This window comes from Mycobacterium liflandii (assembly GCF_022354805.1).
Classification (GTDB): domain Bacteria; phylum Actinomycetota; class Actinomycetes; order Mycobacteriales; family Mycobacteriaceae; genus Mycobacterium; species Mycobacterium marinum.
Genome location: NZ_CP023138.1, coordinates 5,706,409 through 5,764,079, shown reverse-complemented (window position 1 = coordinate 5,764,079; position 57,671 = coordinate 5,706,409). Strand labels below are relative to the sequence as shown.

Here is a 57,671-nt window from a genome sequence, read left to right as displayed (position 1 = left end):
CGGCCGGCCTTCCAGGCCAGCTGTACCGTCCAGCGGCCGTCTTCGTTGCGCCAGGCGTCCCAGTCGAGCCGTTCGGGGTTGAGGCCACGGGTCACCAGCGCTGCGGTGATGGTTTCAAGCAGCGTCAGAACCGCGGGGCCGTCGGCGAGCATGGGGTGCGCGGCCGTCGCCAGTTCGGCGGCGCGCGAGCGTTCCAGCAACACCGGGTGGGCGAAGCGTTGGATGCGCGCGATGTCTGAGCCTGACGCGGTGGCGACCTGTTCGACAGATGCCCCGGCGCGGATGCGAGCCTGAATTTCCTTGGGACTGAGCATGTTGGTGACTTCTATGTCGAGTTGTGGTTGCTCGGGCGGTATCGGTTGGCGCTTCAACGCGGCCCGCAGCCGGTCATCGGCGGGCAGCTTGTATTTCTCGGTTGAGTCGACACCCTCGCAGAGAATGTATTTGCCGTCGGCGTCGAGCCCAACCACTCTCAGTTCCCGCATGGCTTCTCCTCGCAGGCTCCGTGCAGGTCGGCACCGGACCTGTTACGTTGCGAACTTTACGGCAGCGAAAGGCTGCCGCCGCGCTGACACGCTGGACGGTTGCCGGTTGATAACGGCGAGGTTAAAGACGCTCGACAACCCAGTCGATGCACTGGGTGAGTGCGCTGATGTCGTCGGGTTCCACCGCGGGGAACATCGCGACCCGCAGCTGGTTGCGGCCCAGCTTGCGGTACGGCTCGGTGTCGACGATGCCGTTTGCCCGCAGGGTCTTGGCCACGGCGGCGGCATCCACGTCGTCAACGAAGTCGATCGTGCCCACCACCTGTGAGCGCAGGGCGGGATCGCTGACGAACGGGGTGGTGTAGGGACGTTCCTGCGCCCACGAGTACAACCGCTGCGACGAGTCGGCGGTGCGCTTGACGGCCCAGTCCAGCCCGCCATTGCCGAGCAGCCAGTCGAGCTGTTCGGCCAGCAGCACCAGGGTGGCGATCGCCGGAGTGTTGTAGGTCTGGTTCTTCAGGCTGTTCTCGATCGCTATCGGCAGCGACAAGAAGTCGGGGACCCACCGGCCGGACGCGGCGATGGCCTCGACGCGCGCCAGCGCGGCCGGGCTCATGATGGCCAGCCAGAGGCCGCCGTCGCTGGCGAAGTTCTTCTGTGGCGCGAGGTAGTAGGCGTCGACCTCGGTGATGTCCACCGGCAGGCCGCCGGCGCCCGAGGTGGCGTCGATGACAACCAACGCTTCGCCTGAGCCGGCCGGACGATGCACCGGCACCGCCACACCGGTCGATGTCTCGTTGTGGGCCCAGGCAACGACATCCACGGAGGGGTCGGCCTGCGGTTCGGGTGCGCTGCCCGGGTCGGCCTTGATGATGATCGGGTCGCCGATGAACGGGTTCTTGGCGACGGCCGAGGCGAACTTCGAGCTGAACTCACCGTAGGTCAGGTGCAACGACCGTTTGTCGATCAAGCCGAAGGCCGCGGCGTCCCAGAACGCCGTCGCGCCGCCGTTGCCCAGAATGACCTCGTAGCCGTCGGGCAACGAAAAGAGGTCGGTCAGCCCCGACCGCACCTGGCCGACCAGATTCTTGATCGGTGCCTGACGGTGGGAGGTGCCGAACAGCTCGGCTGCGGTGCTGGTCAGGGCCTGCAATTGGGCGGGCCGGACCTTGGACGGGCCGCATCCGAAGCGCCCGTCGCTGGGCTTGAGGTTGGCGGGAATGTCGAGGGAAGTCGCGAGCTGGTCAGCCATGGTAATCAGGGTAATGAGAGGTGGCGCGGTGGTGACCAAGCGGGCCGAAAAATACCTGGCAGCGCGATCCGATGTGAGCGAGCCCACAGTTGACCGCCCGCTGGGGCTTGGGCCACTCTCCCTTTCGAGGGTCTGGATAATTCCCGGTACCAGCGGTACCATGTTCATCATACGTCCGAATGTAAACCTCATCGAGGAGGGCTGTAATGGCCAGGACGCGAATGGTTCGGCGGTGGCGCCGCAATATGGAAGTGCGCGACGACGCCGAGTACGTGGAAATGCTCGCCACACTGTCCGAGGGGTCTGTGCGGCGGAATTTCAACCCGTACACCGATATCGATTGGGAGTCACCGGAGTTCGCTGTCACTGACAACGATCCCCGGTGGATCCTCCCGGCAACGGACCCGTTGGGGCGCCATCCCTGGTACCAGGCTCAATCCGAAGAACGCAAGATCAAGATCGGGATGTGGCGGCAGGCCAACGTGGCCAAGGTTGGGCTGCATTTTGAGTCCATCCTGGTCAGGGGCCTGATGAACTACACCTTCTGGATGCCCAACGGATCACCGGAGTATCGGTACTGCCTGCACGAATCGGTCGAAGAGTGCAACCACACCATGATGTTCCAGGAGATGGTCAACCGTGTCGGCGCCGACGTGCCCGGGATGCCCCGGCGGTTGCGTTGGATTTCGCCGTTGGTTCCATTGGTGGCCGGCCCGCTGCCGGTGGCGTTCTTCATTGGTGTGCTCGCCGGCGAGGAGCCCATCGACCACACCCAAAAGAACGTGTTGCGCGAAGGTAAGTTGCTCCATCCGGTCATGGAACGGGTGATGGCCATCCATGTCGCCGAGGAAGCCCGGCACATCTCGTTTGCGCACGAATTCCTCCGCAAACGCTTGCCGAAGCTCACCAAGCGGCAGCGGTTCTGGATCTCGCTGTACTTGCCGCTGACGATGCGGTCGCTGGCCAATGCGATCCTGGTGCCGCCGAAGGAGTTCTGGGCGAAGTTCGACATCCCGCGTGAGGTCAAAAAGGAGCTGTTCTTCAGATCGCCAGAGTCGCGAAAGTGGTTGCGCGACATGTTCGCCGACGTGCGGATGCTGGCCCACGACACCGGTCTGATGCAGACTCGCTCGGCGCGGTTGATGTGGCGTATCTACAAGATCGATGGGGAGCCGTCTCGGTATCGCAGCGAGCCGCAGCGCCAGCACTTGGCCGCTTCGCCCGCCGCATAGGCCGTTACGAGCTGTTCTATGCCGCACGTTATTACCCAGTCGTGCTGCAACGACGGGTCCTGTGTGTTCGCCTGCCCGGTCAATTGCATCCACCCGACACCTGACGAGCCCGGCTTCGCGACGTCGGAAATGCTCTATATCGATCCGGTGGCCTGCGTGGACTGTGGTGCATGTGTGAGCGCCTGCCCGGTGGGTGCGATTGCGCCCGACTCGCGGCTGGACTCCAAGCAACTGCCGTTCGTGGAAATCAATGCGTCGTACTATCCGCAGCGTCAGGGCGGCGAGAAGCTACCGCCAACGTCAAAGCTGGCACCGGTGATCCCCGCTGCCCAGGTTCGGCCGCGCAGCCAGCCCCTCACCGTCGCCATCGTCGGGTCCGGGCCCGCGGCGATGTATGCCGCCGACGAGTTGCTGGTTCAGCATGGCGTGCGCGTCAACGTCTTTGAGAAGCTGCCCACGCCCTACGGCTTGGTGCGCGCCGGTGTGGCGCCGGATCATCAGAACACCAAGCGGGTCACCCGATTGTTCGACCGGGTGGCACGCCATCGCCGGTTTCGGTTCTACCTCAACGTGGAGATCGGCAGGCAGCTGAGTCACGCGGATTTGTTGGCCCACCATCACGCTGTGGTGTATGCGGTCGGCGCGCCCGATGATCGTCGTCTGCACATCGATGGGATGGGCTTGCCGGGCACCGGTACCGCGACCGAGTTGGTCGCATGGATAAACGGGCATCCAGACTTCACTGACCTACCTGTCGACCTGAGCCACGAGCGCGCGGTGATCATCGGCAACGGAAATGTCGCCCTCGACGTGGCACGCATGCTCACCGCGAATCCGGACGACCTGGCTCGCACCGATATCGCTGACCCGGCGCTGCGCGCACTGCGCAACTCGGCGGTTCGCGAGGTGGTGATCGCCGCCCGCCGCGGACCCGCCCACTCGGCGTTCACTCTGCCCGAGCTGATCGGGCTCACGGGTTGCGCCGAGGTGGTTCTCGACGCGGCCCATCGTCAGCGGGTCCTTGACGATTTGGCAACCGTCTCTGACCAACTGACCAAGCGCAAGCTGGAGATCTTGGCAACGCTGGGGGAGGGCTCGGCGGCATCGGGCCCGCGCATCCGGCTGGCATACCAACTCACCCCCCGATCGGTGCGTGGTGAGCAGCGAGCCAGCGGCGTGGAGTTTTCGGTGACCGGTACCGACGAAATGCGCACCCTCGATGCGGGGCTGGTGCTGACGTCGATCGGGTATCGCGGCACGAAGATTGGCGATCTGCCGTTTGACGACAATGCGGCGGTTGTCCCCAATGACGGTGGCCGAGTCGTGGACCCGGTTCGCGGCGCCCCGGTGCCAGGTGTCTATGTCGCGGGCTGGATCAAGCGCGGGCCCTCCGGGTTCATCGGTACCAACAAGTCCTGCTCGCTGCAGACGGTTGCGGCGCTGGTCGCCGACTTCAACGCGGGCAAGCTGGGCGATCCGGTGTGCAAACCGGCCGCGTTGGCCAAGCTGGTGCATACCCGCGAACCCGACGTCATCGACTCCGCGGGATGGTTTGCCATCGACGCGGCCGAGATTGCACGCGGTAACGCCGAGGGGCGTCCGCGCAACAAGTTCACCGATGTGGCCGACATGCTGGGTACCCCCGCCTCGGGGGCACCGGTGCGCCCGTCTCGTGGCTTGCTCGCGGCGATCCTCGGCAGGTAAGCGAAGTCGTCAGGCCGCGCCGTTGCGCAGGCGCCGCGGTACGGCGACGCCTGCGCAACGGCAGGGTTGATCTGCGTTAGTTGCTCGCCTGTGCGGACATGGCCGCTTGGATCTCCTCCATGCTGACCTCGCGTACCGGCTGGCCCAGCGACCAGTGGTGGCCAAAAGGATCGGCGACAACTCCGTAGCGGTCTCCCCAGAATTGGTCGTCCAACGGCGCCACAACCGTGGCTCCGGCATCCAGTGCCCGCTGGAACTTCGCGTCCACATCGGTGACGGTCAGATGGATAGTGACCGGTGTTCCGTCCAGGGATACCGGTGTCATCGACTTGCCCCCGCACATCTCGGGAAAGTCGTCGTTGAGTATCACGGTAGAGCCGTTGATCCGAAGCGCGGCGTGGACCAGCCTGCCGTCCGGACCGGGCACCCGGCCCAACTCCTCGGCCCCGAAGGCCTTGACGTAGAAGTCGATGGCGGCCGCGGCGTCGTGAACGACGAGGTGGGGGGACAGGGCGGGTTCGACGTTGATTGCCATGAAAGTCTCCTTGCTGTTGGCTTCCCGAATGGGCTCACCGGTACTGACCCAAGCCGCGACACAAACTCATCGCTGCGTTCGTCATTTAACCGCGGGGCACCGACAAGCCCCGGTGGCTTGTGGCCGGACGGGCGCTGGCCGCCTGTGCGGGACTCTTGTATCAGGCGCAGATCAGGCGCAGGTCAGGCGCGGATGAGGCGCGGATGAGGCGACGGACGGTGGCCGTCGCTCGGTGCGGTTCGCCTCGGTTCCCGACCGCCCCTGGTTCGCCCCCCGGTTGCTGGCTGCGGCCGGCTCCCGGCCGCGGGCCGATGTTGTGATGCGTCCACCGTGACTGTCTGACCGTGATGGGCGAGTGATCGTCAAGTGACCTGGTGGACGCCAAAGCGCTAGACGCGGCGCCGTTGACTACGATTTCAATTCTGCGAGAGCACTTTTCGGTATCGGCGCGAATGCGATTGGATCGCGACACGGGTGACTATTACGTCACGAAACACGCTGATTTTGACGGGATTTGCGAGGGAATTGTGCCCCTCTAGCACTTCCTGGCGATATGTCAACCCTTGGTGGCCGAACATCCACGATCGCGGACTGGCGTCGCTTTGGTGTCCGGGCTCCGGCGTCGGATGCGAATGTTGGCCGAGAGGGTGAAAGCGACTGACGCGTAGGTTCGTCATGTACGAAATATCTTGGCATATAGGTCGACCCGAAAATCCGCCGCAGTCAGAAGCCTGGGCGAAACGAGGATGCTGATGGCATCGCTCACCGATTGTCTCATCGAAAAGCGTTGGGCGGCAGCGGAGAAACCTTGAACTGCGCTGACTCGAGATGGCTGCGTATAGGTGATAAGTGCTGTCTTGCAATGACTATGGCCACTTTGATCGCGTTTCTTGTGCGCTATCCGGCTGGCAAGATCAATTCACTCACGACAGAACGTCGCTGCAACGGTCGCCACTGGCAGTGCCTTCTTGCTGCCTTTTTGCTCCCCTCGGCGGATCATCGGGATGGCCAGGGTATGGGCTGGTGATCTGGATGAATTTAATTGGAATTCAGGGTGTTTGAGCATTCGGTCGAGCCAGGGCGGGCGCTAATGATGCGTCGGGTGAGGCGGTCCTGCATGTCCGGACGCGGGTTACTCGGGCGGGCTCGACCGCGGCTTCCGGCTCCAAAGATCTTTATTGACAATAGCTCTGGTGGGGCAGCAGACTTCGCTGCACGTTACGGACCTCCCGGTTGCACACCTCGAACATCCTGGTTAGCAGCGCGACACCTCAATACCGCCACTTTGTCAGTCGATGCCGTCGGACGGGTCGTTGGCTTTGCTGGGCCTGGCTCGCATCGAGCTTGCCCGGCGAGCCACCGCGAGCTTGCTCATCGACCGGCAAAGCGTCATCCGACGAATCCACTTTCCCGGTGGAGGCACAAGGAGAATTTATGGGTTACGCCAGCCATGCGGTCCGGGTCGGGGCGCTGGTGTTCGTTCTGGTGGTGGGTGCTGCGGTGGCAACCGATCAGGCGATCGGCCATGCCGCACCAACTGATTCGGACGCCTCCAATGGTGAATCGTGGGCCGACGTCCCCGCGCCGCCGGGCGGCGAGAACACCGCAGCGTCTCTGCTGCCGGGGGCGGCACAGCCGGGTGCGGTGCCCGGTGCGGCGCAGCCGGGAGCGGCACTGCCCGGTACGGCTCTGCCGGGTGCGGCATCGCCAGGGGTGGGTACGCTACAGCTTGATCCCAGCAACATCCCCGATGACTTGCTCAACGCCGTGATCAATTTCCTGGCCTCAATCCGCAATGGAGTGGTGCCGATCCTCGAAAACCGCACGCCGGTGGCCACGCCCCAACAACTCAAGATCGACGTCAACGGCTCGACGGGCCTGGTTCCGTTTTCGGCCTACGACCCGGATGGCAACAGGATGACCTTCAAGGTCAATCCCCGCGGCACCCCTGGTGGGCCTCAGCACGGCATGGTGAACATCGACGAGAGCAGGGCCGCCTTCGTCTACACACCCGAGCCGAATTTCGTTGGCATCGACACGTTCACCGTTGCGGTCAGCGATGACACCAGCCTGCACGTGCACGGGCTAGTCGGATACTTGGGCCCGTTTCACGGCCACGACGACGTCGCCACCGTGACGATCTTCGTTGGCAACATCCCGACCGACACGATCAGCGGCGACTTCAGCATGTTGACGTACAACATCGCCGGGCTGCCGTTCCCGCTCTCCAGCGCGATGCTGCCGCGCTTTCTCTACACCAAGGAGATCGGGAAGCGGCTCAACAACTTCTCGGTGTCCAACGTCCAGGAGGATTTCAGCTACCACGAATTCCTGATCAAGAAGTCCAGGATGCCCAGCCAGACACCGCCCAGCCCGCCCACCTTGCTGTGGCCGATCGGTGTGCCCTTCTCCGACGGGCTCAATAGCCTCGCCGTGTTCAAGGTGAAAAGACTCGACCGGCAGACGTGGTTTCAATGCGATGCCGACAACTGCCTCACCCCGAAGGGTTTTAGCTACTCCCAGCTGCAACTGCCGGGCGGAAACACCATGGACCTCTACAACCTGCATGCCAACACCGGTGGTGGGGTGCTTACCAACGCCAACCTCAGGCAGCTTGCCAACTACATCCTGCAGAACTCCGCGGGCCGCGCGGTGATCGTCACCGGCGACTTCAACGCGCTGTACTCCGAGGACCAAGCCGGCCTGCTCGACTTCGCCGGTTCCACCGGGCTCACCGACGCCTGGGTGGAGGTCGAGCACGGCCCCACCACGCCGCCGTTCGCGCCGGACTGCATGGTCGGCAACGAATGCGAATTGCTCGACAAGATCTTCTATCGCAGTGGCACGGGAGTGACGCTGCAGGCCACCGCCTACAGCAATGAGGCGCCCAACTTCAACAATTCCAACGGGCAACCGTTGTCGGACCACAGCCCTCCGGCGGTTGCCTTCCACTACGAGACCACCAACGTCTCTTACCCGAACTAGTTTGTAGCGCTTGGCATTTGGTGCTCGATTCGACCTGTCCGGGCGCGTGCTATGCGGTGGTCAGCACCCGGTCCCAGCCCGCGACCGACTCCGGGGTGCGTGGCGCCGGCCCCACGTAGATCGCGGAGGGGCGGACCAGCTTGCCCAGCCGCTTCTGCTCGAGAATGTGGGCACACCAGCCGGCGGTCCGCCCGCAGGTGAACATCGCCGGCATCATGTTGGCCGGGACGCCGGCGAAGTCCAGAATGACCGCGGCCCAGAACTCGACATTAGTCTCGATGGCTCGGTCGGGACGGCGCTCACGCAACTCGGCCAGGGCCGCCTGTTCCAAGGCCGCCGCGACTTCGTACCGGGGTGCCGCCAGCCGCTCGGCGGTGGCGCGCAGCACCCGCGCCCGCGGGTCCTCCGCGCGGTAGACCCGATGCCCGAAGCCCATCAGCTTCTCGCCGCGGTCCAGAATGCCCTTGACCAGGCCGCGGGCGTCTCCGGTGCGCTCGACCTGCTCGATCATGGGGAGGACTCGGGCCGGTGCACCGCCGTGCAGCGGCCCGCTCATCGCACCGATCGCGCCCGAGAGTGCCGCTGCGACGTCCGCGCCGGTAGAGGCGATGACGCGGGCGGTGAACGTCGAGGCGTTCATGCCGTGTTCGGCGGCCGACACCCAGTAGGCGTCAATGGCTTCGATGTGCCTGGGGTCCGGTTCGCCTTGCCATCGGGTCATGAAACGCGCTGTTACCGTTGAACATTCGTCGATAACTCGTTGAGGCACGGCCGGCTGATAGATGCCGCGTGCCGATTGAGCGACGTACGACAGCGCCATCACCGACGCACGCGCCAACTGTTCGCGGGCCGTGGCGTCATCGATGTCCAGCAGTGGGGCGTAGCCCCAGATGGGCGCCAGCATCGCCAGCCCAGCCTGAACATCGACTCGTACATCGCCGGTGTGGATCGGCAGCGGGAATGGCTCGGCGGGCGGCAGCCCGCGGCCGAATTCCCCGTCGACCAGCAGCGCCCACACATCGCCGAAAGTCACCCGCAGACTAACGAGATCTTCGATATCGACGCCGCGATAGCGCAGCGCGCCACCGTCTTTATCCGGCTCCGCGATCTCGGTGGTGAAGGCGACTACGCCATTGAGGCCAGGGACAAAATCTTCCGGGACCACAGTCATAGCCAAATTCTTGCACTCCACCTCGGGGCGGAAACTACCGCCTAGTAGCCCCACCGGTAGCGTTGGCGCAATGACAGGGCCAAACGAGCAGCGCCTGGCCGCGATGCGGGTGGAATATGGGTCACCCGAAAAGGATGCCAGTCCCGACCTGGATGCGGACTGGCTCGGCCACGGATGGCTTGCGCTGGTTCGTAAGTGGATAGACGACGCGGAACATGCCGGGATCGCCGAACCCAACGCGATGGTGCTGGCCACCGTTTCGGAGGGGCGCCCGGTTAGCAGGTCGGTGCTGTGCAAGGCGGTCGATGAGGCCGGAATTACGTTTTTCACCAGCTATGACTCGGCCAAGGGCGCCGACCTGGCCGAGACTCCGTACGCGTCCGTGACGTTTCCGTGGTACCAGCTGGGGCGCCAAGTTCACGTCCGTGGCCCGGTGAGCCGGGTCGCTGCGCAGGTGACCCAGGACTACTGGTCTTTGCGGCCGCGTGGGTCTCAGCTGGGCGCATGGGCGTCGCACCAGTCGCAGCCGATCGCGTCGCGCGCGGCATTGCTCGACAAATTGGCGCAGGTGACGGCGCGCTTTGCCGACGTCGAGCGCATCCCGGTGCCGCCGAATTGGGGCGGCTATCTCATCGCAGCTGAGGTGGTCGAGTTCTGGCAGGGCCGGGAGAACCGGGTGCACAATCGGATTCGGGTCAGCGGCACACAGATCGAACGTCTGCAACCCTGAGATCGGCAAACCTTTCGCACTAATTGCGGCCGGTGATTATCGCGCCGGGTGCATAATGCATTCAATTTCCGCGCGCTGCATTAATCAGAATCGGATTCTGATCTATGTAGCGCTTTCGGCTTAATTTGACAGCGGCGGGTACTGGGCCCTAATCTTGTTGTGTCAACGCAGCCTTTTTGCATGTCGCATTATCGAACGGCATTTTAGAAGGAAGTTTTAGAAGGAAGTTTTGGTAGTGCGCGTTTATTGGGAGCAACTGATCAATGACAAGGCGTGATCCTTCCGTCGCCATCGTTGGCGCAGGTATGGCCGGAATCTGCATGGCAATTAAGTTGCTCAACAGTGGAATTACCGATGTCACCATCTACGAGAAGGCCGACGAGGTCGGTGGGACATGGCGTGAGAACACATATCCGGGCCTGGTCTGTGATGTGCCTTCGCGGCTTTATCAGTACTCGTTTGCCAAGAATCCGGATTGGTCGAACTTATTCTCGCCGGGCGGCGAAATTCAATCCTACTTCTGTGGGATTGCCGACCGTTATCGATTGCGGGACCGGATTCGTTTCGGGACCGAAATCGTCAGCGCGCGATTTGAAGACGATCACTGGTCGGTGGTGACGGATAGCGGCGAAGAGACGGCGGTCGACTTCTTGATCGTGGCCACCGGCTTGCTGTACCACCCGCGGGTGCCGGCGATCGCAGGTTTGGACGACTTCGGAGGCAGCGCCTTTCACTCGGCCCGGTGGGATCAACGGGTCGCGGTGCAGGGGCGGCGCGTGGCGGTGATCGGTAGCGGATCAACCGGCGTGCAACTCGTCTCCGCCCTGGCGGGTGTGGCGGCCAAGGTCACCATGTTCCAGCGCACCCCGCAGTGGATCCTGCCGTGGCCTAACAGGCAGTACTCAAAGGTGAGTCGTGCCTGCTACCGCGGGGCGCCGTGGCTCGAATCGTTGGCCTACAAGATATGGGGCCGGGCCTTCGAGCAATTCACCGCGGCGCTGACCAGGCCGGGCTGGCATCGCCGCGTAACGGGGATGACGTGCCGTGCCAGCCTGCGCCTGGTCCGGGATCCACACCTGCGCCAGGCTTTGACTCCGGACTACCAGCCGATGTGTAAGCGGCTGGTGATGTCCTCGGGGTTCTACCGTGCCATCCAGCGTGACGATGTCGAGCTGGTCACCACGGGCATCGACCGCATTGAAAACGCGGGCATCGTGACCGACGACGGGGTGCTGCGCGAGGTGGACGTCATCGTGCTCGCCACCGGATTCGACTCGCACGCGTTCTTCCGGCCGATGAAGCTGATCGGCCGCGACGGTGTCGAGATCGACGAGCTATGGCGCGGCGGCCCATATGCGTATCAGACGGTGGCAATGCCGGGCTTTCCGAACTTTTTCATGATGCTGGGTCCGCATAGTCCGGTGGGGAATTACCCGTTGACCGGCATTGCCGAATCGCAGGCCGATCACATATTGCGCTGGATACAGCGGTGGCGCAGCGGCGAGTTCGACACGGTCGAGCCGACGTCGTGGGCAACCGATGAATTCAATGCCAAGCTGCGGGCTGCGATGCCCAAGACGGTGTGGACGACGGGTTGCAGCAGCTGGTATCTGAACGATGATTGGGTGCCGGAGGTGTGGCCATTCGCGCCGGCCGAGCATCGGGCCATGCTCGCCAATCCCGACCTCGATCAGTATCACTTGCGTCGCCGGCCCGAGGTCCTGGCCTGGTAGCCGGGTCACGCGCGATTTCCGGCGCTTCGATCGGTGCACCGGTGGACCGCGTGATTTAAGTCTGTGAAATAGTTCCTGCGGAAATATTTGTCGCTGAATATCAATGACTCGCGAGGGGCGGATGAGCGGGGTGTGGCACGGTCGGCAATCCGCTCGATCGCGCGCATTCGCTTTTCTGACCGTTCATCCGGCTTCCGCACGGAATATGCAAAGGGTTTGTCGGGGCATGCCACGGTGGCCCGTCATGGCCACCGGGCAGCAGGGTCGCGGAGATCGACCGGACCAGCAGATACGACCCCGGGCAGGCGCGCCATCGTGTCAACGACTACCTTCAGCTATACGCACCGAGTGGGGCAGTCATATCAGCCAGAACGCAAAGGGGTCTCGTGTCCGACACCGACGACACCGCAACTCTGAAGTACCCGGGGGGCGAGATCGACCTGCAGATCGCCCATGCCACCGAGGGTGCTGACGGCATTGCGCTCGGCCCGCTGCTGTCCAAGACCGGACACACCACGTTCGACAACGGCTTCGTCAATACCGCGTCGTGCAAAAGCTCAATCACCTACATCGACGGTGACGCCGGCATTCTGCGCTACCGCGGATACCCGATCGACCAGCTGGCGGAGAAGTCGACCTTCATCGAGGTCTGCTACCTGCTGATCTACGGCGAGTTGCCCAACACCGACCAGCTCGCCCAGTTCACCGGCCGGATCCAGCGCCACACCATGCTGCACGAGGACCTCAAGCGGTTCTTCGACGGTTTCCCCCGCAACGCCCACCCGATGCCGGTGCTGTCCAGCGTGGTCAATGCGCTCTCGGCGTACTACCAGGACGCGCTGGACCCGATGGACAGCGAGCAGGTTGAGCTCTCGACGATCCGGTTGCTGGCCAAGCTGCCGACCATCGCCGCCTACGCCTACAAGAAGTCGGTTGGCCAGCCGTTCCTCTACCCGGAGAACTCCCTGACGCTGGTCGAGAACTTCTTGCGGATGACGTTCGGCTTCCCCGCCGAGCCCTACCACCCCGACCCTGAGGTGGTGCGGGCGCTGGACATGCTGTTCATCCTGCACGCCGACCACGAGCAGAACTGCTCGACCTCCACGGTGCGGCTGGTGGGTTCCTCCCGGGCCAACCTGTTCACCTCGATCTCGGGCGGCATCAACGCCCTCTGGGGCCCGCTGCACGGCGGTGCCAACCAGGCGGTGCTCGAGATGCTCGAGCAGATCCGCGACAGCGGCGACGACGTGAGCGAGTTCGTCCGCAAGGTGAAGAACCGCGAAGCCGGCGTCAAGCTGATGGGCTTTGGCCACCGCGTCTACAAGAACTACGACCCCCGCGCCAGGATCGTCAAGGAGCAGGCCGACAAGATCCTGTCCAAGCTCGGCGGCGATGACTCCCTGCTGGGTATCGCGAAGGAGCTCGAAGAGGCGGCGTTGACCGACGACTACTTCATCGAGCGCAAGCTCTACCCCAACGTCGACTTCTACACCGGCCTGATCTACCGTGCCCTCGGCTTCCCCACCCGGATGTTCACCGTGCTGTTTGCGCTGGGCCGGCTGCCGGGCTGGATCGCGCACTGGCGCGAAATGCACGACGAGGGCGACAGCAAGATCGGGCGTCCGCGCCAGATCTACACCGGTTACACCGAGCGCGACTACGTCGCGATGGACGGGCGGTAGTCGGTCAGCGGTCTTGCCGCAGGTAGGCCAACACCGCCATAGCGGCGTTGTGCCCGCCAATACCCGACACCGCGCCGCCCCGCCGGGCGCCCGAGCCGCACAGCATGATGCGGTCGTGGTTGGTGGCCACCCCCCATTGCTGGGCGGGGGTGGCCAGGGTGTCGTCGTTTTCGGCGAATGGCCACGATAGCGCGCCATGGAAAATGTTTCCGGCGGTCATGTGCAGCGTGTGCTGTAGGTCTGCGGTGGTCGTGGTCTCGATGCACGGCCGACCATCCGCGTCGGTCAGCAGCACGTCCTGAATCGGCTCGGCCAGGACCGAGTTCAGTGAGGCCAGCACCGCTGCGGTGAGTTGGTCGCGCAGCACGTCGGGGTCGGCGTTTCCGAACACCGAGTGCGGCGTGTGCAGGCCGAACACCGTCATGGTCTGCGCGCCGACGTCACGTAACGCGGGCGACAGGATGCTCGGATCGCTCAGCGAATGGCAGTACGCCTCGCACGGCAACGGATCCGGCAGATGCCCAGCGGCCGCGCGCTGGTGCGCGGCTTCCAGCTGGGTCCAGGTTTCGTTGGCGTGGAATGTCCCGGCGAATGCTTGTTCGGGTGTGACGACGGCATCACGCAACCGGGGTAGTCGCCGCAGCACCATGTTCACCTTGACCTGTGCGCCCGGGGCCAAGGATGGTTCGGTATCGCCGAGCAGCTTTGCCAGGACCGCTGGGGTGACGCCGGCCAGCACAAAGCGCCCGCGAACCAGGTGTTCGTCGTCGCCAGCGCGATAGCGCACGTCACCGTTCGGGGTGACCGCGACAGCTTCCGCGCCGGTCACTATTTCGGCGCCGTATCCGGTGGCGGCGGCGGCCAGCCCCGCGGTCACCGAACCCATGCCACCGATCGGGACGTCCCAGTCACCGGTGCCGCCGCCGAGCAGGTGATAGAGGAAGCAGATGTTCTGGGTCAAAGACGGCTCGTCGAGCCCGGCGAAGGTGCCGATCAGCGCGTCGGTAGCGATCACGCCACGAACCAGGTCATCGTGCACCGCGGCGGTGATGGCGCGTCCGATCGGTTCCTCGATCATGGCGTGCCAGGCGCCGAGTGCCTCGGGGGCGCCACAGTCCACCACGGTGCGGCGGGCCTGGTCGCGGGTGCGTAGCGGCTCGAGCAGCGTCGGCCACAGGCGTTCGGTCACCAGCCGGCAGCGCCGATAGAACGCGGCAAACCCGGGCTCATCGCCGGCCGCGCCGACCGCGGCAAAGGTGTCGTCGCCGGCGGTCCCGATCAGCAGGCCGGAGCGTCCGTGCGTGTCAGGTTGGGGGGTATAGGACGAAAACTGGCGCCGGGCTAGCCGGACCGGGGCACCCAGGTCTTTGATGATCTGCGGCGGCAGCAGGCTGACCAGGTAGGAATACCGGGATAGACGAACCTCGACGCCGTCGAACGCCTGGATCGAGACTGCTGCCCCGCCGACGTGTCCCAGGCGCTCGAGCACCCGCACGCGCAGACCCGCCCGTGCCAGGTACGCGGCCGCGACCAGGCCATTGTGGCCGCCGCCGACAACGACGACATCGAATTCTTTCATTCTGGTGTCAGTGCGGGGTCGTGTCAGCCGGAGTATCCCTCGACCTGGCCGGCGGGACGCACGCTTGCCTCCCGCGGGTCGCCGCCGGTCTCCCGCAGCGCCCGGCGCTGGCGCAGCAGATCCCAGCACTGGTCGAGTTCGATTTCGATGAGGCGCAGTCGTTCATGCTCCTCTGACTCGGAGATTTCGCGGTGCACAAGCCGCTCACGCAATGCCTTCTCCTCGGCGACAAGGTCGCGGATATGGGCCAGGGTTTCACTATCCGTCGGTTTCCTCCCATTAGCCATTGCTCCAGTGTGCCTGACATCGGTAATTGCTCTGGCGGGGAGTCGGTAGGCTGCATATCGCCAGGGGCACCGCGAGGGCTGTGCAACCAACTGACGTTAAGGAGAAGTACGGGTGGGTACCGACGCGGGCTTGGACGAGGCGCCCGCACCCACCGAGGCGCCGAAGGAACCGAAATTCGAACGGCGCCCGCTGGGCGTTTCCTGGCTAATCGGCGTGGTGGTTATTCCATTGCTGTTGGCGGCGCTCGGTTACGGCGCCTACCAGCGTCCGACGTCGGTCAACGGGCCGACCGGTGAGCTGCCGACCGTTACGGCGAGTTCCGCTAAGCCAGATCGGCCCGAGTTGTCGTTGTCATTGCTGTCGGTGAGCCGCAGTGGCAATACCCTGACGCTAATCGGCGATTTTCCCAATGAAGATGCCAAAGCGGCGCTGATGACGTCGCTCAAGGGTCTGCTGAGTCAAAATGTCACCGTGGTCGATCAGATCCAGATCGATCCCAAGGTCCGCGCGCTTGATTTCTCCAACGCCGAACCTGTTTTCTCCGCCAGCGGGCCGATTCCGGATTTCACCCTCAAGGTGGAACGGGACACCATCACCTTGACCGGAACCGCCGCATCGCCGGACCAGAAGGATGCGGTCGGAAGCGCGGCAACGAGCGTTTGGCCCGACGTGAACGTGGAAAACCAGATCGAGGTCAAGGGGCAGCCTGCTGGCAGCACCCCTCCGACGGGTCCCGCGGCCACCGGCGCATGTGCCGACCTGCAGGCGGCCGTCACGGCGCTGACCGGTGGGGCGATCGCCTTCGGGAACGATGGGGTGAGCCTGACCCCGGACAGCAATAAGGTCCTGACTCAGGTGGTGGACAAGTTGAGGGCGTGTCCGGATGCCAAGGTGACGGTCAACGGCTACACGGACAACAGCGGCAGCGAAGGCCTCAACATTCCGTTGAGCGCTCAGCGTGCCCAGACGGTGGCCGACTTCCTCGTGGCCCACGGCGTTGCCACCGATCACATCACCGCCAAGGGTCTCGGCTCGGCGAACCCGATCGCCAGCAATGACACGGCCGAGGGCCGCATCAAGAACCGCCGTGTCGAAAACGTGGTCAGCTAAGGAGAATCCAGCGTGGATTTCGTGATCCAGTGGTTGTACTACCTGGCTGCCTTCGTTGTGGGCTCGGCCGTTGCCTGGGGGATTGTCACGGTGTCGATCAAACCGGTCGCCACCACAGCGGAGGCGGTAGAGGCCGAGCAGACCGAGCAGACCGAGCAGACCGAGCAAACCGTGCAGGCCGAGGAGCCGGATCCAGCCGCGTCCCACCAGACCGAGGTGGCGCAGTGATGGCCCATGTGCACTGGTGGTTGATAATCCTGTCGTTCCTACTCGGACTGGTATTGACCTGCGCCCTGATGGTCCGATCCACCAAATACTAAGTGGCAGCCGCTGCTTCGGGGGCCGGAGTCGACGCCGCAGACGCCGAGACCAAGCCCCCGGCGATGAAGACGGCGACCGCCGAGCCACGCGAAAAGAAGGCTGCCGCAGGCGAGGACGCGCCCAAGAAGAAGGTTCCCGGCGCGAAGAAGAAGACCGCCGCCGCGAAAAAGGCCGCCGCGCGCAAGATTGCTGGGGCCAGGAAGCGCCCAGTGAAGCGCATGGTGGGGGCCAAGCGGGTTCCGAAGAAAAAGGTTGCGCGGGCCAAGAGGGCACCGACCGAAAAGACCGCTGTTACCGAGGAGTCCTCGGCTGCCCAGCTGGCGCCGGGGCGGTTTGCCCCGTACGGCCCGGGTTCGGCCCGAGCCGATGCCGACGACACTGGGCCCCAGGGCTGGGTCGTGAAGGGGCGCACCGACACCCGCCACTACTACACCCCCGAGGACTCGTCGTACGAGACGACGTGTGCTCAGGTCTGGTTTCAGGACGAAGCGGCCGCCGCGCGGGCATTCTTCACCGCGTGGAGCAAGAGCACGCACCGGAAGTGACGCTGTTCGCGCTATCGGACTAGCTGGGGCCGGGAAGTTTCAGTAGCAGTCGCGCGCCGCCGAGTGGGCTGTTCTGCAGTGACGCGGTCCCGCCATGCAAGTGGGCCTGCTGGGCCACCAGGGCCAACCCGAGGCCGGAGCCCGAATGCGACGCCGTCGACCCTCGGGAGAACCGCTCGAACACCATCTGGCGCTCGGCTTCGGGGACACCGCTGCCGTTGTCGTCGACGGCGATCTCGACCCCGGCCCGTGAACTGACCGCGGACAGCTGGACCCGGGTGGACCCGCCATGTTTGACCGCATTGGCGATGGCGTTGTCCACGGCCAGCCGCAACCCCGCCGGCAAGCCGACGATGATGCAGGTCGGCGAGGGCACCAGCGACACATCGAGGTCGGGGTAAATGCGCATCGCGTCGTGGGCGGCACGGTCGAGCAACTCGGTGATGTCAACCGGCACATGGTCTTCGGATGTCGACAGTTCGCCCTGGGCCAACCGCTCCAGGGCACCCAGGGTGGCCTCGATTCGCGATTGCGTCCGAATCACGTCGTTGAGCACTTCTTTGCGCTGGTCGTCGGGAAGATCCAGGGTGGAAAGCACCTCGAGGTTTGTTCGCATGGCGGTCAGGGGAGTGCGCAGTTCGTGGGAGGACACCGCGGCGAAGTCGCGCGCCGAGGCCAGCGCCTCCTTGGTTCGAATCTGCTCATTCCAGATGCGCTGCAGCATGCCTCGCATAGCCTCGGCGATCTCGATGGCCTCGCTGGCGCCGTGCACTTCGACCCGCGGAGCCTCGTCTCCGGCATCGATCGAGCGGGTTTGCTCGGCGAGCTGTTTGAAGGGCCGCACCGCGAATACGGCCAGCAGCCAGGCGAATACCGTTGCCGCGCCGATGGCGAACGTACAGATCAACAGCACCCGGCGGTGCAGGTTGTTGGTCTCGGCGATGGTCGCGTCGTAGGTCGCGCCCACCGCGACCGATGTTGGCTCCGGTCCGGGGATCTCGACCGTCCGCACCCGGTAACGCACCCCCCGGATGTAGGTGTCGGCGTAGTCCTTTTGCAGCTTGGGCAGCGTGATGTCGGAGTTCGACTTGACCAGGTCGCCGCGGCGGACCGTGATCAGTGCGTCCTGGTCATTGGGGGAGCGCGGTATCTCGTCGAGGCCACGCGGCACGAACGGGATGGCGAAACCCGCGGCCTCGTCCAGCCGGCGGTCCAGCCGTTCCTTGCGGTCGTTGGTGATCCCGACCCAGACCACGGTTCCGACGATGAGCACCGGAATCGCGGCGCCGATGGCCGTCGCGACCACCACCCGGGTGCGCAGCGAGGGCGTACGGGCGAAAATTCGCGACATGATGTTCATCACTGTCATTGCACTCATTGCATCCTGAGTACGAATCCGACCCCGCGGACCGTGTGCAGTAGCCGCGGGCCGCCGTTGGCCTCCAACTTGCGGCGTAGGTAGCCGATGAATACGTCCACGACGTTGGTGTCGGCGGCGAAGTCATAGCCCCACACCAGTTCGAGTAGTTGTGCCCGCGACAGCACCGCCGTCTTGTGCTCGGCCAGGACCGCGAGCAGGTCGAACTCGCGCTTGGTGAGGTCGACGTCGACACCGTTGACCCGGGCCCGTCGGCCGGGGATGTCTACTTCCAGCGGGCCCACCGTGATGGTTTCCGATGAAGATGTCGCGGTGGCCCCGCGGCGGCGCAGCAGCGCTTTGACCCGGGCCACCAATTCGGCCAGCACGAATGGCTTGACCAGATAGTCATCGGCGCCGGCCTCCAGACCGGCCACTCGGTCATCGACCGAGCTGCGCGCGGACAGCACGCAGACCGGGACGTCGTTGTCCATGGCACGCAGTGCGGTAACGACACTGACGCCGTCCAGCACGGGCATGTTGATGTCGAGCACGATCGCGTCCGGCCGGGTCTCGGTGGCGCTGCGCAAGGCCTCGGCACCGTCGACGGCGGTCGATACTTCGAATCCGGACAGCCGCAGACCGCGCTCCAGCGAGGCGAGCACATCGGAATCGTCGTCGACCACCAAGACCCGAGGTGAGTTCGCACCAGTGTCCATGCCGCCCATTTTGCCTGATTGCCGGCTATGGCGGTGGGAGGGTAGGCGACCGGGTCGCGGCTAGCTATTTGGGAGCCACTGGCGCGAGCAGACGTGGAATCGCATCAAGATCGCAGATCTTGTGCGATTCCACGTCTGCTCGCGAGGGTCAGCGACCCGCTCAGACGGCGTCGGCGGCAGCACGGCCAGCGGCGCGCCCGGAGAAAATGCAGCCGCCCAGGAACGTGCCTTCCAGCGCGTTATAACCGTGCACGCCGCCGCCGAACCCCGCGACCTCTCCCGCCGCATACAGGCCCGCGATCGGTTCGCCGTTGCTGCCTATCGCCCGCGACGACAGATCGGTTTGGATGCCGCCCAATGTTTTTCGGGTCAGGATGTGCAGTTTCGTCGCGATCAGCGGCCCCGCCTTGGGGTCGAGGATGCGGTGTGGCGCCGCGACGCGGCCGAGCCGGTCGCCAAGGGCGCGTCGCGCATTGCGGATCCCTTGAACTTGAACGTCCTTGCAGAATGGGTTGGCGACCTGCAGATCCCGCGCTTCGATCTGCCTGCGGATCGCGGCCGGATCCAGCAGGGGTTCGTCGGTCAGGCCGTTCATCTTCTCGACGAGTTCTTCCAGGCTGTTGGCGACCACGAAGTCGGCGCCGTGGCGCTTGAACGCCTCGACCGGACCGGTCGCGTCCTTGTTTAAAAACCGTTCTTGCAGAACGGCTTTGCGGCTCTTGCCGGTGATGTCGGGGTTCTGCTCGGAACCCGAGAGGGCGAACTCTTTCTTGATGATCTTCTGGTTCAAGATGAACCAGGAGTGGTCGTACTTGGCGATCTCGGGGGTGGTGCGCAGGTGGCGCAGGGTGCCCAAGGTGTCGTAGCCGGGCAGGTAGGGGGGCCGGTAGCCGGCGCCCCAGTGCGTCGAACCACATCGACGACGGGCCGGGGATGATGCGGATGGCGTGCTTGGGCTAGATGGGGTCCCAGTTGTTGACGCCTTCGGTGTAGTGCCACATCCGGTCGCGGTTGACCAGGCGTACCCCGCTGTCGTTGGCGATGTCGAGCATCCGGCCATCGACATAGGCGGGCACGCCGGTGATCATCGAGGCCGGCGGGGTGCCCATCCGGTCCGGCCAGTATCGCCGCACCATGTCGTGGTTGCCGCCGATCCCGCCGGTGGTGATGATGACCGCCTGCGCCGACAGTTCGAACTCGCCTACCTCGTCGCGGTTGGACGGAGTGGCGCGCTCCGCGTCATCGGGCGCCAACACGGTGCCTTTGATCCCGGTGGCAACGCCGTCGGTGATGACCAACTCGTCAACGCGGTGCCGATGGTAGAAGGTCATCAGCTTGGCCTTGGCGCTCTGTAGAGCGGAGTCGACAAACGGTTCCACGACGCCGGTGCCGGTGCCCCAGGCGATGTGGAAACGGGGAACGGAGTTGCCGTGGCCCTCGGCGCGCAGGTCGCCGCGCTCGGCCCATCCCACGGTGGGCATGAACCGGATTCCGAGGTCGGTCAGATAAGAGCGCTTCTCGCCGGCGGCGAACTCCACGTAGGCGCGCGCCCACTTGGTGGCCCAGAAGTCTTCATCGTCGGGCCGGTCGAACGCCGCGCTGCCGGACCAGTCGTTCCACGCCAACTCCAGGGAATCTTTGATTCCGAGGTGGCGCTGTTCGGGGCTGTCTACCAGGAAGAGTCCGCCGAACGACCAAAAGGCCTGACCGCCGAGGTTCTTCTCGTTCTCCTGATCGACCACCGCGACCTTCTTACCCCGGCGGGTGAGTTCGTGAGTGGCGACCAGCCCGGCCAAACCTGCACCGACGACGATGACATCAGCGTCCATCCGACAGCCTTCCTAGAGTTATGTGTGGGTATGCCCTACGACCACGCATCTGATACATTAATGCAGCGGATGCGTTGATGTATCGGAGTGTGATGTAGATGACACCGCCAGCCAACACTGCCACGCCGGCGCGCGTGACCAAGCGGCGCGCCGAGACTCGGGCCCGGCTGGTCGATGCGGCGTTCAGGGTGTTCGCAGACAAAGGGTTCGGGCACGTGCGCATCGAGGATGTGTGTGCGGCGGCCGGCTACACCCGGGGGGCGTTCTACTCGCAGTTCGACAGCCTTGAGGAACTCTTCTTCACCCTCTATGACCAGCGCGCCACCTTGATCTCCGAACAGGTCGGCACCGCCATGGCAAGCGTCGACGATCCCACCGACGTGCCCGGGACAGTGGATCGGATCGCCAGCACCTTGTTGCTCGACCGCGACTGGCTGCTCATCAAGACTGACTTCCTGATGCACGCCGCCCGCCACCCGGATCTCGCCCAACGCCTGGCGGCCCACCGGGCGCAGCTGCGTGCCGCAGTGGAAGACCGGCTTGCTGGCAGCGATGTCGAACTACCCGCAGCGATCGGCAGCGTTGCCGACGCCGCCCGCGCCGTGGTCGCCGCCTATGACGGGGTCAGCATTCAACTTCTACTGGACGGCGACCAGGACGCGGCACGAGCTTGGCTCAGTCAACTTCTTGGCGTGGTGTTGATCCGCTGAGGCCTGGCGGTGCTGCGCGGGTCGGCTGAGGCGGATTGCCAACTCGATGGCTTGGGGGTCAAGCGGACTTGGCCAGCCTGCCGGTTTCCTGGTTGGCGGGTGTCTGTGGTTTCCAGCCCGGCGGTCCGAAGACGTAGCTGAGTCGATCGCATAGCCGAGTTGCTGAGCGCCAGTCTCGGACTATCGCCGCGTATTCGTTGGTTTGTAGCTTCCAGATGTTGAAGGTGTGGACCCAGGGCTCCGGCGTTGTTGATTAGCAGGCTTGTGAGCTGGGGAATTGTGGATTGAGGAGGTCTAGGCGGCGGTTGGCGGTCAAAGCGGTGATCCGGCAGGCTTCGGTGATGTTGTCGGCGCCGTTGAGGCGGTGCAGATTGATCGCGGTGTTGCGTAGCGTTGCTAGGACCTGTGCGCCGTTTCCGGTATGTGCCCTTTGACGGTCTTCGTCGAAGGTGACGTCGCGTATCCAGTGCAGGCTGTTCTCGATTCCCCAGTGTTGACGCATCCAGGTCATGATCGCGGTAGGGCGGGCGTGCTCGAACGGCAGGCTGCAGATGGCATAGACCACCTCCACGCTGCGCTGGTCGGTGGCGGTGATCAAGCGTTCACGAGTGATCCGGATGATTTGTTTTGCGTAGGGGAAGCCGATTCCTCGTGCAGCGGTGATGATTTGCAGGGTGCGGGTCTCGACACGGCCGTGGCCGCGGGAGTCGTCGGTAGCGGCTGCGGGCACCTCGGCCCAGGGCAGCGCGGTGATACGCGCAAGTATTTTGGCTTGGTTGGACTTGACGATCATCAGGTAGTGCGACTTCAAGGTGGCGCAGATCAACTTCGCGGTGACGACCTGGGTATGCATCGCATCCACGGTGACCAGCCACCGCAAGCTACCCGGCAGCAGCGTGAGCAGGGCACGTACGCAGGGAATTTCATTGCTTTTCTCGGCGACAGCGAGTTGACTGAGCACCAATCGGGCACGGTGGGCGAACACCGACACGAGATGCGTGGCTGTCGCTTTGGCGCGTAAAGGCACCACGCAGCATCTTGCCGTCCAACGCGATCGGCACCAATCCACTGGGGTCGCTGCTGGCCACGTGTGCAGTGAAGTAACTGCCCATCCTGGCGTTGAGGTCGGCGGGGTCTAGCCGAGACAAAACAGCGCGGAAGGTCTTCTCACTGGGCCGCCGGAACCGGACCCCTAATTGGGCCAACACATCATCGGGAGCGGTGGCCGCCCATGTGGCAAAACCAGCATAGCCGCGCATCCCCGCGGCAGTGGCCAGAACCGCGATCGCCAACAAAGCCATCAGCGAATACCTCCGACCGCGTGGGTCCCTCGGGTCTGGCACCGAGGCCAACACATCGAGAAACTCCGATCCGATGAGCTCGCTACGCTCACCAGGACTCCAGCGGTCGAACACCTCTGGAACCGACGACACAGGCAATACTGAAACGGTAGGCACGGGCAACTCCAGACCAACGACGAACAGTAACCAACTCGATCGTTCTCCAGAGAGCCCGTGCCTACACTCCGGCCCCAATAGCGCGGCACCAAAGATCATCAACCCAGCTCACAAGCCTGCTAATCAACAACGCCGGAGCCCTGGGTGTGGACCGGTTTTGTGAGTCCGTAGTGTGGGCGGGATTCTTCGGCCTGGAATGTGCCCAGCATGCGATCCTAGATGATGAGAATTCCGCCGAAATTCTTGTCTAGATACATTTGATCCATACCGTGGTGCACCCGGTGGTGTGACGGTGTGTTGAAGAGGTATTCGTACCAGCGCGATAGTTTGCCGATCCGTTCGGTGTGGACCCAGAACTGGTAGGTCAGGTTTATTGACCAGCTGAAGAACACCACCCACGGAGGAACTCCCAACAGCGGCAGTATGGCGAACATGATGATCTCGCCACTCTTGTTCCATTCCACGCGTACCGCGGTGGCCAGGTTGAAGTATTCGCTGGAGTGGTGTGGCTGATGTGCGGCCCAGATCAGCCGGACTCGGTGGGCGATGCGGTGATCGACGCAGTAGATGAGGTCTAGGCCCAGGACCGCGATAACCCACGTGTACCACTGGTGTGGGGAAAGATGCCAGGGCGCGACGTAGGTGTAGATGGCGGCGTAGCCGATTGCGGCGATGGTCTTCCAGGTGGCGCCGGTGACCAGTGAGACCAACCCGGTGGACAGGCTTGCGATGGTGTCGGGGCCGAAGTGGGCCCCGGGTGCGTTTCTCGAGTCGTCGGCAGCGGGCGCACTGGTGGTTAGCAGTTTGCGTGCGGCTATCCATTCGAGAACGATCAGGAGTATCAGGAATGGGGCGGTCAGTACCACCGGGTCCTGCAGTCTGGCTGGCAGTGCGTCGAAGACGCTCATCGCTGTAGTCATGTCAGTGATGCCTTAGCTGTAGGCGTGGTGTCGGGGGTTGGCGGACTTCCGGATTAATTCGCGGTGTTCATGCTGTGCGGCCGGGGTTGTGCCGATCGTGGCCGGTGCGAGCCGTGGCGTTGTTTTTAGTATTTGGGAGACGGGTTCACCCTCCTGCCGAATTTCGTTTGATTCGATATGAGGAAGAAATCCGATGGTGCGGTTCTGGGTGTTCGCGTCGTACTTGCGGGCTCGCATCGTGGCGTCATGGGGCCAGCAACTTGCTAGGTGCCGGGTGTTCATAGACGCCGGAGGAGAGGTATTTCCACGCGGCGTCGGCGATGACGAACGCGATATCGGCACGCTCGCCTGCTCGCAGAGCTTGAGTGCCGATCTCCAATGCGGCGTGTAGGGCCGCGCCCGTGGACAGGCCTGCCAGGACGCCCTCGGTGTGTGCGAGTTCGCGGATGCGGTGCTCGGCATCGGCGGTGGCGACCGGGTAGCGCACGGCCCCCAGCGTGGGGTCATACAGTTCGGGCACAAATCCTTCGTCGAGATTGCGCATCCCACAGAGTTTTTCGTTGTGGCGGGGTTCGACGGCCACGATCTTGATGTTGGCGACGTGTTCGCGCAGGAATCGGCCGGCGCCCATCAGAGTGCCCGAGGAGCCCAGGCCGGCGACGAAGTGGGTGATCTCGGGCAGGTCGGCGAGCAGTTCCGGGCCGGTGCCGCGGTAGTGGGAGTCGGAGTTGGCGGGGTTGCCGTACTGGTAGAGCAGGACCCATTCGGGGTGTTCGGCGGCCAGTTGTTTGGCGAGCGCTACCGCGGTGTTGGATCCGCCCTCGGCGGGGGAAAATATGATCTCGGTCCCGTAGAGCTCGAGCAACCGACGGCGCTCGATCGAGGTGTTTTCCGGTATCACGCAGATGAGCCGATACCCCTTCAGTTTGGCGGCCATCGCCAGGGAGATGCCGGTGTTGCCGCTGGTGGCCTCCAGGATCGTCGCGCCCGGCCGCAGCCAACCGTCGGCCTCGGCTTGCTCGATCATCCGCAGCGCTGGGCGATCTTTGATCGACCCGGTGGGGTTGCGGTCTTCGAGTTTGGCCCACAACCGCACGTGCGGACTGTTGTCCCAGCCTGGTGAGAGTCGTGGTAAGCCAACCAGGGGCGTATCGCCCAAGGTGGCCAGCAGTGAGTCGTAGCGGGTCATCGGGTGCGCTCGCTGGTCGGCGCTGCGGGTGCGGGTCTTCTTCGGGTGCGAAGGTCGACGATCACAGCTGGCCCGTTACTACATCGTGTGGTTGGGGGCCAGTGGTTGTGATGGCGAGATGGTGATTCGGCGAGGCTGTGAGTTGTCATCGTGTCCGCCCAATAGGATTCTGGTGTTAGACCGCGCCGAGCTCAGGTGCCGGTGATAGGTCACGATCCCGGTTGGGGACTAGCTCGTCGTAGAGCGACGCGATGGCGTTTACTGTCGGTTCCACGTCGGCGGTGTCGTGTGATGCGGTGGACACCAGTCGTAGCTGGACAACCCCCGGGGGGACCACCGGGTACATCACGCCCGAGCAGAATACGTTGTGCTCGTGGCGCATTCGGTTCAGAAATTCGAGGGTTAGCAACGGGTCCATCTGCAGGAATACCGGTGTGACCAGACTCTGGGTGTTGCCGATGTCAAATCCCTTGTCGGTCAACGATGTTTGAAGCTCATGTGCGATGGCATGAGCTCGCTGGCGCAGATCGTGGCGGGTGCGCAGCAACTCGAAGCGGAACAGATTTCCGGCGATGATCGGCAGGGGTAGGCCTCTGCTGAAGATCTGCGAGCGCATTGTGTAGCGCAGTTTCCAAATTACGTTGGCCTCTGATGCGACGAATGCCCCAGTGCCGGCGGCCGCTTTGGCGAAGGTGCTGAAATATAGGTCGATACCATCTTGGACGCCCTGTTCTTCCCCGGCTCCGCTGCCGGTTGCGCCCAGGGCGCCGAACCCGTGTGCGTCGTCAACGAGCAATCGGAAATCGTAGGTCTTCTTGAGTTCGACGATCTCACGTAGTGCACCCTGGTCGCCGGACATGCCGAAAACCCCTTCGGTGATCACCAATACGCCGGCGTCGGCACTGCGCACCCGATCGATCTCGGCCAGGCATGCTTGGAGTTCGTCAATGTTGTTGTGCGAGAACGTACGTGTCTGGTCGAGGCCGCCCTTCTTCTTCAGCCGGACCCCGTCGATGATGCACGCGTGGCATTGCGAGTCCAGGACGATCCAGTCTGAGGAGGTGGTGAGTGAGTCGATGAGTGAGGCCATGCCTTGATACCCATAGTTGAGAAAGAGCGCCGCCGGCTTCTTCACATAATTGGCCAGCTCCTCTTCCAACTGCTCGAGGATGTCCGTCTCGCCGCACATCATTCGTGAGCCCATGGGTCTTGCGAATCCGTAGAGTCGAGCGAACTCGACATCGGCTTCCCGTACTTCAGGAAGATTGGCGATTCCGAGATAGTTGTTGATGCTCCATACGATCTGCTCGCGGTCTTGCCACCTCATGTGGGCGCCGACGGGCCCATCCAGCTTGGGATATGTCGCTATGCCATGTGTGGCACGAGAAATGTGTAGCAGCGGCTCGTCTACCGCAACAAATTTATCGAAGAGATCCATGATTTGTGCCCCTAATCCCTGTCATTGATCGTTTGCCCTGAGGTGTTTCTTCCTGAAAGTGCTCCGTGAGACGGCTAGGGTGGCGATGCGCATTCTGCGGCTGCCGGTTGGGGCTCCTCGACCGGTCGTTGCCACGCCGGTCGTATCAGGCGCAGCGCAAACGGAATCGTGGCGATGGCCAAAGTCCCCAGAAATGCCCATACGACCCGGAAGCTGCCCACGTCGATGGGCGAGTGCCCGGAACGCTCAACAAGCAACGTGCCCACCGCGGCGGTGCCCAGGGCCGCGCCGAATTGCCGCAACATGGAATTGAGTGCATTGGCGGTGCCGAGGAGCTGGCCGGGCATCGCATCGATCGCAGCGCTTGCGAGAACCGGCATGACACACCCGATGCGAATCCCGCAGAGGATCGATCCGGGCAGCCACCGTGACGCATAGTCGGCTCGGCTCGTTGTCAGTAACCAGAACAGGAAAACGCCGAGAGCGAAAACCCAGCAACCGGGGATCACCGCCCATCGGTGTCCCCGCGCATCTGCGATCCTTCCGGCCGGGATAGCCGCAAGCGCGGCCGCAACAAAGATCGGCATCATGGCCAGTCCCGCCTCGAAAGTGGAATAGTGCCAGTGCGACGTCAGAAAGAACACGACGGCAAGTAACAACCCATAGAAGCCGGCCCCGAAGATCGCGGTCGCCGCATTGGCGGCGAAGAAGCGGCCCTTGTCGAAATCGTGTATCGGCTCCGCGCGGCGGTGATGGCGTGCCACCCCCACCATCGCCGCGGCCAGCAGGATGGCACCCGCAATCAGCAACAGCAGTGTCCGGCGCTGGCCCCAGCCCCAGGACGGGCCTTCAAGGATGCCCGCCGTCAGCGCCCCCACACCCGAAGCGATCAGCACGATCGCGCTCGTGTTCACCAGCTGCCCCGCCACGGCATCGCCGCGGTTGTCGACATTGCGCAACCCGGCAAGCACGGCCAACCCGATCGGCACGTTGATGACGAAAATCCCGCGCCAGCCCACGGTATCGGCGAGAAACCCCCCGAGGGGTGGCCCCAGTGCCGCCGCCAACGCCGCCGAGGTACCCCATAGCGACACCGCAGTGGCCCGAGAACCCCGACCAAAATAAGGAAGAATCAGCGCAAGCGAAGCCGGCCCCATCAGCGCGGCACCCACCGCTTGTGCCGCTCGAGCCGCAACCAGCGCGCCCAACGTGGGCGCGACCGCGCAACCCACAGACGACAGAATGAACGTGCTTACACTGATGGCGAAGACGTTGCGGCTACCGAACTGATCTGCCCAACGCCCGCCCGGCACCATCAACGCGGCAAACACAATGAAATACGCGTCAAGCACCCACGACCGGGCGGACGAGGATGCCTCCGGAAAACTTGCCGAAATAGCACCAAAAGCTACAAGTAATACCGTTGTATCCAGGTAAACAATAAATCCCGCGGTAAGCTCCACCGCCAACGCCCGCACTCTACCCGTAACCAATACCACTCCCCGCACCCGCGCGCCCATTCAACCCGAACCAACGATCCTCAACCGCACCCGCCGGCTGAAGCCATCACAGACCCCTGCGTAGTTGATCTAACTACAAACTCGCAAAAATTTCTCGGGATCGAGCGCGTTGCCGCTTCCATGGGCTGCGGCGCCGACTCTCGTCTCGAGACGGTCGCAATAGCGCGATTTGGTGTATGGGATCGCCATCGAACTGCATGAAACACCAGCTCAGGATGGGTGCGGGTGCCAATGGGTTTGCCGGCGATGGCGGTGTGGAGGTGAACGGTGTTGCTGCACCATGCCATCCGTAAGGGCCGGTGTGCGCAATTTTGCCGGCGCGCCGTCATGACATCCGCTCGTTGTGGGGAATCCGATGGTGGCCAGCTGCGCAGCTTGCAGTGAACGCGGCGCCGTTCGGGGTGGCGGCCCCGATTGGCAACGGCGGCAACCGATCCCGCTTCGGCAAGCCGATGCGAGAGCGGGCTCGCTGGATGGTCGTGGGGCACGTAGCTGACCGTACTGCTGAAACTTGACGGTGTCCATATTAGGCGTTCGCTTCTTATTCAAAAGGGGAATTTTCCTTACGATCCTCAGTCTGAGATTTAACATGCATGTCTCAAAAGAGATGTAAAGGAACAGGATTGGACAAGTTTGTCTCATGGAGCCGGTCTCTCGCCGGGCGGCGGCGATGCGGCTGCGCCTCCGTAGTGACCTGCGCACGTTGGCGGAATGGTGCAATCTCTGCGGTAACGGCCGTGGGTCTAAAAATCGATCACCGAGCTCTCTCACGGGTGCTAGCCAGATCCTGGTCGGTAAAAAGAGGCTGTTGTAAGAGAAATTGAATTCGAATTGGACTCTCGCGGCAGCTCAGAATGATTCCTGCCGTGCGGGGCAGGCGGTGCTGACGGGAGAATCGAGCGAGCTGCGCAGACCCAGCATCACATTACCGAACCGGCCTTGCTGATTCTCCCGTCCCTCCGCCACGCATTCGATCCTGGCTAACCTGCCACACCAAAATCGCCCCAGTGGGGCCGAAGCCCGACCGCTAAACGGCACCGCCGCAGGTCAGCGGTCGCGCGGGAGCCCGATGCTGCGGTACCGCGCGAGTCGAGCCGTCATGCGTTGGGCGTCGGGTACCTCACGCAGCGCGGCTACCTCGGTCGCGATGGCGATCGAAAGTCGTTGGGCGAACTCGACCGGCTCAGCTGCGGCGTCGGGGAGTTCGGGAACTATGACGTCGACGATCCCGGCGGCCAGCAGGTCCGCCGATCGAATGCCTTGCGCTGCGGCGAGCTCGGCGGCGTGGGTGGTGTCGCGGAAGACGATCGCGCTGGCGCCCTCCGGCGGAAGTGGAGCTAGCCAGCCGTGTTGGGCGGCCAATACCCGGTCTGCGGGCACCATCGCCAGCGCCGGCCCGCCGCTGCCCTGCCCTAACAGCACCGACACCGTCGGGGTGCCCAGCGTCACCAACTCGGCCAGACATTGGGCGATCTGGCCGGCCAGCTCACCCTGCTCGGCATCGGCGGACAATGCGGGGCCGGCGGTGTCGATGACCAGGACCAGCGGCAGCCGCAGCTCGGCGGCCAGTGCCATGCCGCGGCGAGCCTCGCGCAGCGACGCCGGTCCGATGATCCCGCCACCGATCCCTTGCTGGCCAAGCACCACCATTGGCTGACCAGCCATGCGGGCCAGCGCGAGCAGCGTGGTCGCCGCGTCGCCGTAACCGGTCCCGGAGAGCAGCACTCGGTCGGTGGCCCCGTAACGCAGCAGGTGTTCCACCCCCGGCCGGTCGGGTCGTCGCGATGCCAGCACCGAAGTCCACGCCGCAACATCCGGTATCGCAGTGGGAGCTGGCGCCGCTGGCGCTGGCGCTGGCGCGTCGGTGAGTACCGTCAATGCGCGATCCAGTGTGCGTCGTAGCTCGTCTAGCGTGACCACGCCGTCGATGACACTATGGCGCTGCAGGTTCTCCGCGGTCTGGACGCCAGCGGGAAACGGTTCGTCGTAGAGCAGCTCGTAGACCCGGGGACCCAGGAAGCCGATCAGGGCCCCCGGTTCGGCCACCGTCACGTGGCCCAGCGAACCCCATGACGCGAACACCCCGCCCGTGGTCGGATGGCGCAAATAGACCAGGTAGGGAAGGTGGGCCTGCTTGTGCAGCCGGACAGCCGCGGCGATCTTCACCATCTGCAGGAACGCGACCGTGCCCTCCTGCATGCGCGTGCCCCCGGAGCTGGGCGAGGCCAGCAGCGGCAACCGCTGGCTGGTGGCGCGTTCCACGGCCGCGGTGATTCGCTCCGCGGCCGCCACGCCGATCGAGCCGGCGAGAAAGTCGAATTCGCACACCACCACCGCGACCCGGCGCCCCAACACGCGGCCCTCGCCGGTCAGCACCGATTCGTCACGGCCGGTGGCGGCTCGGGCGTCGGCCAGATCGCGCGCGTAGGACTCCGATATCGGGACCTCTAGCGGGGGCGTATCCCAGCTGATGAAAGAGTCCTCGTCCAGGACGGCGTCGCGCAGTTGGTCGGTGGTGATACGACTCACTCGATGAGGCTATATAGGCTTGCCCCATGATTGGTATCTCCCAGGTCGAAGCCGTTATGACCATCGAGTTGCAGCGCCCGGAGCGTCGCAACGCCCTGAACTCGCAGCTGGTCGAGGAGCTGCGGGAGGCCATCCAGAAAGCCGGCGACGGGTCGGTTCGCGCGGTCGTACTCACTGGCCAGGGCACCGCGTTCTGCGCGGGAGCGGATCTATCCGGTGATGCGTTTGCCGCTGACTATCCCGATCGGCTCATCGAGCTACACCGCGTGATGGACGCAGCCCCGATGCCGGTTATCGGTGCCGTGAATGGACCTGCCATCGGCGCCGGTTTGCAGCTGGCCATGCAGTGTGACCTGCGGGTCGTGGCTCCCGAAGCGTTTTTCCAGTTCCCTACGTCTAAATATGGCCTGGCCCTGGATAACTGGAGCATCCGCCGACTGTCGTCGCTGGTAGGGTACGGACGGGCGCGCGCGATGCTGCTGACCGCGGAGAAGTTGACCGCCGAGACGGCACTGCACACCGGGATGGCCAACCGCATCGGCACGTTGGCCGATGCACAGTCCTGGGCCGCCGAGATCGCCGGTCTGGCGCCGTTGGCGATCCAGCATGCCAAGCGGGTGCTCAATGACGACGGTTCCATCGAGCAACCGTGGCCGGAGCACAAGGAGCTGTTCGACAAGGCCTGGGGAAGCCAGGACGTCATCGAGGCGCAGGTCGCTCGGGTGGAGAAGCGGCCACCGAAGTTCCAGGGGGCGTAATCCAACATGGTCGGCCGGGCACTAAGACTGGCCGCCGGCACCGCTTCGCTAGCGGCCGGCGGATAGCTGATGCGGGCGCTGCGCGGAGCGCCAGCTGCGTTGGGTGCCGATCCTGCGGCGATCGAGGCCGCCTCGGATGGATCGCCGAACTATCGCGACGGTGTATTCGTCAACCTCGACCCCGCCTCGGTGTTCACCCTGAATCGTGAAGAAATGCGGCTCCTTGCTTGGGAGCTACTCGCGAATCGAGGTGGGAGCCGCCCGGCCAAGCCGATCCCGCTGGCTGCTCCGCAGGTGTACCAGGGCGACGCGAGCCGGTTGGCGGTGAGCTGGTTCGGCCACTCCACGGCGATGGTCGAGATCGACGGCTACCGGGTGTTGACCGACCCGGTGTGGAGCGACCGGTGCTCGCCCTCGGATCTGGTCGGCCCACAGCGGCTGCATCCGCCGCCGGTCCAGCTCGACGGGTTGCCCGCCGTAGACGCGGTGGTGATCAGCCATGACCACTACGACCATCTCGACATCGACACCGTGATCGCGCTGGTCCGTAGTCAGCGGGCGCCGTTTTTTGTGCCGTTGGGGGTGGGGGCACATCTGCGGTCGTGGGGCGTCCCCGAGGATCGCATCATCGAACTCGACTGGCACCAGAGCGCCCAGGTCGGCGAGCTCAGCGTGATCTGCATGCCGGCACGGCACTTTTCCGGGCGCTTCATGAGCCGCAACAACACCCTGTGGGCGTCGTGGGCCTTCGTAGGACCGACGCATCGCGCCTACTTCGGCGGGGACACCGGCTACACAAAGAGTTTTGCCGAGATCGGGGCCGATCATGGTCCGTTCGACCTGACCTTGATGCCCATCGGCGCCTACAACACTGGGTGGCCGGACATCCATATGAATCCCGAGGAGGCGGTCCGGGCGCACCTGGATGTCAGTGACACGGGTTCGGGGCTGTTGGTGCCGATTCACTGGGGGACTTTCCGGTTGGCGCCGCACCCGTGGGCGGAACCGGTAGAGCGACTGCTCAAAGCCGCTGAATCAGACCAGGTCCAGGTGGCCGTGCCGCTGCCCGGTCAGCGCGTCGATCCTGCCGGGCCGTTGCGATTCAACCCCTGGTGGCGGCTCTGATCGAGGCGATGCCGAAACCGGCTTCATGCCAGCGGTATCGGCGCCGCAACCGTGGCGGTGGTGATGTTTGCGTCCCACCGCAGTAAGGGACGGCAAGGGGATGTCCTCGTCGGACATCGGGGACATGAACGCCGCAGCGAACTGTCATGACCGCATGCCCGCTGGTCACCAGCGGTGCTGGCGGCGCGTGGCATGGGGCCTACCCGGGAGGGCGACGTTGCCCGGCTAGAGTGCGGCAATGACCAAACGCGCGGCGACGACAGCAGTGGTGATGATGTTCCTGGCGTTGGTGGGATGTGCTCCCAAACAATCAAATTCCAACCCGCCATCGACGCCGTCGCAGCTCCCGCCCAATGAGGTCTCCGGTATCGACATTCCCCCGGGCCGGATCGACGAAGCGGTCGCAAAGGTTGACGGCTTAGTGGCCGAGCTGATGAAAAGCACTGGTATACCCGGCATGGCGGTTGCGATTGTCCACGGTGGAAAGACGCTGTATGCCAAGGGATTCGGGGTGCGGGACGTCAGCAAGGGCGACGGTCAGGACAACAAGGTCGACACTGACACGGTCTTTCAGCTGGCCTCGATGTCCAAGCCCATCGGCGCGACCGTGGTCGCGCACGAGGTCAGCACCAATGTCGTTTCTTGGGACACGCCCGTCGTTTCGAAGCTACCGGAGTTTGCCCTCAGCGATCCCTACGTCACCGACCACGCCACGATCGCTGACCTGTATTCGCACCGGTCCGGGTTGCCCGACCACGCCGGGGATGCGCTCGAAGATCTGGGCTACGACACAACGCAGGTGCTCGAACGGTTGAAGTACCTGCCGTTGGACCCCTTTCGAATCAGCTATGCATACACCAACTTCGGTGTGACCGCCGCGGCCGATGCGGTCGCGGCAGCAGCCGGCAAGGCCTGGCCGGACCTGTCCGAGGAGGTGCTCTATCGCCCGCTGGGGATGACCTCTACCAGTTCCCGATTCGCCGACTTCCTGGCCCGGCCCAATCACGCGGTCAACCACATCAAGGTGGGGACCGGTGGGAGGCCCGGTTCCAACGGGACCCGGATGCTCAAACGCCGGCGGGCGGGGTGAGTTCGTCGCTCAATGACATGGCCCACTGGCTGACCATGGTGCTGGCCAACGGCGAGTACAACGGTCAGCAAATCGTGTCACCGGAGGCGTTGCTCCCCGCCATCACACCGCAGGTCATCTCGTCGGCGGCGCTCTCACCGAAAGCTCGCGCCGGCTTCTACGGCCATGGGTTCACCGTGTCGGTGAGTTCCGCGGGCCGCACCCAGTACGGCCACTCCGGGGCGTTCGGGCTCGGGGCCGCTACCAACTTTGTGGTCCTACCCTCCGAAGACATCGCCATCGTCGCGCTGACCAATGCCGCGCCCTACGGCATACCCGAAGCGCTCACCGCCCAATTCATGGATCTGGTGCAATACGGCGAAGTCCGCGAAGACTGGACGAACCTATACCGACAGCAAATGAGCCCCATCAATACCCCGGAAGGATCTCTGGTCGGCAAGCAGCCCCCGGTCAACCCTGAACCGGCCCGGCCGCCAAGCGACTACGTCGGGGGATACGCCAACGACTATTGGGGCCCCGCCACCGTGACGGAGCGCGATGGCCAGCTGCAGTTGTCGATGGGGCCAAAGAACCAGACGTTTGACCTGACGCATTGGGACGGCGACACTTTCACGTTCCCCCTGTCAACGGAGAACGCTTTGCCCGGTTCGATTTCGAAGGCGACCTTCGCCGGTGACACGCTCAATCTCGAGTATTTCGATTCGAACAAGCTCGGAACGTTCACGCGATGACTGCCATCGGCTTGACCGATGCCGAAGTGGCGGCTCGGTTAGCCGAAGGTAAGAGCAATGACATTCCCGAGCGGGCGACTCGCAGTGTGGCCCAAATCGTTCGGGCCAACGTATTCACCAGGATCAATGCGATTCTGGGCGTGCTGCTGCTGATCGTCCTGGCGACCGGTTCGGTGATCAACGGGATGTTCGGCCTGCTGATCATCGCCAACAGCATCATCGGAATGATCCAGGAGCTGCGGGCAAAACAGACACTGGACAACCTGGCAATCCTCGGCCAGGCGAAACCGTTGGTTCGGCGGCAATCCGGCACCCGCACAATGTCGCCCAGCGAGGTGGTGCTCGACGACGTCATCGAACTCGGACCTGGCGATCAGGTCGTCGTTGATGGCGAAGTCCTCGAGCAGGACAACCTCGAGATCGACGAATCCCTGCTCACCGGTGAGGCCGATTCGATCGCCAAACACGTGGGCGAACAAGTCATGTCAGGCAGCTTCGTGGTTGCAGGTAGCGGGGCATACCGTGCGACCAAGGTGGGGCACGAAGCATACGCTGCCAAGCTTGCCGCAGAGGCGAGCAAGTTCACCCTGGTGAAATCCGAATTGCGCAGCGGCATCAACAAGATTCTGCAATTCATCACCTATCTGTTGATACCTGCCGGGTTGCTGACCATCTATACCCAGCTGTTCACCACCCACGCGGGTTGGCGAGACTCGGTGCTGCGAACGGTGGGCGCGTTGGTGCCGATGGTCCCAGAGGGCCTGGTGCTGATGACCTCGATAGCGTTCGCTGTCGGCGTCGTCAGGTTGGGGCAACGCCAGTGCCTGGTACAGGAATTGCCCGCCATCGAAGGACTGGCCCGGGTCGACGTGGTGTGCGCCGACAAGACCGGCACGCTGACCGAAACCGGTATGCGCGTGTCCGATGTCGACGAACTCATCGCCGACCAGCATGGGGCCGTCGCCGACGTGCTGGCCTTCCTGGCTGCCGCCGATGCTCGGCCCAACGCCAGCATGCAGGCCATTGCGCAGGCCTTTCCGTCACCACCGGACTGGACCCCCACCGCAACGGCGCCGTTCAAATCGGCAACCAAGTGGAGCGGCATATCATTTCGCGACCACGGAAATTGGGTGATCGGTGCACCCGATGTGCTGCTGGATTCGGCGTCCGAGGCCGCCCGGGAGGCGGAACGGATTGGGGCACAGGGGCTGCGAATCCTGCTTCTGGGGGTCGCAGACGTGGAGGTGGACGATCCCTGCGCACCGGGCCAGGTAACTCCGGCCGCCTTGGTGATTCTGGAGCAGAAAGTACGGCCCGATGCGCGCGAAACGATGGAGTACTTTGCCGCTCAGAATGTTTCGGTGAAGGTCATCTCTGGGGACAACGCGGTATCGGTCGGCGCGGTCGCCGCCAAGCTCGGGTTGCAGGGCCAAACCATGGATGCGCGACAGCTGCCATCGGAGCAGCCCGAGTTGGCCGACGTCCTGGATACCTACACCACTTTTGGGCGGGTGCGGCCGGACCAGAAGCGCGCCATAGTGCATGCGCTGCAGTCCCATGGGCACACGGTGGCGATGACCGGCGACGGGGTCAACGATGTACTGGCCCTCAAGGATGCCGATATCGGCGTGGCGATGGGAACCGGTAGTCCCGCGTCGCGCGCGGTGGCGCAGATAGTCCTGCTTGACAACAGGTTTGCCACGTTGCCTTACGTCGTCGGCGAGGGTCGGCGGGTTATCGGCAATATCGAGCGCGTCGCTAATCTATTTCTGACCAAGACCGTGTATTCGGCGTTGTTGGCGTTGCTGGTGGGTATCGAATGCTTGTTCGCCAAGCCATTGGGCGCAGATCCATTGCTGTATCCGTTTCAGCCAATACACGTCACGATCGCGGCGTGGTTCACGATCGGAATTCCGTCCTTTATTTTGTCGCTGGCGCCCAACGACGAGCGGGCCTATCCAGGCTTCGTACGGCGGGTCCTCACCTCTGCGCTGCCATCTGGACTGGTGGTCGGCGTCGCGACCTTCGTCTCCTACCTGACCGCCTATCCTGGGCGACATTCGACGTGGCAGGAGCAGACGCAAGCCTCAACCGCCGCCCTGATAACTCTGCTGGTAACCGCGTTGTGGGTACTGGCGGTGGTGGCCCGGCCCTATCGCTGGTGGCGACTGGGTCTCGTAATCGCTTGTGGCCTAGCCTATGTGGCGATCTTCAGCCTCCCGCTGGCGCAGCGGAAGTTCTTTCTGGATCCCTCCAATCTGGCCACGACTTCGATCGCTTTGGGGATCGGTCTGCTCGGGGCCGCGCTGATCGAGGCCATGTGGTGGCTGCGGGCCAGAGCCCTGGGGTTGCGTCCGCGGGTATGGCGATAGCTGGCTAGGGCGACGCCGGCCTCGATTCGCTGGTAGCTGCGAATCTGATTCTTCTTCTCGACTCGCGCTAGCTCGAGTCGCGCGGCCGCGCGACAAATTGGTGATGTGGACAAAATGGTGTCCGGGCGGCCAAAGCGACGATTTTGTACAAAGAGTTTACATTGCGATTGAATAATCCGGTTTATGATCACTGGTCACAGTTTTTTGTTAAAGTTCCCGTGTCCCCGTGGTAACCGCCGTATGCTGATGCGATACCAGCCAATGGGCGACGACCGGGTGGATCCCGTGGATCGTCGGGTTGTCGGGGGGGCAGGTGGCCTCCGGCTTGGCGGCCGCCTGAGAAGGGCTGCGGCGATGAGTTTTTCGGTGTCGCCACCAGAAATAAACTCGGCTCGGATATTCAGCGGTGCCGGGTCGGGCCCGCTGTTGTCCGCGGCAGCGGCCTGGGATGGACTGGCTGGCGAGTTGGGATCGGCGGCTGCCGCTTTCTCCTCGGTGACCTCCGCGCTCACCGGTTCTTCCTGGCAGGGGCCGGCCTCTGCCGCGATGGCAAACGTCGCCAGCGGCTATCTGGGTTGGCTGGCATCGACCGGAGTGCAAGCAGGGCAGGCGGCCAGCCAGGCCCGGATCGCGGCGGCGGCCTTTGAGGCCACCGTAGCGGCGACGGTGCATCCGGTGGCGGTGTTGGCCAACCGGACGCAGTTGGTGTCATTGGTGACATCCAACCTGCTGGGCTTCAACGCTCCCGCGATCGCGACGGTCGAGGCCGAATACGAGCAGATGTGGGCCCAGGATGTGGCCGCCATGTTCGGTTACCACACCGGGGCGTCAGCGGCAGTGGCGGCGCTGACACCGTTCACCCAGGTGCTGCAGAGCCCCGCCGCGGCGGCGGCGGCCGTGCAGACGGCCATCATCGATTTCCCCGGGCGGACCAACATTTTTAATGCTGGGTTGGGGAATTTGGGTGTGGGGAATGTTGGGTTTGCGAGTGTGGGTGATGGGAATGTTGGGTTTGGGAATGTTGGTGGCCTGAACTTTGGTTCTGGGAATTGGGGTGGTTTCAACCTGGGTTCGGGGAATATTGGTTCGTATAATTTCGGGCCGGGGAACTTGGGTTCGTACAATATTGGGCATTGGTAATGCGGGTGACTATAACGTTGGTTTGGGTAATAGTGGGTTGGGGAATATCGGGTTTGGGAATAGTGGGAGCAATAATCTGGGGATCGGGCTGACCGGTAGTGGTCAGGTGGGGTTTGGGGGCTGGAACTCCGGGAGTGGGAATGTGGGGATGTTCAACTCCGGGACCGGTAACTGGGGTGTGGGTAACTCGGGTGAGTTTGATACGGGGTTGTTCAACGCGGGGCGCTACAACACCGGGGTGTTCAACTCGGGTGTGCTGAACACCGGGGTGGGTAATGCGGGTGATTACAACTCGGGCAGTTTCAACACGGGTGCCTCCAATACCGGGGATCTCAATGCGGGTGATACCAACACGGGGTGGGCCAACACCGGGAACCTCAACACCGGGTTCGGCAATAGCGGTCACCTCAATACCGGCGGGTTCAACCAGGGCAGTCAGAACAACGGGTTCTTCTGGCGCGGGGACGCTCAAGGCCAAATCGGCTTCGACTACACCATCACCATCCCCGAGATCGCAGTGGGCTTTAACGTCCAAGTGCCGCTGGACATCCCGCTATCCGGCCATCTTGGCGAGATCAGACTGAGCGAATTCATGCTGCCCCCGATACACCTCAATCCGGTCGACGGAAACAGCCTGACCGGGACGATTGGGCCGATTGTGGTGGATCCGATCACGATTACGGGTCCGCAGGTGGATTTGATGGTGGGGGGTCCGGGGGAGTCGTTGCAGTTGGCGTTGTCGGGTCCGGGTGTGGGTCCGGTGGCAGGGCTCCGGCGTTGTTGATTAGCAGGCTTGTGAGCTGTGTTGATGATCTTTGGTGCCGCGCTATTGGGGCCGGAGTGTAGGCACGGGCTATCTGGAGAACGATCGAGTTGGTTACTGTTCGTCGTTGGTCTGGAGTTGCCCGTGCCTACCGTTTCAGTATTGCCTGTGTCGTCGGTTCCAGAGGTGTTCGACCGCTGGAGTCCTGGTGAGCGCAGCGAGCTCATCGGATCGGAGTTTCTCGATGTGTTGGCCTCGGTGCCAGACCCGAGGGACCCACGCGGTCGGAGGTATTCGCTGATGGCTTTGTTGGCGATCGCGGTTCTGGCCACTGCCGCGGGGATGCGCGGCTATGCTGGTTTTGCCACATGGGCGGCCACCGCTCCCGATGATGTGTTGGCCTAATTAGGGGTCCGGTTCCGGCGGCCCAGTGAGAAGACCTTCCGCGCTGTTTTGTCTCGGCTAGACCCCGCCGACCTCAACGCCAGGATGGGCAGTTACTTCACTGCACACGTGGCCAGCAGCGACCCCAGTGGATTGGTGCCGATCGCGTTGGACGGCAAGATGCTGCGTGGTGCTTTACGCGCCAAAGCGACAGCCACGCATCTCGTGTCGGTGTTCGCCCACCGTGCCCGATTGGTGCTCGGTCAACTCGCTGTCGCCGAGAAAAGCAATGAAATTCCCTGCGTACGTGCCCTGCTCACGCTGCTGCCGGGTAGCTTGCGGTGGCTGGTCACCGTGGATGCGATGCATACCCAGGTCGTCACCGCGAAGTTGATCTGCGCCACCTTGAAGTCGCACTACCTGATGATCGTCAAGTCCAACCAAGCCAAAATACTTGCGCGTATCACCGCGCTGCCCTGGGCCGAGGTGCCCGCAGCCGCTACCGACGACTCCCGCGGCCACGGCCGTGTCGAGACCCGCACCCTGCAAATCATCACCGCTGCACGAGGAATCGGCTTCCCCTACGCAAAACAAATCATCCGGATCACTCGTGAACGCTTGATCACCGCCACCGACCAGCGCAGCGTGGAGGTGGTCTATGCCATCTGCAGCCTGCCGTTCGAGCACGCCCGCCCTACCGCGATCATGACCTGGATGCGTCAACACTGGGGAATCGAGAACAGCCTGCACTGGATACGCGACGTCACCTTCGACGAAGACCGTCAAAGGGCACATACCGGAAACGGCGCACAGGTCCTAGCAACGCTACGCAACACCGCGATCAATCTGCACCGCCTCAACGGCGCCGACAACATCGCCGAAGCCTGCCGGATCACCGCTTTGACCGCCAACCGCCGCCTAGACCTCCTCAATCCACAATTCCCCAGCTCACAAGCCTGCTAATCAACAACGCCGGAGCCCTGCAATGTGGGGGCGTTGGGTTCGGGGGTGTTCAACCTTGGTGCTGGGGTGTCGGGGTGGGTGAACACGATTCCGAGTATGGGTTCGGGTGTGGGCAATGTGGGTGGCGCCAATGTGGGTGGTGGCAATGTGGGTGGGGCGAATACCGGGGATGGTAACTGGGGGTGGGGGAATACCGGTGGGGGAACATCGGGTGGGGTAACACGGGTGTGGGTAATTTCGGGTTTGGGAATCAGGGGTCGGGCAACATTGGGATTGGGCTGAGCGGGGATCATCAGGTTGGGTTTGGTGGGTGGAACTCCGGGAGCGGGAATGTGGGGTTGTTCAGCTCCGGTGACGGCAATATCGGGTTCTTCAACTCTGGGTCGGGCAACTTCGGGATTGCTAACTCGGGCAGTTTCAACACCGGGATCGCGAATGCGGGTTTGACCAACACGGGCTGGTTCAACTCGGGGCTGGCCAACACGGGGTGGGGTAATGCGGGTGCCTACAACTCTGGTGGGTTCAACGCCGGTGCCTACAACACGGGTTCGTTTAACCCGGGTCATGTGAACACCGGCTGGTTTAACACCGGGGACACCAACACCGGGCTGGGTAACAGCGGCAACATCAATACCGGGGCGTTTGTCTCCGGGGGCATGAACAACGGCTTCTTCTGGCGCGGCACCGGGCAAGGCCTGATCGGCGCCGACTACACCATCACCATCCCGCAGATCCCGCTGACCATCGGTGGAGGCGGAATTCTCAACATCCCCATCACCGGCGCCATCACCGGCCTCACCGTGCAGTCCTTCACAGTGGACGGGGTCGGGAGCGCCGCCACACCGATACCGGTGAATTTGCACCTCAATGTCGATGGAGAGTCCGGAGGGGCGACGGTCAGCGTCCACATCCCGAATACGGATGTCAGCTTCGACGTCCACGTGGACGGGCTACCGATCACGTTGGATCTGCCGCTTGACTCCGAGGTGCGTCCCATCGTGGTTCCGGACATCCCCATCAGCCGAATCCCCATCGTTCTTTTGCTGGGCAGCGACTCCACCTCGCTCAATACCGCGATCGGCGCGGGCATCGGCCCCATCTCCATTCCGATTCTCGATCTGCCGACGGCGCCTGGCTTCGGCAACGCGACCGATAGCCCGTCGTCGGGATTCTTCAACTCGGGTCCCGGGGGTGTATCGGGCTTCGGCAACGTCGGCGACACCCTCTCCGGAGTGTGGAACTTCGGCTCCTATGCCTCCGGACTGCAGAACTATGGCGGCAGCCTCCTCTCGGGTATCACCAACCTGGGTGGCGCAACCTCTGGCGTCGGCAACACCAGCGACCTTGGCTTGGCGATAGCAGGCGTTATCTCCGGTATCGGGAATGTCGGCAGTCAACTGTCCGGTCTTTTCCTCGAGGGCTCCGTGCCCTAGCCGGCTGTCTAGTGCGGTAGTCAACGGTCACATCGCTGACTCTGACAAGTAGGGTTTCCGGGCAGACGCTGACCATCCCCGAGAGAAACGGACGGTTGCACATGGGAATCCTGGACAAGGCGAAAGACCTGCTGGCGCAGAACGCCGACAAGGTCGAGACGGTGATCGACAAGGCCGGCGAATTCGTCGACGAGAAGACCGAAGGGAAGTACTCCGACACCATCCACAAGGTGCAAGAGGGGGCCAAGAAAGTCGCTGGTCCCGGCGCCGCGGGCGAGCAGCAGAACTGATCACATGGCGAAACTTTCCGGGTCGATCGACGTGCCGCTGTCTCCGGACGAGGCATGGATGCACGCATCCGATCTCTCCCGCTTCAAGGAGTGGCTGACGATCCACCGAGTGTGGCGCAGCACGTTGCCCGAAACCCTCGAAAAGGGTGCGGTCGTCGAATCAATCGTGCAGGTCAAGGGCATGCACAACCGCATCAAATGGACCATCGTGCGCTACCAGCCGCCGGAAGGCATGACCCTCAACGGTGACGGGGTCGGCGGCGTCAAGGTCAAGCTGATGGCCAAGGTTGCAGCCGGAGAAGAAGGCTCGATCGTCAGCTTCGACGTGCACCTTGGTGGGCCGGCTCTGTTCGGTCCGATCGGCATGGTCGTCGCCGCGGCGCTGCGCAGCGATATCAACGCATCGCTGCGGAACTTCGTCACCGTATTCGCCCCGCCGGCTGCCGGCTAACCCGAGGCGGCTCCGGCCGCACGTGGCTGGCTCGTAGCCACCTGGTTGACGCGGAGGCCGAAATCCGTTCCGTCGGGGCCGGCGGAAGGCAACTTCGAGTGCTCAGGTGCGTTATTGGACGCGCTGCTGGGGCCCTCCTGGGTGCCCGGCCCTGGCGCCCACCGGAGCGCGCGGTGCGTCGGTGGGGCCCTCCGCGGTGCCGGGTTTGTCGTGGGTCAGTGCGGCGATCAACTGTGCCTGTTGGCTGGCTGTGTTGGTGAGTTTGGCGAGCGCTCCGGTTGTCCCCGAGAGCCCGGTGAGCCGGCGCAAGGGTGCGGCTAGCTGAGCCATCGCGGGTGGCGTGGCCAAGGCGGCCGGTTCGGGCAGTGTCGGCAATCCGGCCAAGCCGGGGACGGGCAAGTCGGGTGCACCGAAGTCGGGAAAGCCGGGGCCCGGCAGCGTGGGCACGCTGAATTCAACAGAGCCGGGCAAGTCGGCCAAAGCCACCGAGATCTCAGCTGCCTCGGGGAGCTGCCCGGTGCGGTCAAACAGACCGGCGACGTTGAATTCCGGATCGGATTGTGACGGCGGGAGGGGCGCACCCGCCAGCCCGGGACCCGGGTCGGACAGAGTTGGCAAGGTCGCCAGCATGTCGGTCAATTTTTTTGTCGCGGAATGCAATTCACTGTGGTCCTGGGATGTGGTGTTGCACAGATCGACCAGGAAGCCGCTCAGGACGATCAACGCAACCGCGCATGCGGCTATCGCGACTTCCATCGAAAGAGCTTGGCCTTCGGGGCCATCCATCAGTTCATACCAAAGGCAAAGCGCGAACGTACCGATGAGCGCGATTCTCTCTACGATCAGGACATCGCGAACCCTTTCAATCGCTTTGGCTTGGGCGGAAACCAGCTGGCTGGTTTCATGGTCGAGATCGCCCATCAGCTTCACGCGCTGTGACTGTGCGAGGTTTTGGGCTAGGTAGGCCTGCGCCGCCAGGCCCTGCCAGCCGTCGTCGGGGCCAAGAGCGGCGATTTGGGCACTGAGTTCATCGAACTTGGCGCCGCTGGCCGCCAAGCGATCGCCGTTGTCCGGGGTCCCGTCGCCAAGCGATAGCTCCAGAGCGGTCATCAATCGCATAGTCCAACCGCAAACGCTGGATCCGCGCCGGCCCTCCGCGGAGCTTGCTACCGACTTTTCTCGTTCGAGTAGCCACTCAGCCAACTCCCGCGAATGCTCCAGCCACGTTTCCTGCGCCAGATCGCACAAGATCTGCCAAATGTCCACGGGTTGCCCTTCCAGTCGCCTGTCAGGGGGATAGGACCACCGCGGCGCGTTATCGAAGAGAATGCTCGTCAGGGTGGCCTGGGTCAAGCTGGTCAGCACGGATGCGTAAGTACTAGAACGTCATTCGGTGATCAGGGGTGGGTGATGACGGCCCCTCATCGATGGCGGATCGGGTTAAACTTCGCGACTGCCGATGAGTTTCTGGATCGGTCGTGGTCCATATCTGTGAACCCGCATCCGGGCCCACACACTAGGGAGGTCATCGTGCCCATCCGTAACGCCGCGCCGCTAGGCGCCCCCTGCTGGATCGACCTGACGACATCTGACATCGACCGCGCCCAAGACTTCTACGGCACGGTTTTCGGCTGGACGTTCGAGTCGGCGGGACCCGAATACGGGGGCTACGTCAATGCCGCCCGCAACGGTCATCCGGTCGCCGGCCTGATGGCCAACAATCCCGAATGGCAGGCGCCGGACAATTGGACCACCTACTTCCACACCGCTGACATCAACGCGGCGGCCGCCGCGGTGACCGCAGCGGGCGGCTCCAGATGCGTGGACCCCATGGAGATACCCGCCAAGGGCTTCATGTGCATGGCGACCGACCCGGCCGGCGCGTTCTTTGGGCTGTGGCAGCCGCTTGGGCACCGTGGATTCGAGATCATCGGTGAGGCGGGCGCTGCGGTCTGGCATCAATTGACGACCCGTGACTACCACCCCGCGATCGGCTTTTACCGCCGACTTTTCGGGTGGCAAACCGAACAAGTCGGTGACACCGACGAATTCCGCTACACCACCGCGTCCTTCGACGGTGAACAGCTCCTCGGGGTCATGGACGGCGCCAGGCTGCTGCCCGAGGGGGTGCCATCGCAGTGGAGTATCTTCTTCGGTGCCGAGGATGTCGACAAAACGCTGCAGATGATCGCCGACAACGGTGGAGCGGTGGTGCGCGGCGCCGAAGACACGCCCTACGGCCGGCTGGCCGCGGCCAGCGATCCGACCGGGGCGAACTTCAACCTCTCGTCACTGCGGGCCTAGCCCGACGACACCACGCTGGCCCGGCGGTCGGTTCCCCGGGCCCGGGTGGCATTCGGCTAATCTCGCAATCATGACTCGCCGCTTGCGCCCTGGTTGGCTGGTCGCCCTGTTTGCCGCGGTCATGGGAGCCAGCGCCTGGATGCCGTGGCTAACCACGGCGGTTGGTGGCGGGGGTTGGGCGAATGCCATCGGCGTTGCGCACGGCAACCTGGAACTACCGACCGGCTTCGGCGCCGGCCAGCTGATCGTGTTGCTGTCCTCGACGCTACTGGTGGCCGGCGCCATGGTGGGCCGCGGTCTGTCGGTCAGGCTCTCTTCGATTGCTGCCCTGGTTATTTCCTTGCTCATCGTGGCGCTCGCGGCGTGGTACTACAAACTCAACGTCAATCCACCGGTGTCGGCGGAGTACGGGCTCTATGTTGGTATCGGCAGTGCGGTGTGCGCGGTGGCATGCTCGCTGTGGGCGGTGGCCGCCGCCGCGTTCGGCGGTCGATCGACGCGCTGAAGGCCTCAGCCGGAAGGGAATTCGTGAGTTCCCGACGCGGCGCTTTCACCGGGTTCGTTGACTCCGTACACGAAGGGCGCGAACACCACCTCGCGTCCATCCGGATCACGGAAGGTGACCGCTCCCACGGCTTCCCAGTACGGGTGCTGCTGGACTGGTTCGATCGCCGCCTCCCTGAGGCGTGCGATAGCCGCTTGCTGTGCGGGCTGGTCGGGGAAGTACAGGCATAGCTGTTCGTGGTGATCGACCGCGACGGTGTCGACCGACTCGACGATCTCGAGCGTCAGATTCCAGCTGGGTAGCCCGAATATCGCGCCGTTGCTGCCGAAACTGTCCCCGAACGTCTCGAAGAGCGGAAGGCCCACCAGTTCGCGGTAAAACCGGACGGTCTCTTCGAAGTTCGACGAGCGGCGAGCAAACCGCATGGCGCCGATCGAGGCAAGTTCATGGGGCCAATGGGTGTGCCGGCGTCGCTTCATGTCCGTTCCTTGGCGGTTAGAGCCCGATAGCGCTGGGCGCCGAGTCGGCATGGTGCCAGCGGCGCAATTCATTACCCGGCACCCATGTTGAATGGGTTCCGCTGGAAATGCGTTCCGGCAGTTCCAGTTTGCACACCGGGCCGTCGGCGATTCGGGCGGCGTCGAAGACCAGGCAATACGAGGCGTCGTCGTTCATGTCGGTGGTCAGGGTTACCAGGTAGCCGTCATCTTCGGCCGAACTGCCCACCCGTGGAGCCATCTGGGTCTCACTGCCATAGACACCTTCCCCAAACGAAATGCCTTCCTGATTGCCGGTCAACAGGTCATGTTTGACCAAACCGTCGAACAGGAACCAACCCGGTTTGCCGGTGGCCGCGTAGGCGTAGCGATATTGGCGGGCGGCATAGTCGGAATTGATGGTCCCGAACTCGGTGATGGACTCGGACAGCCGTTCTTCCTTGACCGCGCCGGTGACCAGGTTGAGCCGCCATCGGTACAATCGGGTCTGCAGGCGATCCAGCGCCAGGAAGCGGAAGAGCTTTTCCCACTTGGTGCTGCTGGCGCTGGTTTCGAGGGGGTGGGGCGCGCCCTCGAAGAAGCCGTCGAGCACGATCTCGTCGCCTTCCTCGTAAGCGTTGGTGAAATGCAGGACGAAGGTCGGATCCGCCTCGAACCACCGGATGTCGGCAGTGCTGCCCCGGCGGGGGATCACCGCGAAGCGCGACGGCATGTCCGGGTAGAAGCGCGGCAGATGAAGGTTGTGTTCGAGCAGCTGCGGATCCCAGAAAAGGGGGAAGTCGTTGAGGATGGCGTAGTTCTCGGTGAAGGCCATGTCATGCGGCAGCCTGGGCCCGGGCAGCGGGATGTCGACGTAGTGCGCCAGCTCGTTGTCCTGGTCGACAACGCCGTAGCGCATGTACGGTTCTTGCTTGCTGTAGTTGAAGAAGAGCAGCTCGCCGGTCTTGCCGTCGACCTTGGGATGCGCGGATACGCCCCAGTCGAACGGGAAGTGTCCGCTCCAGGTCTCTTTGCCCAGCGTGGTGGCCGACGACGGATCCACCCGGTAGAGGTCCCCACACTGGTAGAAGCTGGTTAGTGCGATGCCCCGGTGCACGATGACGTCGGTACTGGACGCGTCCTTCATCAGCGTGCGAGCACCCCAGCCCTGGTCACGCTTGGCCAGTTGTATCGGCTCGGCCAGTCCGGGCCACAGCGGTTCGCCGGCCTCGTTTTCCGCCCGGAAACCGTCCGTCTGGATAAAACGGTTGCGGTAGAAGGCCTTTCCGTCACGAAAGCCGACCACGTGCAGCATGCCGTCTCCGTCAAACGGGTGATAGGTCTTGAATGCCGGATGCAGTGGATTCTCGGTGTTGCGCAGGTAGACGCCGTCGAGGTCATGGGGGATCTCGCCCTCGACCACGGTCAGGTCGTCAGCGTTCCATTCGGTGGTTTGCGGCCGCCACGGCCCGGTGCGATATGGGTGGTCGTCGTCTTCGGGAAGAGTGGACAGATACTTACCGACGATCTCGACATCCATGTCATGCGTCCTTGGTTGTGCTGACAACGAAACTGACGGTGGTGGCGGTGCTGCCGCCGAAGTTCAGCGTGCCGAACTTGGTCGCGTTCTCAACCTGATAGTCGCCGGCCGCGCCGCTGACCTGCTTGGCCGCATCGAGCAGCATTCGTACGCCGGAAGCTCCGACCGGGTGGCCGCCACCGATCAGTCCTCCGCTCGGGTTGATGGGCAGACGTCCGCCGATCTCGATCTCACCGTTTTCGATGGCCTTCCACGATTCCCCCGGGCCGGTCAGCCCGATGTGGTCGATGGCGAGGTACTCGCTGGGGGTAAAGCAGTCATGCACCTCGAACCCGTTGAGGTCATCGAGGCTCACGTGTGCGCGGCGCAAGGCGTCGAGCGCCGCTTTCCGCACATGCGGCAGCACGTATTGACCCGACTCACCTTGGGCCGGGCGGTCGAGTTTCTGTTGCAGACCCAGCCCCACGGTGCAATGCCCCCAGCCGTCGATGCGGCCGATCGGGCGCGTACCCGGATGGTCGCGCAGATAGGCATCGTTGACCAGGACCAAACCCGCGCCACCGTCGGTCATTTGACTGCAATCCAACCGCCGCAGCCGGCCTTCGGTGATGGGATTGGTGGCATCGTCGTCGGTGATTGGATCCGGGATCGTCCATCCCCGAGTTTGGGCGTTGGGGTTGCGGCGCGCGTTGGCGTAGTTGAGTTGGGCGATGCTGCGCAGGTGCGTGTCGTCCAGGCCGTAGCGTCGGTCATATTCGTCGGTAACCTGCGTGAACACCGACGGCCACAGGTAACGCGCCTCGGCACCCTCGTGTCCGGTCCAGCCCGCCGCGCCCAGATACTGTGCCGCGGTATCGCCGGGCACCGTCTTCTCCAGCTCGAGTCCGACGACGAGCGCGCTGTTGTAGAAACCCGATCGCAGATCGGCGATCGCGGCCAACGTTGCCACGCTGCCCGACGCGCATGCCGCTTCATGACGGGAGGCCGGGGTATCCCAGAGGCCATCGGACTCCGTCGCGGGCATCGCACCCAGATGGCCCTGCCCAGCAAACATCTCGCCGAAGGCATTGGCGACATGTACGACCCCGATGTCGGCGGCCTCAATCTGGGCCGCGGCCAGCGTGCTCGGGACCACCTCAGCGGTTAGGTCCGCAAAGTCGCGGTTTTCCTTGGTGAGGTTGCGGGCGAAGTCGCTTTGATAGCCGCCCAGAATCCACACACCAGTTGTGCCGTCCATAAGCGGCACGGTACTCCTGGTCGGCGTGCGTACTCCTTCATATCCCGAGAGCCGTGTCGAGGACCGCAAAAGCGTCGGGAATAGGCCGGAAAAAGTCGGTCCCGTCGGCTCTCGGGCTGAACCGACGGGACCTAGGTAGGCGTATAGGCCGGCCGATACGCCCCCTTCGGGGAAACATTGCCATCCGCGGCCGATGACAAACATGTTCGGCGAACCCGGCTTGGATTGGGGGGAATCGATGGCTGGGATCGGTCAGGGGCGGGCGGCCGGTGGCCCCCCGGCCGGCGGCGGTTTTGGGATAACCACCACCGTCGGCTTGCGCTGTGGCTGTTCGTCTTCGTTGGTCGCCGACTCGCTGGGGCTACGACTGCCCGCGCCGGTCGCGCCGCGTCCGGCCAGACTCGCCAACGCCATCCCACTGAGCAGGCCGGTCGGAGCCACGCCGCCCATGTCGGGACCGGCAGGCGCGCTCAGCCCGCCCGCGCTGGGCAGCGACTCGACGGCCAACCTGATCTCGGGGGCGGCCATGGCCCAACTGTGCGGCACCGACAGGGCACCGACCAATGCCGCATGTCCCACGAACGCCGAGGTGGGCACGACGTTGGGCGCGGACACCAACACCTCGGCGTCGGGCCGCTCCGTACCCAGGGTGTTGCCCTGTGTCGGTGCCACCCCACCGCCGTTCGGTTGGGCGTGGTCATTGTTGGTGCTGTAGCTCCAGGGCCTGGCGGTGTTCACGGCGGAAAGGCTCAAGCTGGCTGTCGCGGCGACCGCGATGTAGGCGGCCAACAGGTCCAGTTCGCCGACCGGGGTGGGGATGGAGATCGCGGCCGGTGCCGCCAGGTCCGAACCGGCCGGGATTGTGGGTACCTCCGCCGCGAGTCCCTGGGCCGTATCGGTAGCTGCGGTCGTCGGCTGGCTCGCGGTGGTTTGCGCGGTTGTGCCGGCGGCCGCGGCGCCCGCTGCCGTGCTCGCCTGCGCGCCGCTTGGGTCGGTCGACTGTACGGGGGAGGTGAACGCGGCCAACGTCGACGCGGCCTCCGATGCCGCCGAGTACTGGTACATGACCGCGGCGTCCTGGGCCCACATCTCGGCGTACTCGGCCTGCAGCGTCTCGATTGCCGGAGTGTTCTGTCCGAGGACGTTGGCAACCACCAATGACGCCACCTGGCTGCGATTGGCCGCGGTCAGCGGCGGTGGCACAACGACCGCAAACGCCGTCTCAAATGCCGTCGCCGCCGCCCGGGCCTGAGCGGCGGTTTGGCGAGCCTGCTCGTTGGCAACGGCTAACCAGGTCGCATACGGTGCGGCCGCGGCCGCCATCGACGCCGATGCCGGACCCATCCACGATTCGAGCGTGAGTCCCGAGACCACCGAGGCATAGGACGCGGCGGCGGAATTCAATACCGTGGCAAGCCCATCCCAGGCGGTGGCCGCGGTCAGCATGGGCGCTGCCCCCGGGCCCGCATACAACAGGCCCGAGTTAACCTCAGGTGGTAAAGCCCCGAAGTCCGTTGCCAACACCTTCCTTAGCCAGCCGCAATCACGTTCGCGGCCTCGGCGGCCTCGTAGGACTGGGCGCCGGCGGCCAGCGCGGCGACAAACCTGTCGTGAATCGCCACGGCCTGGGCGCTCACCATTTGATAGAGCTGGGCATGTGCGCTGAACCGCGCGGCGGTCAACGCGGACACCTGGTCGGCCGCCGCTGGCGCCACGCTGGTGGTGGGAGCGACGGCGGCCGCGCTCTGCGCGCTGACCGCCGAACCGACCTCCTGCAAACTCCCAGCCGCCGCCGCTAGCCGCTCCGGTTGGGTGACGACAAAGCTCACCAGGTCCTCCCAACTCCCATCGCCCATCTCCGACCAGCCGCCAGTTCCCACCGGTCCCATCAGAAGCGCCAAAGCCGCTGGTCTGAAGCCACGCCATCTTCCATGGTTGAGAACCCGGACAGCAAAGCAACTCCCTGGCTGCAGGGTACTTGCTCTGGTGCGCGACGGGCCCGGGTTTGGCCTCGATCGTTATTGGATTCGAAGAATTCTGCTCTCGGTGCGTCCGGCACAGGTCGATGTGGCGTCGTCGCACGCTGGGTTGGGCACGCGAGGTGCGTCCACAGCAAAGCCCCCGCGGCGGTGGATTGGGCCCCTAGTCGTGCGCCAGTGCCACCATGTCGGGCGCCAGCACATCGGTGAGCGCCGACCAGGGCACCGTGATCACCGGAAGCCCGTGGCCAAACTGGTAGTCGAAGAAATGCAGCTCGATGCCCTGCGATGTCGGAATCCAGTTGGCGAAGTTCTCCGCGATGGGCCTGTTGCCGGGCTCGTCGAGCATTGGGCTCGGGCCGCCGCCCCACACCTTCGGAAAGATCAGCCTTGTTTGCTCGGAAAGCCGCTCCAATCCCGCCTGTTCGTTTGCGAACAGGTCGGCAAGGGTGATGGGCTTGGCGCTTCGGCTATCGATAACGATGGTGTTGACGTAGTTGTTCGGGTGCGCGGCCTCTTTGGCCGAGTGAACGCCGGTGATGACTTCTGCGATGGCGACGGGGCGGAATGTGACCGCCGAATGTGATTCGAAGTCCCACTGGGTATCGGGGCCCGTCTCGGCGCGCATCTGATCGAGTTGCTGATGCCCCGACGCGTCGCTGGCCTGGTTGAAGGCGTCTCTGACGCCGGCATCGCCGCCGGCGAGCTGACCGATGTTCACATCCCATCGGCCCAGATTGTCGGGGGTGGCGCCGGTAACCGAGACCATTGTCACCTCGTAGGTCTCGCCGTTGGACACCCCGGACTTCGCGCCGGCGGCCGCGGCGGTGGTTGGCGACGTCGTCGCCGTCTCGCTCGTCGAGCAGGAGGCGGCTGTCGTCGGCGGTGAGGCGGTCTGGGGGCACACCCAACCAGGCCCGCAGCGGGCAGCGCGATCGTGATTGCGGCGCTCAACAGTTGCGACATTCGGGCAGCCCGAGATGCAAGGCGTGCTGGGATCGGAAGCGCTGCAAAAAGATTCAATGATTCGTTATCGCTTGCGTGTGGGCGTTCGACATCTGGATCGTACACAACGCCGTCGACCAAGCAAATCTCCGGGTGACGAGCCGGGCCGCGCGGCCGCGATGGCTAGCTCCTGCTCTGATGCTCCTTCGGCAACAGCGCCGCGACGTGGCGGATCTTGCATCCGCAAAGCGCAACCAATCCGGGTACCGTGGGCGCGAAGCGAGAACGGTCCGGGTAGGTTGCGCGCGCATGGAGTGCGTGATGGCTGAACTTGACTGGCTTGCAACCTAATTCGTGGCATGCGTCGCGTACTGTTGAAAGGCTGCCTTTCTCGATGTGGATCATGTTGCTCAGCGCTCTTTTGCGGCAGCTGGCACGACTCCGGCATCGATGGGGATGAATGACAGTTGTCGGTGGGCATTTTCGCTATCGGCAACATTGCAGGACCGCGCCGTGGACGGGCGCCGTGGCCTGTATCCGACCGCATCCGAAGATTTTCCACCGCCAGTCGGTCCAGCTCATCGACCTACTGGAGGTGCCCCTGGCGGAGCGGGGCATCGAGCCGGACCTCGCAGTGGCTCCGTCCTCTAGTGGTCGTGATCGGACTGGCTGATGCGTATCACGATGGGTCTAGCGTGAAGTCGGCAAAGTCAAAGCCCGGCACCACCACACAACTGACCAGGGTAGGTTCGTCGCCGAGGGGCCAGGCGCGTTGCCAATGTCCGGGTGGAATGAGAAGCTGCGGACGTTGTCCGGCTCCGATGTCTCGGCCAATTACATGTCTTGTCGCAGTTGATTTTTCGTCTCCCATGTCCACCGCCAGTGGGCTGCGGCGATGGAAGAACCACAGCTCGGCGCTGGTCACGCGGTGCCAAGCGGAGTGCTGGTTTGGCATCAGCAGGAACAGGATCGCGGTGCCGGCGCTGCGTGGGCCGTCGTATTCGGCTGGCAACGAGGACTGACCGAGTGTCAGTGCACTACGCCAAGTTTCGTGGAACCAGCCGCCCTCGGGGTGGGGGGGATAAGTCCAGACTTCGAGCCCAGTCCGGCAGTGTCTGCACCGCCGTTGATTCGTCGCGGTCGTCAATCATGTCGAAGGTTTGTGGGCTCCTCATGCCTTCGAAGTTAGGTATGCCGCATTGATCTGGCCACTAACGGGCACGAACTGTGCGTTAGATCACATGCTGGAGGTCGCGGACTCCGAAAAGGCAGTGCGCCAAGACATTGTCGAAATCGTTATGAGAGCGCGGGGGAGAATCGCTGGGCTGTCCGCCGGGGCGGCGCTAAAGGGGTGGGCTATAGCGGGTTGTTCGAGTGGGTGTCGACGGTTCGTTGGTCGCGCGGGCCGGGTAAGGCGGGCGCCAGACTGCAATGCCGGCCCTATTGGTGGTTCCTGTGGCGCTTGGCGGACCAGGCTCGGCAGACCATCAAGACCGCGAGTCCTCCGGTACTGATCAGACCTAGGGCCGAGCCGTGACTGCACACATTGATCACGAACAGGACCAGCGCTAGCCCGGACATCGCTGCGTAGAACGTCGCGCTGTACTGGGGTTTCCTCGTCCCGCGCGCATCCTGGTCGTCGTTGGCGCGGCTGGGATTGGGTACGCCAGTCATCGTTGCATGCGAGTCCGCGTGCTCTCGGCGTGGTCGGTTGCGTCCAGCCCGGCAGCGGCCGCAGTCGGGCCAGCGGTGATTTGACCGATCGCGGCGGTTTCGGCGCGGGTTCCACCAGTACGGGTTGTGGTCACGACCCCGACGCTGGAAGCGTGAGTACAGTCGTGGGCGTCGACATAGCGCCAAGGCGAACCGGCTGGCAGCAGTGCATGACCCATTGTGCAGGTGTTGAGACAGGTCGTCGCGGAGCCGAGGGTCTTGCGTCGAAGTGGTTAACGCTTGATTGCTTGAACGGTGTAGGTCATCGGAATCCGGTCGCGATCTTCGGCGAGGATGAATTCGCCGTCGTAATCTGGGCTGGGGATCATCGCATCTCCCAACGGATTCCATGGGACTTCGCGATGCTCTTCGAGGCCGGTAACCATCAGCCCGGCGGCGGTGAGCGCGGTGAAGATCTCGCCGAGCCCATGATTGAAATGGATGATCTGGGGTGAGGCGACAGTTCCGTTACCGGCATAGGTTTCATGCTCGACGAACGGGATGCCACTAGTTTCAAAGTATGGGTATTCAACGACGACAAGCCCGTCGGGCCGCGGATCGCTGAGCGACCACAAGAACGGATGGCCCTCGCGCATGAACAGCCTTCCACCGGGCCGGAGCAGGCTTGCGACAACATCGGCCCAGCGGCTGATGCTAGGAATCCAGCACAACGCCCCAAGGCCGGTGTAGACGAGATCGAAACGCTCACCACCGAGTGCTTGGACCGCGTCATAGACGTCGGCCTCGACGAAACCGACATCGGCCCGGGCGCGCATCGCCAGGTCCCGGGCGGCTTGCAGCGCGGCAGGGGAGAAGTCCAAGCCCACCGTTGATCGTGGCCCCAGCCGAGACAGCGAGACCGTATCGGTGCCAATGTGACACTGCAGATGGGCGATATCGAGGCCATCGAGTCGTCCGAGCCTCGGCAGGTCATATCGAACTTCTGCAGACAGAAAATCGGGATCGTCGAAGCTGTCGAGGTCGTATCCATTGGGCCCGGTGTGCAGCGGCACGCGCGACTCCCAATTCGCCAGATTCAGGCTGCGCCAACTGGCGGCCATCGGACGTTGTGACACGTCATCCATGCCGACAGGATTGCATGCGCGGAAGCTGCTCCCCGACTCGCACCCAGCCGCAAGTTCCTCTCGCCAGGCATGGATGCAGTGGATGATCGGTTTGCTGTCGTGGCCTGCCCCGTATCGGCGACAGTATCGCAGACCGGAACGCCAGCCTGCCCGCGGACAAGCGGGCCATGTCCGTCTCCGGCCGGGCCCGTGCCCGGCATCGGACGGTCGAACTTTTCAGGTCGACTCGAACGAATCGACAAACCACTGGCAATAACGGACTGATACCGCCGCGCGGCCATGCCCACCCCCCTCATCTAAGGAGTGTCAAAGATAACCCCTGCGGCACCGGCTTTGGGGGAGCCTGCAAGCTCACCTGGTATTGGTCGCGAATGAGGTCCTGAACCGGAGATATGCGCCAATCGGTACCGCGGGAAACCATGCCGGTTTGCAGGTTCACCCGCCGAGCACCGAGCGCAGATCGGCGTTCGATTTCGGGATCCGCAACGAGCGTGGCCCCGGCTGCGATCGAGGGCTGTGAGGCGCCCCACAATGGTTGCCGCACAGCCAGTCCCGGGCATGGTGAAACACCTAAGTGTGTTGGTGGATGATAGCTTGTAGTGCATAGGCCGTGCTTGTCCAAGGCTTGGACAAGGGTGACCCCGGGTTGACGTGCCCGTGTCATCTGGGCTTTTCAGTCGGCGGTCGACATCCATGAATCGAACGCCATGACCATGGTCGCCCGCGGCACCGCCGAAGCTCCCGAGTGGGACGCCTCGGCCGCCCGCGACTTCCTTGAGAGAAAGGTAAGCGTCTGTTGTGTAGCAGTTTTCGTCACATGCCACCCGCGCGCACATCCAGCCGAGTAACGGTCGACGTTGTGGCTGGTCAGCGGCTGGTGGGTCTACGTGGTCGCCTGCGATCGGTCGGCGTCCCTCGTGGTGGCCGCGACGTCCAGCTCTCAGGTGATCGATCATGACATCGCCGGTATGGATGGGTTCACCGCCAGAGGTGCATTCGGCGTTGCTGAGTTCGGGTCCGGGTGCGGCGTCGTTGCAGGTGTCGGCGTCGGCGTGGACGTCGCTCGGCGCCGCGTATTCCTCGGCGGCTGACGAACTCACCGCCGTGGTGGTCGTTGGTGAAACCGAGACGTGGGAGGGGATGGGTGCCGCGAATTATGCGGCTGCGCACCAGCCGTATGTGGCATGGTTGATGAGAAACGGAGCCGAAGCCGAGGCGATGGCGGCCGAGCATGAGGCGATGGCCGCCGCGTACTGTGCAGCGCTGGCGGCGATGCCCACGATGGGCGAGTTGGCCGAGAATCACCTCACTCACGGTGTGTTGCTCGGGACTAACTTCTTTGGCATCAATACCGTTCCGATCGCCGTCAACGAGGCCGACTACGCGCGCATGTGGGTCCAAGCCGCAACTACCATGTCCGCTTATGACGCGGCCTCAACCGTGTTTGCGGCGCGAGCGCCACAAACGACCCCTGCTCCACGACCGATCCGCTCCCTTGGCGACGACGCCCCGAATGTGTTGCCACAGGCTGCAAACGTGCTGGGCAGCTGGTCGGATTTTTGGGAAGAATTCGTGTTCAATTTCTTCGATATCTTCACTTATGCCTGGGATTCCATAGCATTGCTCGGCATGGATATCGGCGAGTACCTGGGTGACCCCATCGGCTTCTTGATAGCGGGGGTCATCGGCTTTTTTGGGGGCTTCGCGTATGGAGCTGTGTCTGACGCGGTGGCTGGGCTTCTCGTGGCGCACAGCGTGTCCGAGGCCGTGGCGATCTCGCTAGCTCTCGCCAGCGTGCTCGCGCTGGATTTTGCAGTGACCGCGATGGTGCTAAGCGCCGTTGCCGTGCCACTTGCCGCCGCGATCGCTGTGCCAATCGCATTGCCGATCGCATTGCCGTTGGGCATTGACGCGTATGTCCGGGGTTCATCGGACCTCGGTGTGGGCGTGGCAGACGCTGGTTTGCGGAGTGTGAGTGTGTCGTCGCTAACGCAAAACATTGACACTCCAACGCAACTGGGAGGCCTTGCCGGTGTTCAGTCGGTGCCTGGGCCGAATGATGCCGTGGCGGGTATCGATCAAGATTCTGTGAGGCATGGGTTGGCAGGATCGGTGGGTGTGGGGGATGTGCAGTCGTGGGGGTTTGTCGGGACGTCGGGTTCAGTGAGAGGGGAGCCATCGGGCTTGTCGATGTTGGGTGCTGAGTCCGGGGGCCTGCGGGTGCCGGTGTTGCCGTCGTCGTGGGATCTGAGTTGGTCGAAGTGATCGGCTTTGATGGCGGCTTGTTGGCCGTGCTACGGCCACTGCTTCGTCACCGTCTCAGTGTGACTGGCGCGGCCACAACGCCGACCCATCCAGCACCCACCCGCCTACTTGTCCTGGACCTAGTAATGACTCCCCAGTGGCACAACCTCGGGCACGGTCCAACCAGTAGCCATCATCGCTCGGCCGTCCTGCCAGGGTTCCTACTGGAACCCGTTGCCTTATAGCGTCTTTCGTCCAGATCCCCTTGTCCGCCGCGACCATAGTTGCGTGTACGGTGAGGAGGTGCGTGACGCAAATGTGTGGATACCTCGCTTCATCGTCGCAGTCTCATTGTCGCTGGCTATCGGCACAGCAGCGTGCGATCGACATGAACACGCCACCAAGCCAATCAGCACCTCTCCAGCGCAGGATATTTCCTCTCCCGTAGAGCACCGAATCGTTGAGCTTGCAATTTCGGACATCTCAACGCAGCTTGGCATTCCAGTCGGTCTCAACGTCAGGCGCCTGAACGCTTCCGGAACGTGGGCGTTCCTGTATGGCCAGATCGTCGCTGGCGATGCGGGCAAACTGGACTACAGCGCTACCCCATTCGCGGATGCGGCCGCCAACGGGCTCAAGACCGATACCTATGCGGGCCTATTCCAGGCCAGCGGCGGCGATGCCAATCAACGCTGGACTCGTGTCGATAGCGCCATTGGGCCGACTGATTTGGCCTGGAGCGATTGGGCCGTGCGGTACGCGGCACCGGCAGAGATATTCGATACACGATAACGAGCGGAGCAAACGCGACACGTCGTTCGGCTGGGCTGTGTGCAGTGGTACGCCTCCGCAGCAGCCGGCGAAGTAGGACGGCGACCAGAGGCGTCCGAGCGGCGGGCACACCGGCTTCGGTGTATTCGCGGCGCACGGCGTCGGCGGTGCGGCCCTCGACTCGCTGGACCGGTGTGGAGATCGCCAAGTTGGGTGGGTAGCCGACGAGTGGGTGCATGTGGTCGGCTTCGCCGTTGAACTCGATCAACTCGGTACCGAGCTCGGCGCAGACCTGCCCCATGGTGTTCTCGCCACCTGCGAGTGACCCGATCCACCGCAGTGGAATAGAAAA

42 protein-coding genes and 10 pseudogenes (1 of these 52 running past the window's edge) are annotated in these 57,671 nt (G+C 63.7%); 25 read left to right on the top strand and 27 right to left on the bottom strand.

What is annotated here, in order from left to right; genetic code table 11:
* Together sepH and serC are read right to left on the bottom strand one after the other, a co-directional pair.
* Positions 1–485, bottom strand: the 5' portion of a protein-coding gene (sepH, locus tag CKW46_RS25565) for a septation protein SepH (RefSeq protein WP_015357098.1). Its footprint begins 307 nt before the window's first position; the window shows 485 of its 792 coding nt (coding positions 1–485); it begins with the start codon at positions 483–485; its stop codon lies beyond the left edge, outside the window.
* A gap of 121 nt (positions 486–606) precedes the next feature.
* Entirely contained in the window at positions 607–1,737 is a 1,131-nt protein-coding gene (gene serC / locus CKW46_RS25560; RefSeq protein WP_482052550.1) for a phosphoserine transaminase, read from the bottom strand.
* A gap of 206 nt (positions 1,738–1,943) precedes the next feature.
* Between serC and CKW46_RS25555 the strand changes: the two genes are divergently transcribed.
* Together CKW46_RS25555 and CKW46_RS25550 are read left to right on the top strand one after the other, a co-directional pair.
* The gene (locus CKW46_RS25555; RefSeq protein ID WP_117437838.1) at positions 1,944–2,969 is read left to right on the top strand and encodes an AurF N-oxygenase family protein; all 1,026 of its coding nucleotides are present in this window, start codon (positions 1,944–1,946) and stop codon (positions 2,967–2,969) included.
* A gap of 18 nt (positions 2,970–2,987) precedes the next feature.
* Positions 2,988–4,673 carry an FAD-dependent oxidoreductase gene (locus CKW46_RS25550; RefSeq protein ID WP_482052549.1) on the top strand — a complete coding sequence of 562 codons (1,686 nt, stop codon included), beginning with the start codon at positions 2,988–2,990 and terminating at the stop codon, positions 4,671–4,673.
* 76 nt (positions 4,674–4,749) lie between these two features.
* On the opposite strand, the gene CKW46_RS25545 is transcribed toward CKW46_RS25550, so the two are convergent.
* Positions 4,750–5,208, bottom strand: coding sequence for a VOC family protein (locus CKW46_RS25545; protein WP_117437837.1), 459 nt, complete (start codon positions 5,206–5,208; stop codon positions 4,750–4,752).
* 1,434 nt (positions 5,209–6,642) lie between these two features.
* Between CKW46_RS25545 and CKW46_RS25540 the strand changes: the two genes are divergently transcribed.
* Complete coding sequence (locus tag CKW46_RS25540) at positions 6,643–8,193, top strand: Ig-like domain-containing protein (RefSeq protein ID WP_117437878.1); 1,551 nt, start codon at positions 6,643–6,645, stop codon at positions 8,191–8,193.
* Positions 8,194–8,242: 49 nt separating this feature from the next.
* Here the strand turns inward: CKW46_RS25540 and CKW46_RS25535 are convergent, their stop codons facing one another.
* Positions 8,243–9,364, bottom strand: a complete 1,122-nt coding sequence (locus CKW46_RS25535) for a citrate synthase 2 (protein ID WP_012396184.1) — start codon at positions 9,362–9,364, stop codon at positions 8,243–8,245.
* A 70-nt stretch (positions 9,365–9,434) separates the two neighbouring features.
* On the opposite strand from CKW46_RS25535, the gene pdxH reads away from it, so the two are divergent.
* From pdxH to CKW46_RS25520, 3 genes are all read left to right on the top strand, one after another.
* On the top strand, positions 9,435–10,094 hold the full coding sequence (gene pdxH / locus CKW46_RS25530; RefSeq protein ID WP_161964905.1) for a pyridoxamine 5'-phosphate oxidase: 660 nt from the start codon (positions 9,435–9,437) through the stop codon (positions 10,092–10,094).
* 263 nt (positions 10,095–10,357) lie between these two features.
* Complete coding sequence (locus tag CKW46_RS25525; RefSeq protein ID WP_015357091.1) at positions 10,358–11,827, top strand: flavin-containing monooxygenase; 1,470 nt, start codon at positions 10,358–10,360, stop codon at positions 11,825–11,827.
* A 386-nt stretch (positions 11,828–12,213) separates the two neighbouring features.
* Positions 12,214–13,509 carry a citrate synthase gene (locus tag CKW46_RS25520; RefSeq protein ID WP_012396181.1) on the top strand — a complete coding sequence of 432 codons (1,296 nt, stop codon included), beginning with the start codon at positions 12,214–12,216 and terminating at the stop codon, positions 13,507–13,509.
* A 4-nt stretch (positions 13,510–13,513) separates the two neighbouring features.
* On the opposite strand, the gene CKW46_RS25515 is transcribed toward CKW46_RS25520, so the two are convergent.
* On the bottom strand, positions 13,514–15,088 hold the full coding sequence (locus tag CKW46_RS25515; RefSeq protein WP_015357090.1) for a phytoene desaturase family protein: 1,575 nt from the start codon (positions 15,086–15,088) through the stop codon (positions 13,514–13,516).
* A 23-nt stretch (positions 15,089–15,111) separates the two neighbouring features.
* A complete protein-coding gene (locus CKW46_RS25510) occupies positions 15,112–15,375 on the bottom strand; it encodes a DUF2630 family protein (protein ID WP_011738616.1) in 264 nt (87 codons plus the stop codon).
* A 112-nt stretch (positions 15,376–15,487) separates the two neighbouring features.
* Between CKW46_RS25510 and arfA the strand changes: the two genes are divergently transcribed.
* The 4 genes from arfA (at position 15,488) to arfC (CKW46_RS25490) (ending at position 17,352) form a co-directional block, all read left to right on the top strand.
* Positions 15,488–16,486, top strand: coding sequence for a channel-forming protein ArfA/OmpATb (gene arfA / locus CKW46_RS25505; RefSeq protein WP_015357089.1), 999 nt, complete (start codon positions 15,488–15,490; stop codon positions 16,484–16,486).
* Between the two features lie 12 nt (positions 16,487–16,498).
* On the top strand, positions 16,499–16,714 hold the full coding sequence (arfB, locus tag CKW46_RS25500; protein WP_086085044.1) for a channel accessory protein ArfB: 216 nt from the start codon (positions 16,499–16,501) through the stop codon (positions 16,712–16,714).
* Positions 16,714–16,806, top strand: a complete 93-nt coding sequence (arfC, locus tag CKW46_RS25495; protein ID WP_478212296.1) for a channel accessory protein ArfC — start codon at positions 16,714–16,716, stop codon at positions 16,804–16,806. Before arfB ends, arfC (CKW46_RS25495) begins: the two co-directional genes overlap by 1 nt.
* 63 nt (positions 16,807–16,869) lie before the next feature.
* Positions 16,870–17,352: a channel accessory protein ArfC, sunset domain variant gene (arfC, locus tag CKW46_RS25490; RefSeq protein WP_482052548.1), complete on the top strand. Its 483-nt coding sequence runs from the start codon at positions 16,870–16,872 to the stop codon at positions 17,350–17,352.
* A 19-nt stretch (positions 17,353–17,371) separates the two neighbouring features.
* On the opposite strand, the gene prrB is transcribed toward arfC (CKW46_RS25490), so the two are convergent.
* From prrB to CKW46_RS25475, 3 genes and pseudogenes are all read right to left on the bottom strand, one after another.
* The gene (prrB, locus tag CKW46_RS25485; protein WP_041299634.1) at positions 17,372–18,712 is read right to left on the bottom strand and encodes a two-component system sensor histidine kinase PrrB; all 1,341 of its coding nucleotides are present in this window, start codon (positions 18,710–18,712) and stop codon (positions 17,372–17,374) included.
* Between the two features lie 14 nt (positions 18,713–18,726).
* On the bottom strand, positions 18,727–19,437 hold the full coding sequence (gene prrA / locus CKW46_RS25480) for a two-component system response regulator PrrA (RefSeq protein ID WP_012396175.1): 711 nt from the start codon (positions 19,435–19,437) through the stop codon (positions 18,727–18,729).
* A gap of 151 nt (positions 19,438–19,588) precedes the next feature.
* A pseudogene (locus CKW46_RS25475) lies at positions 19,589–21,257 on the bottom strand (FAD-binding dehydrogenase).
* 98 nt (positions 21,258–21,355) lie between these two features.
* Here CKW46_RS25475 and CKW46_RS25470 point away from each other — a divergent pair.
* Complete coding sequence (locus tag CKW46_RS25470) at positions 21,356–21,967, top strand: TetR/AcrR family transcriptional regulator (RefSeq protein WP_012396173.1); 612 nt, start codon at positions 21,356–21,358, stop codon at positions 21,965–21,967.
* 58 nt (positions 21,968–22,025) lie between these two features.
* Here CKW46_RS25470 and CKW46_RS25465 read toward each other — a convergent pair.
* From CKW46_RS25465 to CKW46_RS25435, 7 genes and pseudogenes are all read right to left on the bottom strand, one after another.
* A pseudogene (locus CKW46_RS25465) lies at positions 22,026–22,199 on the bottom strand (sterol desaturase family protein); the annotation flags it as partial.
* 21 nt (positions 22,200–22,220) lie between these two features.
* Positions 22,221–23,424, bottom strand: a pseudogene (locus CKW46_RS25460) (ISAs1-like element IS2404/ISMul1 family transposase).
* A 143-nt stretch (positions 23,425–23,567) separates the two neighbouring features.
* Positions 23,568–24,344: pseudogene (locus tag CKW46_RS25455) on the bottom strand (sterol desaturase family protein); the annotation flags it as partial.
* Between the two features lie 244 nt (positions 24,345–24,588).
* On the bottom strand, positions 24,589–25,533 hold the full coding sequence (locus tag CKW46_RS25450) for a PLP-dependent cysteine synthase family protein (protein ID WP_482052547.1): 945 nt from the start codon (positions 25,531–25,533) through the stop codon (positions 24,589–24,591).
* Between the two features lie 175 nt (positions 25,534–25,708).
* The gene (locus CKW46_RS25445; RefSeq protein WP_015357083.1) at positions 25,709–26,971 is read right to left on the bottom strand and encodes an aminotransferase class I/II-fold pyridoxal phosphate-dependent enzyme; all 1,263 of its coding nucleotides are present in this window, start codon (positions 26,969–26,971) and stop codon (positions 25,709–25,711) included.
* A 74-nt stretch (positions 26,972–27,045) separates the two neighbouring features.
* Positions 27,046–28,491, bottom strand: a complete 1,446-nt coding sequence (locus CKW46_RS25440; protein WP_482052546.1) for an MFS transporter — start codon at positions 28,489–28,491, stop codon at positions 27,046–27,048.
* Between the two features lie 1,047 nt (positions 28,492–29,538).
* On the bottom strand, positions 29,539–31,020 hold the full coding sequence (locus CKW46_RS25435; RefSeq protein ID WP_482052545.1) for a carboxyl transferase domain-containing protein: 1,482 nt from the start codon (positions 31,018–31,020) through the stop codon (positions 29,539–29,541).
* A gap of 26 nt (positions 31,021–31,046) precedes the next feature.
* Here CKW46_RS25435 and CKW46_RS25430 point away from each other — a divergent pair, with 26 nt between their 5' ends.
* The 9 genes and pseudogenes from CKW46_RS25430 (at position 31,047) to CKW46_RS25390 (ending at position 42,520) form a co-directional block, all read left to right on the top strand.
* Positions 31,047–31,778, top strand: coding sequence for an enoyl-CoA hydratase (locus tag CKW46_RS25430; protein WP_015357080.1), 732 nt, complete (start codon positions 31,047–31,049; stop codon positions 31,776–31,778).
* Positions 31,779–31,847: 69 nt separating this feature from the next.
* On the top strand, positions 31,848–32,903 hold the full coding sequence (locus tag CKW46_RS25425; protein WP_482052544.1) for an MBL fold metallo-hydrolase: 1,056 nt from the start codon (positions 31,848–31,850) through the stop codon (positions 32,901–32,903).
* 238 nt (positions 32,904–33,141) lie between these two features.
* Positions 33,142–34,724: pseudogene (locus CKW46_RS25420) on the top strand (serine hydrolase).
* Entirely contained in the window at positions 34,721–37,096 is a 2,376-nt protein-coding gene (locus CKW46_RS25415) for a cation-translocating P-type ATPase (protein WP_117436593.1), read from the top strand. Before CKW46_RS25420 ends, CKW46_RS25415 begins: the two are co-directional and overlap by 4 nt.
* Positions 37,097–37,450: 354 nt before the next feature.
* Positions 37,451–39,020 (top strand): annotated as a pseudogene (locus CKW46_RS25410) (PPE family protein).
* Between the two features lie 123 nt (positions 39,021–39,143).
* Positions 39,144–40,346: pseudogene (locus CKW46_RS25405) on the top strand (ISAs1-like element IS2404/ISMul1 family transposase).
* 21 nt (positions 40,347–40,367) lie between these two features.
* Positions 40,368–41,779, top strand: a pseudogene (locus tag CKW46_RS25400) (PPE family protein); the annotation flags it as partial.
* 101 nt (positions 41,780–41,880) lie between these two features.
* On the top strand, positions 41,881–42,069 hold the full coding sequence (locus tag CKW46_RS25395) for an antitoxin (RefSeq protein WP_011738542.1): 189 nt from the start codon (positions 41,881–41,883) through the stop codon (positions 42,067–42,069).
* 4 nt (positions 42,070–42,073) lie between these two features.
* On the top strand, positions 42,074–42,520 hold the full coding sequence (locus tag CKW46_RS25390) for a type II toxin-antitoxin system Rv0910 family toxin (protein ID WP_015357076.1): 447 nt from the start codon (positions 42,074–42,076) through the stop codon (positions 42,518–42,520).
* Positions 42,521–42,631: 111 nt separating this feature from the next.
* On the opposite strand, the gene CKW46_RS25385 is transcribed toward CKW46_RS25390, so the two are convergent.
* Positions 42,632–43,630, bottom strand: coding sequence for an EspA/EspE family type VII secretion system effector (locus CKW46_RS25385; protein ID WP_482052542.1), 999 nt, complete (start codon positions 43,628–43,630; stop codon positions 42,632–42,634).
* 420 nt (positions 43,631–44,050) lie between these two features.
* Between CKW46_RS25385 and CKW46_RS25380 the strand changes: the two genes are divergently transcribed.
* Both CKW46_RS25380 and CKW46_RS25375 read left to right on the top strand, forming a co-directional pair.
* Positions 44,051–44,824, top strand: a complete 774-nt coding sequence (locus tag CKW46_RS25380) for a VOC family protein (RefSeq protein ID WP_012396160.1) — start codon at positions 44,051–44,053, stop codon at positions 44,822–44,824.
* Between the two features lie 70 nt (positions 44,825–44,894).
* Complete coding sequence (locus CKW46_RS25375; RefSeq protein WP_012396159.1) at positions 44,895–45,329, top strand: hypothetical protein; 435 nt, start codon at positions 44,895–44,897, stop codon at positions 45,327–45,329.
* A 5-nt stretch (positions 45,330–45,334) separates the two neighbouring features.
* Here CKW46_RS25375 and CKW46_RS25370 read toward each other — a convergent pair whose 3' ends face one another.
* The 9 genes and pseudogenes from CKW46_RS25370 to CKW46_RS25330 form a co-directional block, all read right to left on the bottom strand.
* The gene (locus CKW46_RS25370; protein WP_012396158.1) at positions 45,335–45,808 is read right to left on the bottom strand and encodes a VOC family protein; all 474 of its coding nucleotides are present in this window, start codon (positions 45,806–45,808) and stop codon (positions 45,335–45,337) included.
* A 16-nt stretch (positions 45,809–45,824) separates the two neighbouring features.
* Positions 45,825–47,345 carry a carotenoid oxygenase family protein gene (locus tag CKW46_RS25365; RefSeq protein WP_117436070.1) on the bottom strand — a complete coding sequence of 507 codons (1,521 nt, stop codon included), beginning with the start codon at positions 47,343–47,345 and terminating at the stop codon, positions 45,825–45,827.
* Position 47,346: 1 nt separating this feature from the next.
* The gene (locus CKW46_RS25360) at positions 47,347–48,582 is read right to left on the bottom strand and encodes an acetyl-CoA acetyltransferase (protein ID WP_482052541.1); all 1,236 of its coding nucleotides are present in this window, start codon (positions 48,580–48,582) and stop codon (positions 47,347–47,349) included.
* Positions 48,583–48,834: 252 nt separating this feature from the next.
* Positions 48,835–50,103, bottom strand: coding sequence for a PPE family protein (locus tag CKW46_RS25355; RefSeq protein ID WP_482052540.1), 1,269 nt, complete (start codon positions 50,101–50,103; stop codon positions 48,835–48,837).
* 8 nt (positions 50,104–50,111) lie between these two features.
* A complete protein-coding gene (locus CKW46_RS25350) occupies positions 50,112–50,411 on the bottom strand; it encodes a PE family protein (protein WP_011742041.1) in 300 nt (99 codons plus the stop codon).
* A gap of 313 nt (positions 50,412–50,724) precedes the next feature.
* Complete coding sequence (locus CKW46_RS25345; protein ID WP_499018467.1) at positions 50,725–51,468, bottom strand: DUF3298 domain-containing protein; 744 nt, start codon at positions 51,466–51,468, stop codon at positions 50,725–50,727.
* A 717-nt stretch (positions 51,469–52,185) separates the two neighbouring features.
* Positions 52,186–52,657 (bottom strand): annotated as a pseudogene (locus CKW46_RS25340) (cupin domain-containing protein).
* Positions 52,658–52,946: 289 nt separating this feature from the next.
* On the bottom strand, positions 52,947–53,087 hold the full coding sequence (locus CKW46_RS25335; protein WP_369797346.1) for a hypothetical protein: 141 nt from the start codon (positions 53,085–53,087) through the stop codon (positions 52,947–52,949).
* Between the two features lie 365 nt (positions 53,088–53,452).
* Complete coding sequence (locus tag CKW46_RS25330) at positions 53,453–54,280, bottom strand: class I SAM-dependent methyltransferase (protein WP_036451106.1); 828 nt, start codon at positions 54,278–54,280, stop codon at positions 53,453–53,455.
* Between the two features lie 881 nt (positions 54,281–55,161).
* On the opposite strand from CKW46_RS25330, the gene CKW46_RS25325 reads away from it, so the two are divergent.
* The 3 genes from CKW46_RS25325 (at position 55,162) to CKW46_RS25315 (ending at position 57,340) form a co-directional block, all read left to right on the top strand.
* Positions 55,162–55,395 (top strand): hypothetical protein, encoded by a 234-nt coding sequence (locus tag CKW46_RS25325; protein WP_240366643.1) that lies wholly within the window; start codon positions 55,162–55,164, stop codon positions 55,393–55,395.
* Positions 55,295–56,569 carry a PPE family protein gene (locus CKW46_RS25320; RefSeq protein WP_499018466.1) on the top strand — a complete coding sequence of 425 codons (1,275 nt, stop codon included), beginning with the start codon at positions 55,295–55,297 and terminating at the stop codon, positions 56,567–56,569. The genes CKW46_RS25325 and CKW46_RS25320 overlap by 101 nt, the downstream gene beginning before the upstream one ends.
* A gap of 282 nt (positions 56,570–56,851) precedes the next feature.
* Positions 56,852–57,340, top strand: a complete 489-nt coding sequence (locus CKW46_RS25315) for a hypothetical protein (RefSeq protein ID WP_238559439.1) — start codon at positions 56,852–56,854, stop codon at positions 57,338–57,340.
* Positions 57,341–57,515: 175 nt separating this feature from the next.
* On the opposite strand, the pseudogene CKW46_RS25310 reads toward CKW46_RS25315, so the two are convergent.
* Positions 57,516–57,620, bottom strand: a pseudogene (locus CKW46_RS25310) (transposase); the annotation flags it as partial.
* Positions 57,621–57,671: the final 51 nt, after the last annotated feature.

What these genes read in the sequence shown, in the direction of transcription:
- serC (WP_482052550.1), bottom strand. Translation starts at nt 1,737, where the DNA reads ATGGCTGACCAGCTCGCGACTTCCCTCGACATTCCCGCCAACCTCAAG.
- CKW46_RS25555 (WP_117437838.1), top strand. Translation starts at nt 1,944, where the DNA reads ATGGCCAGGACGCGAATGGTTCGGCGGTGGCGCCGCAATATGGAAGTG.
- CKW46_RS25550 (WP_482052549.1), top strand. Translation starts at nt 2,988, where the DNA reads ATGCCGCACGTTATTACCCAGTCGTGCTGCAACGACGGGTCCTGTGTG.
- CKW46_RS25545 (WP_117437837.1), bottom strand. Translation starts at nt 5,208, where the DNA reads ATGGCAATCAACGTCGAACCCGCCCTGTCCCCCCACCTCGTCGTTCAC.
- CKW46_RS25540 (WP_117437878.1), top strand. Translation starts at nt 6,643, where the DNA reads ATGGGTTACGCCAGCCATGCGGTCCGGGTCGGGGCGCTGGTGTTCGTT.
- CKW46_RS25535 (WP_012396184.1), bottom strand. Translation starts at nt 9,364, where the DNA reads ATGACTGTGGTCCCGGAAGATTTTGTCCCTGGCCTCAATGGCGTAGTC.
- pdxH (WP_161964905.1), top strand. Translation starts at nt 9,435, where the DNA reads ATGACAGGGCCAAACGAGCAGCGCCTGGCCGCGATGCGGGTGGAATAT.
- CKW46_RS25525 (WP_015357091.1), top strand. Translation starts at nt 10,358, where the DNA reads ATGACAAGGCGTGATCCTTCCGTCGCCATCGTTGGCGCAGGTATGGCC.
- CKW46_RS25515 (WP_015357090.1), bottom strand. Translation starts at nt 15,088, where the DNA reads ATGAAAGAATTCGATGTCGTCGTTGTCGGCGGCGGCCACAATGGCCTG.
- CKW46_RS25510 (WP_011738616.1), bottom strand. Translation starts at nt 15,375, where the DNA reads ATGGCTAATGGGAGGAAACCGACGGATAGTGAAACCCTGGCCCATATC.
- arfC (WP_478212296.1), top strand. Translation starts at nt 16,714, where the DNA reads ATGGCCCATGTGCACTGGTGGTTGATAATCCTGTCGTTCCTACTCGGA.
- arfC (WP_482052548.1), top strand. Translation starts at nt 16,870, where the DNA reads ATGAAGACGGCGACCGCCGAGCCACGCGAAAAGAAGGCTGCCGCAGGC.
- prrB (WP_041299634.1), bottom strand. Translation starts at nt 18,712, where the DNA reads ATGAACATCATGTCGCGAATTTTCGCCCGTACGCCCTCGCTGCGCACC.
- prrA (WP_012396175.1), bottom strand. Translation starts at nt 19,437, where the DNA reads ATGGGCGGCATGGACACTGGTGCGAACTCACCTCGGGTCTTGGTGGTC.
- CKW46_RS25470 (WP_012396173.1), top strand. Translation starts at nt 21,356, where the DNA reads ATGACACCGCCAGCCAACACTGCCACGCCGGCGCGCGTGACCAAGCGG.
- CKW46_RS25450 (WP_482052547.1), bottom strand. Translation starts at nt 25,533, where the DNA reads ATGACCCGCTACGACTCACTGCTGGCCACCTTGGGCGATACGCCCCTG.
- CKW46_RS25445 (WP_015357083.1), bottom strand. Translation starts at nt 26,971, where the DNA reads ATGGATCTCTTCGATAAATTTGTTGCGGTAGACGAGCCGCTGCTACAC.
- CKW46_RS25440 (WP_482052546.1), bottom strand. Translation starts at nt 28,491, where the DNA reads ATGGGCGCGCGGGTGCGGGGAGTGGTATTGGTTACGGGTAGAGTGCGG.
- CKW46_RS25430 (WP_015357080.1), top strand. Translation starts at nt 31,047, where the DNA reads ATGATTGGTATCTCCCAGGTCGAAGCCGTTATGACCATCGAGTTGCAG.
- CKW46_RS25425 (WP_482052544.1), top strand. Translation starts at nt 31,848, where the DNA reads ATGCGGGCGCTGCGCGGAGCGCCAGCTGCGTTGGGTGCCGATCCTGCG.
- CKW46_RS25415 (WP_117436593.1), top strand. Translation starts at nt 34,721, where the DNA reads ATGACTGCCATCGGCTTGACCGATGCCGAAGTGGCGGCTCGGTTAGCC.
- CKW46_RS25395 (WP_011738542.1), top strand. Translation starts at nt 41,881, where the DNA reads ATGGGAATCCTGGACAAGGCGAAAGACCTGCTGGCGCAGAACGCCGAC.
- CKW46_RS25390 (WP_015357076.1), top strand. Translation starts at nt 42,074, where the DNA reads ATGGCGAAACTTTCCGGGTCGATCGACGTGCCGCTGTCTCCGGACGAG.
- CKW46_RS25385 (WP_482052542.1), bottom strand. Translation starts at nt 43,630, where the DNA reads ATGACCGCTCTGGAGCTATCGCTTGGCGACGGGACCCCGGACAACGGC.
- CKW46_RS25375 (WP_012396159.1), top strand. Translation starts at nt 44,895, where the DNA reads ATGACTCGCCGCTTGCGCCCTGGTTGGCTGGTCGCCCTGTTTGCCGCG.
- CKW46_RS25370 (WP_012396158.1), bottom strand. Translation starts at nt 45,808, where the DNA reads ATGAAGCGACGCCGGCACACCCATTGGCCCCATGAACTTGCCTCGATC.
- CKW46_RS25365 (WP_117436070.1), bottom strand. Translation starts at nt 47,345, where the DNA reads ATGGATGTCGAGATCGTCGGTAAGTATCTGTCCACTCTTCCCGAAGAC.
- CKW46_RS25360 (WP_482052541.1), bottom strand. Translation starts at nt 48,582, where the DNA reads ATGGACGGCACAACTGGTGTGTGGATTCTGGGCGGCTATCAAAGCGAC.
- CKW46_RS25335 (WP_369797346.1), bottom strand. Translation starts at nt 53,087, where the DNA reads ATGTCCGGGCTAGCGCTGGTCCTGTTCGTGATCAATGTGTGCAGTCAC.
- CKW46_RS25330 (WP_036451106.1), bottom strand. Translation starts at nt 54,280, where the DNA reads ATGGCCGCCAGTTGGCGCAGCCTGAATCTGGCGAATTGGGAGTCGCGC.